Origin of the sequence: Acinetobacter sp. NIPH 817 (genome assembly GCF_000368405.1) — a bacterium.
GTDB lineage: Bacteria > Pseudomonadota > Gammaproteobacteria > Pseudomonadales > Moraxellaceae > Acinetobacter.
Map to the genome: position 1 here is coordinate 3,028,831 of NZ_KB849420.1, position 57,671 is coordinate 3,086,501.

Genomic DNA, 57,671 nt, shown 5'->3' on the forward strand with positions numbered 1-57,671 from the left:
TCACCAGCAAGCTAGGTCGGCTATATTACTCTTAATCTCTTAAAAGTCAACAGGTAATTTCGATATTTTTAAAACTTATTCTCAAAACCAACTTCTCATCAAATTCATCACTTAAAGCAACCAATCTAATTCCAAGTAACTGTTTTTCAACAAGTTCTTATCTGCATCACCGCCGATGGATGTGCATTATAGACCATTAAGATCCCTTTGCAAGCGAAAATTAAAAACTTATGACTTGAGCGTTCACTTTTAAATCACATACCGCACTAACTTTTTGTTTTATATGAATAATTATTTTAATAATTCATTTTTGACCTAAATATGCCAGTATCATGCTCGATAGTTCTTGTTTAAGTTGTTGTTCTGATATAAGAAAATTATTCTGATTCACATACCGCATCATTGTAAAAAGTGTACTATTAATAATTACAAAGGATTTATGCTTCACCTGTTCGAAGTCCCATTGATGAGGATTTCTACTAAATGTATATAGTCCTACTTCAAAAAAATGCTTTTCTAAAATCTGAGCAGCTTGCGAATGGCTATAGTCATGCCACTGTTTAAGTATCTCAATGAAAAAACCATGATCGGCTTTTAATGCATTAAATCCCAATTCTATTGCTAAAGGGATGAGTAGATCTAAAGGAATATTCCCTTGCTGCATAACTAGCTCTTTTAGTTGTTGCCCCAATAGTTCGCTTTTACGGCGTAATAGTTCTTCTATGATTTGATCTTTATTCTCAAAGTATTGATAAATAGAGCCTACACTTACTCCAGATTTCTCTGCAATTTTAGGAGTCGTGGTATGTAGCAATCCATACTGGGCAATACAGTGCTGTGTCGCCTCTACAATATGGTCAACAATAATTTTTGAACGCTGCTGCTGTGGGACTTTTCTCATCAGTTTTTTATTCTTTAAATGCGAATTGAATGCGAATAATTATTCATATTAGCCTATTTATTATTCAGTTCAATAAGTAAGTAACGATATGCAAACGATTAGTCCAACTCGACTTGCTTCTTTTAATGACATGCAAGACAGTAACTTCTTTACGCAGTTTTTAAATGTCTGTTGCGAAAAAACAGCTCAACCAAACTATACAGAATATGTGTCTTTACAACGCGCTCTTTGTGAAGGAGACATTGAAATGGATAAGGTGATTGATTGGGTTATGCAAAACCCCAAAGATCACCGCATGATTTTTGAGAAGATATTATTTCAAGGCCGCGATGACCTATCTGAGCCGGTACCTACTGAGTTAGAAAATTTCTTTAATTACATTGAACAAAAGCCTGAATGGTTAGATCAGCGCCAAATTGATGAGGCTGTTAAATTTACTCATCGTTTAGGAGTAAATAATGGTTTTATCCTTAGAGATTTATCTTTAATGGCAGGATATTTATATCCTGGATTTAATCAGCCTCTAATTTTAACGGGCGCGTTGAAAAAACAGGCGGGTAATCGTTTAGCAGAAACCACAAAATGGTGGGTTGATATTACTGAACCTCAGGGACTTTCTCGTTTAAGCTCAGGTTTCACGTCAACGATTTATGTTCGCTTTATTCATGCACTTGTTCGTCGGCAATTAAAGAAGTCTGATCGCTGGGATAGTGAAGTTTGGGGGATTCCTCTTAATCAATTTGATTTGGCAATGACTAATTTGGCTTTTAGCAGTGTAGTTTTACTTGGTATTAGGGCTTTAGGTGTATGGCCAACGAAACAAGAAGCTAAGAGTTTTTTACATTTTTGGCGTTACGTTGGCTGGTTAATGGGTATTGATGAAAAATGGCTTATTCAATCTGAATCCGAAGGTTGGCGATTACTTTACTGGATGCAGTTTGCTCACCCTCGCTCTGATCACAGCAGTGTTGAACTAGGTTCAAGCTTATCTAAAGAGCCTTTTGAGAGAAAATATCTGCATTTACGCTCGTTACAGCAGAAGCTTGCATATCGGCAACATTTAGAACTTACCCAATTTTTTATTGGTAAGAAAAGAATGAAACTACTTGGATTGCCTCAGCAGTCTGCTTCATGGTTTGCTTATTATTTGATTGTGCGCAATTCACTACTTTATAGTGGTGCGAAGCTTTCACCAAAAGTTGAAAAGTTTTTATCTAAGTCAGGTCGCAATATACAAAAGCTTGGCTTAACGCTTTATCAGAATCAAGGTAAGGCAAAAACCTTAGCAAGTATGCATCAATAATTTTTAAAACCTAAAAATAACAAAAGGAAGCCTGTTAACCAGACTTCCTTTTTTCAAATATTAAGACACTTATTGAGCTGATGAACTATGCATGTGCATTTCAGCGTGATTCATTTGCTCAGGTGTTTCCACCATTTGCTTATTTTTTTGACTTGGCATGTAGTCAGGCTCATTGTTGATCGCCAAATAAAAAATGATCATAAACAATAAGCTCAAGATACAAGCCACAATAAGTGACTTCCATCCCCACCACGATTGTTCAGGCGATAATTTATTTGTCATTTCATTTCTCTCATTCAATTAATATTTTCAGTTCATTTCATTCGCTATAGCTTATTAAAACTTCATGCTCATACGAACCCAGTAATTTCTTCCGATATTGTTGAATTGCTCTTCACTCGCAAATCCAAACCCTGCACTACCCGCTTTGTTTAAGTGTTCGGTATAGGTTTTATCTAATACGTTATCGATACCAACAGAGACATCAATATCTTTACGAAGGTTGTAACTTCCGTTTAAAGAAAGAGTTGAAAAACCTTTACTTGGTTTGAGGTCATACCCCACGATGTTACCTTGATGTAGACTCACGCGGTTTTGCTCAGCAACAGCACGCCACAACAGACCTAAGTTATATTTGTCAGCCACATAGCGAATATTTAAACGACCTTCTAAAGGGGAAATTTGAGGTAGTGGTTTATCATCTGTGGTGTTTTTACCCCATGCATACATCGCACTCAAATCTGCCTGAATATGGTCGGTAAATTGATATCCAATACCAGCTTCCGCGCCTGCGATGGTTGCATCGACATTTTTGGCACCCGCAGTAATATCATGGCTCATGTCATGCCCATCCATTCCCATACTTGGATGATGGTGGTAACTCATTAAAATGTAGTCATCTACTAAGCCTGCATAAGCAGAAGCCCATGTATTTAAAGCACCATGTTGCTGCTGGAAGCCCATATCCAACTGTAATGTTTTCTCAGGATTCACACCGTTAAAAGTATTGGTTGAGCCAGCATTACCGTGTTTAGGCGAGAAAAGCTCCCAATAATCAGGCATACGCTCTACATAACCTAAACCGATATAGCTTTTTAGGTCATGCTCAGGATGTTGGTTTTCCCAGCGTACAAATGCACTTGGTAAAGTCTTTTCAAGTTTGGTGTTAAAACCTTGTGCTTGAGAGTCGGCACGTTCATCTTCAACTGTGACTCGATCTAAACGCACACCTGTGACCAGTTTATTGAGATCGTTCCATTGATAACCAAGTTCACCAAAAGCACCGTATGATTGAAAACGCATATCTTGACGATATGGAACATTCATAGAAGGCATATTTGGCGATGACATGCTACCGCCATGTTTATTGAATTGAGAATCTACACCTGTAATCAAACTCCACTTATTCCATTCAGAAGTCATGGCTAAACGTGAGTTTAATGTACGGCGCGTTACCTCCATTGCCATCGCGTTCGGCATCAACATGGTCATACCACCATGATTCATTTCAACTAATGGCGGAGTACGTAAGCTAAAGTTATCCATAATATGGTCGTTATAGCTGTAGTTCACTTGCCCTTCAATTTTCTTAATGACATCAGTGATATTTTTCTTTTCGAAACGTAGACCTAAGCTTTCACGCGCAAATTGAGATCCGTCCATTGAACGTCCAGCATAAAGCGATTCACCATCAGATTTTCCACCAGTGAGTTCCACCCACGTGTTTTCATCTGGAGTAAAGCCAAGTGCTACATCAGCATTCCACTTTTTCCATGCTGACGGCACGGTATTACCGTCACCATCTTGATAACTATTCGATTCTGAATGATTGGCATTTAAACGGATATATTTTTTCTCATCACCCAATGCTGCTTCAACATTATGGTCAATACGCCCATATGAACCTAGCAAGACACTCGCTTGCCCACGATAAGGTTTTTCAGAGGTGAGTTTCTCAGGTTGACGTTCAAAAAGTACCGTAGCGGCCGAACCTGTATTGGCATATTGAACCGTTTGTGGACCTTTAATGACAGAAATACGATCATAACTTTCTGGAGAGATATAAGAAGTCGGAGCATCCATACGGTTTGGACATGCGCCTAGGTTTTCTGTTCCATCTGTCAAAATTTTGATGCGTGAACCAAACATACCACGGAAGGTCACATCACCATTAGTTCCACCGCTTTGTATTGAGTTAAAACCCATAATACTTTGTAGATAGTCTGCACCATCTGTAGCAGGCACAGGCTGAATTGGCTGTTTCGGGTCGGCATGTACAATCAGACCATTTGCATCGTTGCCTTGTTGTGCTGTAACAACAATAGGTGCTAATGAGTGAAGTGTTTTGGTATCGGCATCATTTTTTTCTGAATTAGCAAAAACTAGCCCCGAATGAGAGACAGCAAACATCGCAACCCATAAAGGTTGTAGTAAAAATTTAGAATGTGGCATTTTTATACGCTCTAAAACATAAATAAAGTGATATCGAAGTCAGTTAAGACCCCAACAAAAAATTGCTTTTATTTATGCAAATAGAGGTGGTGCACGCCCTTGCGGGAGTAGAAAAAGTCGCTGTAGTGCAAAGTAGACATGTCTAAATGCTTGTTGATAAGCGACTAAGCGGACTTGTATGCGGACTAAAACTTCTTTTACGCCAAATTCAGGTGGCAAAACCAGATTGGCATAGACGGTACAATATTGACACTGGTGATTTGCATCATGATGATCATGTTGCCCAGAGGCTTGTGCCTGTTCAATATGATGTTCATGATGTGAATGCATGGCATGTGACATGGTTTCCATCTGTGCTTTAGGTTTAAGCAAAGCGAGGGTAATAGTTTCACAGACCGGAGCAATTTGATACTGCTTCGGTAATAGCGGCTGTAGAAATACCGCGACCTGTAAAAATACTGCTGCACATGCAAGCAGTAAACCACTACGAAAAACCAAAAATCACATCCACACTATATTAATGTTTCAAGAATAGAAATTTTTAACGTTTTACTGCAACTTTTTCACGCTCACGTTGACGAACAACTTTTTCGACTTTTTCTCGAGCACGCTGACGTTTAAGTGGCGACAAATAATCCACAAATAATTTGCCATTTAAGTGATCCATTTCATGTTGGATACAAACAGCGAGAAGTCCATCAGCTTCTATCTCAAATGCTTGACCTTCAAGGTTAATTGCCTCAATTTTCACACGTGACGGGCGCTCAACTTTGTCGTATATTTGTGGCACCGATAGGCAGCCTTCTTCGTACTGCTGCTTATCTTCTGTCAGTGGAGTGATTTTGGGGTTAATAAAAACCAAAGGTTCATCTTTAGCTTCAGATAAATCGATAACGATTAACTGAATATGACGATCTACCTGTGAAGCTGCTAAACCAATACCGGGTGCGGCATACATGGTTTCAAGCATATCTGCTGCAAGTTGACGAATTTCATCAGTAACTTCTTCAACAGGCTTAGCAATGGTACGAAGACGGGGATCAGGAAAACTTAAAATAGGTAATAAGGCCATACTGACGTCCTCACTTATGCCATTGATTGAAAAACCAAATGAAGGAAATACTTCATCGAAAAATTGTGTGTAAGCCGCCTATTATAACGCATCTGCACGCATAATTTTTAGGAATTATCATAATGAAAAAGGTTTTTAACGGCATGGTTGAATTTCATGCTTTGGGGATAAAAAAGCATTTACTTGCTTTCGCACTTTTTACAGGGGTTGCAATGGGTACAGTAGCAGAGGTTCATGCTGCTAGTCCGAACCATAATCCACCCTCTCTAAAAAGCAATGCACCACATGTCTACGTTGTAAAACGCGGAGATACGCTGTGGGATATTTCCGGTCATTTCCTAAGCAAACCTTGGCGCTGGCCAGAAATCTGGGCAAATAATCAACATGTCAAAAATCCACACTGGATTTATCCTGGTGACCGATTGTTGTTATGCAGTTTGGCGGGTCGACCATTGATCGGTAAAGATGAGGGAGATGGTTGCGTTGGCGTTATTCGTCGCTACACAGGCCAAATGACAAACTTGCAACCTCAAGTTCGTGTGGAATCGCTTAACGACAATGTGCCTGTTATTCCACTTGAACATATTAAACAGTGGTTAGAACACAGCACAATTTTGCCAGCCGACGCAATTGAACACACTCCTTATGTAGTGGGAACTGCTGATCAACGCGTGCTTGCGGCAAGAGGCCAAACCATTTATGCGCGTGGACAAGGTTTAGTTAATGGCCAACGTTATGCAGTCTACCGTGAAGGCGAACCTTATTATTTCACAGACAGTAAAGGTAAAAAGCATAGTCTAGGTATTGAACTGCAACAAGTTGCTTCAGGGATTGCGATCTCTTCTGAAAAAGACATAACAACGCTTGAGTTAACTGATAGCTACAATTCCGAAGTACGCCGTGGCGATCGGGTTATGCCAGAAGAAGAAGCAACATTACCTACTTTATTTTATCCAGTAGACGCCACTCAAGTTACAGATGCTGGTAAGATCATTCGTGTAATGGGTTCAATTGGCAGCGCTGCAAAAAATAGTGTGGTAACTTTGGACCGAGGTACAGCACAAGGGATTCAAGTAGGTCAAGTTTTTGATATTACTCAAAAAGGCGAGACCATTCGAGACCCTAAAACCAAAGAACCAATACAGTTGCCTGGACAACAAATTGGTAGTCTGATGGTTTTTAGAACTTTTGATCAGCTTAGCTATGCCTACGTATTAGAAAGTGACCTACCTATTAAAGTTGGTTCAAGTATTCAGCCACCTCGTTTTGATGATTAACGCTGGATATACCCTTTACAATGCTTACTCAACTTTCTTCACACCATTACCACACGCTTAAAGTGTGGTATTTGGTGCAACACTCCTTAGTTAGCTTCAAAAAAATTGTCAATTATTTTGGTAGCTGTGAAAAAGCGGTCCAACCTGCTGGGTTATCTCAATGGTGCAATCTCGGGTTACATGCTAATCATTTAAAACGCGTAGATGAATTTCAAACTGCTCAGGGTCAAGCTCAGTTTGAAAAACTAATTGAGCAGATCCAGCAATATACTGACTTTATTCTAACGTCAGAAGACCTTGGCTATCCTACGCAATTACTACCTTATACAGATCATCCACCCATCATATTTGGGAAAGGCCAAGCGCAAGCTTTGTTACAACCACAAATTGCGATTGTCGGTAGTCGAAAACCAAGCCCGCATGGTCGTCAGGTTGCTTATGATTTTGCCTATTACTTAAGTGAAAAAGGATTTTATGTAAGTAGTGGTTTAGCATATGGGATTGACGAAGCTGCTCACCAAGGAGCTTCAGCACATCAACGTACGATTGCCGTGACAGGAACAGGTTTAGATAGTACCTACCCTGCTCAAAATAAAAAACTTGCAGAACAGATCTTGGCTCAAAACGGCGCCATCATTACTGAGTTTTTGCCCGGTACGCCACCATTACAGCAACATTTTCCTCGTAGGAACCGAATTGTCAGTGGCCTAAGTTTAGGTGTGTTAGTGGTAGAAGCTACTTTAAAAAGTGGTTCCCTCATTACTGCGAACAAAGCTGCCGAGCAAGGTAAAACCGTATTTGCCATTCCTGGTCATATTTACAGTGAGTTTCATCAGGGCTGCCATCAACTTATTCGTGAGGGAGCCATTTTAGTCGATCATCCTGAACAAATTATTGAAGATCTTGCTTTACCTACTCAATGGCAAAGTCAGCAACAGAACTCAACTGAAGAGGTCGTGGTTTCTTGTGCTCCAGAAATTCCTGAACATTTAATTAACCTTTATCAGTCTTTAGACTGGGTCGGACAAAATATTGACCAACTTGTCATACACCACTCTCAACCTGTGGCAGAACTCACCTCTTCACTCATGGAACTAGAACTACTTGGTTTATGTATGCAACAATCAGGGCTGTATTTACGTTGTCGCTCTTAGTGCTGGAGCGCAATAGCAATTCTGTTTGATTGAAAGGAAGAGTATTACCATGATTACCACCTCAGTTACCGAAGCAGCCGAATGTTTACAACAAGATCAAGTTTTGGCATATCCAACTGAGGCAGTTTGGGGGTTAGGTTGCGACCCTTTTAACGAACAAGCTTTTCAAAAGATTCTTGAGTTAAAGCAAAGGCCTATTGAAAAGGGAGTGATTTTATTAGCAGGTCATATTAGCCAAGTTGAGCACCTGCTCACTTCGCTACCTCAAACAACCCAACAAGAAATCATTGATTGTTGGACGAATCATCAACCTTCAGAAAGAGCCACAACTTGGCTATTACCTGCTGGCGAACATATTCCTTCATGGATTAAAGGTAAACATCCACTTGTTGCTGTTCGAGTCACCACACATCCTTTGTGTGTGGCATTATGCAATGCTTTTCATGGTTTTATTGTCTCGACGAGTGCTAACCCAAGTGGGCAAGAGCCTGCTCATTCACTACAAGATGCCTGCCAATACTTTGGTTCACAATTAAACTATCTCAATGGTGATTTAGGCCAAAGTCAGCAACCAAGTAGAATTATTAATGCTCTCACTGGAGAGATTATTCGCGCCTAATTTCAGACAAAAAAAAGCTCAGTTATATAGGGATAACTGAGCATAAAAAAGGATGGGTATATACCGCATCCAGAGGGTTTGGATATCTCTGCAACGAAAGATAATTTGCAAAAAAGCACGTCTTTCGTAGTGGTCGCTATTATGTAGTAAGAGATTAAATGAGAGAAATATATTATTTCTCTAAAAAAAGCATGAAAAGTGTAGGGAATTTACGAATTTTCACTTATAAATTAAAATTATATTAATATTTTTACTCGGCTTTTTTAATATTTATATTTCAACCTACTTTTATAAACTATTTATAAATCATATAGAAAAACTTTAACTAAGAAAAAAATGGCATATTTTCATCAGTTTTTTCAAAATATGCCATAGTTTTTTTAACGACTTTAGTTCTGCTCTTGCATTAAGTTGCTCTTTTTAGGACTGACTTTTTTCTGAGCCATAATGATACCAATTAAGATAACAATCCCACCTATTGTGTGATAGATGGTCCATTGCTCAGATAACCAAAGGCTTGCAATAACTGCTGTAAAAACAGGAACCAGGTTCATAAAAATACTTGTTCTATTCGGGCCAAGTTGTTGAACAGCCAACATCCAAACTAACGGTGCAATGAGTGAAGCAAATACACCTGCATAAATAGCGCTTGGCGCATTTTGTGCATTTAAAGCATCTAGTCCGAACCAAAAAATTAAAGGAAGATGAAATATTACAGAAAATCCGATCTGAACATATAAGCTTGTCATGATTGGAAGTGGAAGCTGCCATTTTTTAAGGAAAACCCCATAAAATGCATAGAAGAATACGGCAATAATCATCAATGCATCACCAAGATGTCCGCCTCCACTTAATAAGTGGCTAATATTCCCTTGGGACATGACATATAGCAAACCAGCGAAAGATAAAATACTGCCAAAAACTGCAAATCGATTAGGCACATCTTTTAAAATCGCAAGCGAAACAAAGATTGTAAAGATAGGAATAAATGCATTCACAATACCCATATTGGTTGCACTAGTATAATGGGCAGCCGTATAAGCAAGTCCTTGATAAAGCACCATTCCAAATGCACTTAACACAGCCAGCTTAGGTAAATATGGTATTAATAATCGTCTTTGTCTCCAAACAGGCAAAAACATAAATGGAGTCAAAATAATAAAAGCAATTAACCACCGATAAAAACTAATACTTACCGGAGAAATATAATCCGAGACATAGCGGGTGACTACAATATTTAAAGACCAAATCAGTACTGCCAAAATGGGAAAAATAAATGCCCATTTGTGATATTTCATGACCTGACTCATAGTAATACACCATCTACAAAAGAGATTTTATTTTGAAGAATGTCTTAATAAATTGAAATATCGTATTTCCGACATTGATATTGAACTTAGGACATCATCTTTTTCTAGAATCTAAAATAATGTCCAAGCTTTCACCGCATGGCCTACCACTTTATGTAATTGCTCGCTACTCGCACCATCTCTCGCTTGAATAGTCAGCCCTTGAACGACAGTAGTATAAAAATCAGTCATTTCCTGTAAAGGAGCATGAGAAGATAAATCCCCTTGCTCCACACCTTGCTGAAGGCGTTTTAATAATTTTTCTTTTGTCTTTACGCGCTTATCTAATAGATTTTGCTGTACATCTTGAGTTGCATCAGAGCAATTCATAGCAGCAACGACCACCATACAACCTGCTGGCTTATTCGGCTGAACCAATCTTTTAACAATGTCATAAAGATATAACTCAACAGCAATTTTTGCAGTTTTTGCTTCTACAAATATAGTGTCAATCGGACATCCTTCATGAGCTAAATAGTAATCAACACATCTGTAAAACAGCCCTTCTTTGTCGCCGAAGGCACTATATAAGCTCGGTGCTGTAATTTCCAAAGCTTGTGTTAAATCACTAATAGACGTTGCTTCATAACCATGCTCCCAAAACAGCAACATTGCTTTTTGCAAAACCTGTTGTTCATCAAAGCATTTAGGGCGTCCACGCTTTTTTTTCAGCGCGTCTTCTGTAACAGCTAAATTCGTTTCATGCCTATTTGTCATAAAGATCACATCTATTTTTATAACAATCGTTATTAAATTAATTGACGTTCGATTTTTTATCAACTATTTTATTTTCATAATGATCGTTAGTTAATTAATAAATTGCCTTTCTTCACTCTAAATTTAGCCAAGTAAGGATTTCCTATGGACCAATCTTCTATTTCTAAAGCGCGACCCACGACCTCCCCTCAAGGGAGCTGGTTTGCCATTTTGGCCGTTGCGATTGCAGCGTTTGCATTAGTAACAAGTGAATTTTTACCTGTTGGTGTTTTAAATAGTGTTGCAACAGATTTAAATATTTCTGTAGGCACAGCTGGTCTTATCATTACTGTACCCGGCATTATGGCAGCAATTGCCGCCCCTCTATTACCTGTATCCGTGAAACAACTTGATCGGCGTTATGTGCTTATCTTGCTGACAGCCATTATGGTTATTGCAAATACCATTACTGCCTTTGCAGAAAACTTCCATGTTTTATTGCTCAGTCGCTTAATTTTAGGTATTTCAATTGGTGGATTCTGGGCGACAGCAATTGCTTTAAGTGGGAAATTAGCTCCCTCACATCTTCCTATTGCTAAAGCAACAGCTGTAGTGATGGCAGGTGTAACTTTTGCTACAGTTTTAGGTGTTCCGATTGGAACATGGTTAAGTGAATTTTATGGTTGGCGCAGCGCTTTTGGAATTACCGCAGGAATTGGTTTAATTGTTTTAATCTTACAATTAATCTTTTTACCTAAACTTGTTCCAGACTCCGCAATTCACATAAGAGATTTGCCAGCATTATTACGCACCCCTAAAGCACGTAGTGGTATGTTGATCGTTTTACTGATTGGACTTGCTCATTTTTGTGCCTATAGCTATTTAGCACCTTTCTTCAAAAATATTGCAGGATTCAACGGCACAACAATTAGTTCATTACTATTACTCTATGGAATTGCAGGTATTTTCGGAAATGCGTTTGCCGGATATAGCGGTAATTTAAATGTCCGATATACACTTGCCTTTGTTAGCGCTTGCTTTGCAATTGTGTTTTTTGGATTCCCACTTTTTGCCATTCATGAATTTGGTGCTATTGTCTTAACAGCTTTATGGGGCTTTGCATTTGGTGCTTTCCCTACCTCAGCAAATATCTGGATGTTTGTACATGCACCAAATGCAGTTGAAAAAGGTATGCCTCTTTTTGTAGGTATGTTTCAGGTGATGATTGCAACAGGTTCATTATTAGGTGGATATGTAGTTGATCATTTCAATGAAAATACTTTAATTTATGGCGTATTAAGCTTTGTTGCCTTAGCATTACTAAGTACATTCACCTTAGCAAAAGGTTTAAACAATCCTAAAGCGACTTGTGAAAATTAAAATATAAGTCAGAGTAAATAAATGAAAAATGAGGACCAGCAATTTTCTTTATTGAACAGTATAGAAGTTCATGAGTTTCTATACCAAAAAGAAGATATTGTTCGTCCTCATGCTTCTCTCTGGGGGGATTTTAATTTCAGCTTAAATGGTATTTTAGAAATACAAATCGAGGAACAACTATATCTTTCTCCCCCTAGCTATGGTCTTTGGATTCCACCTCAAACTGTTCATCAATCCACTCATATCGACCATGAAATTCACTATATATGTATTCGCCTGCATCCACGCCTATGTTCTATTTTAGGTGACGTCTGTAAATGCTTTAGTATTCAGCCTTTCTTTCGAACCTTAGTTTTACAAATTCTCAAACAGCAAAAACAAATCGAAAAACCTGAATATTTGGAACATCTTTTACAAGTTTTATTCGATCAACTCACACAGGCTCCTGCCTATTCACATTATTTACCGCAAACGCGACATCCTGTTTTATTGCCTATACTAGAAAAACTCTCAGACCCATTACTTTTTGATCACTCTTTACAGCAGTTGCTACAAAATTTCTCAGTGAGTGATCGTCACTTATTACGTTTGAGTCAACAAGAGCTTCAGCTTTCGTTGTCGGAATGGCGTAACCGAGCCAAAATTGTTTATGCCATTCATCAGATCCGCCAAGGGACATCCATTAAGCGTTTAGCATACGATTTAGGTTATCAACATAGCTCAAGTTTTATCGAGTTTTTTAAACGTTATACTGGGCAAACACCTATACAAATTAGAAATAACTAGAATTTAGTTTATCTTTAAAAACTTTTTCTTTTTTGAACACGAATATTATTGCACTGCCCATCAATAGCAGTTAAAACAAATGCGTTACTTGATATCAATTACAATCTTTAGGAAAGACTCATGACACAATCTGTATATCACATTCCAGTAAAAGCTATTTCAGGCGAAACGGTTGATCTTGAACAATATAAAGGTAAAGTTTTACTTATTGTAAATACTGCTTCTAAATGTGGTTTAACTCCACAATACGAAGGCTTAGAAAAACTTTATCAAGCCAAGAAAGATCAAGGTCTTGAAATTTTAGGTTTCCCTGCAAACAACTTTAAAGAACAAGAACCAGGCTCTGATGAAGAAATTCAGCAATTCTGTTCATTAAATTACGATGTTCACTTCCCTTTATTTTCTAAAGTCTCTGTTGCAGGTGAAGATAAGCATCCACTTTATGCAACTTTAACATCAGCTCAACCAGAACGTACTGGTGAAGGACCTTTCCGTGAACGCTTAGAAGGTTTAGGTATTCCAACTAATCCAGCTCCAGAAGTTTTATGGAACTTCGAAAAATTCTTAATTAATAAAAATGGCGAGGTAGTAGCTCGTTTTGCTCCAAACCTAACTGCTGATGATGAACAAATTGTTAAAGCCGTTGAAGCAGAGTTAGCAAAATAACGTTTTTAAAAACGTGAAAAAGAGCGTTTTCTACGCTCTTTTTTATTATCTGCTCAAAGTGTTGTTTGTTTGCAAAAATACAATCTTTCTCCATATTTTATGCCTATAGTACCTATTTGCTTTATTTGATGTTGTTTGTAGTTATGAAAAAAGTTTTACAGGGTGCATTTCTTCCTTTTGTAATTTTTGCCTCAGGCATGCTTTTACTCGGGTGTGATCAAGCACGAGATCATGCTACTGAACAAGAAAATACTGAAATAAGTGAACAGGCATCTGATCAAGCTATTGAACGACAAGAATCAGATATTGCTCCTAGCAAAACTGAACTCAAAAGCGGCAATATTTTTTATATGGTCCGAGATGCTGCTAATTTACAGCTTAAAGCTGGAGATTATGTTGAACAGCTTAAAGACACTCAACTTGATGTTGAACAAGCGATTCAAGATAAGAATCAAAGTGAATTAAAAACAACTGTTTCAACTTTAAAACAGCAACTACAAGGTTTAAATCAAGCCCTTCTCACCTTAGATATTAAAAGCCAGGAAATTGAGAATATTCGCCAAAGTTTACTACATGCCAATCAACAAGCTCTTAGTATGCCGTTATTAAATGGGAAATTAGATCAAATCAATTTTGACCAAATTGAAAAACAGCTGAATACTATTCAAATGGATATGGTAAAGCTTGCTGCCATGATTATGGCTGGAGATGAAAAATCAGACTCAAAATCTGAATCTTAAAAATTAATTTATAAAAAAGCCACCTTACGGTGGCTTTTTCAATCTCGAACCGCGTCTTATTGAGCGCGGTTTTTGATTTTACGGATTGTTTCAAGCTGGCCTGAAATCTCTGATAGAGATGCCAAAGCAGCAGCTGAGTCCAAATCACTCTTTTGGTTCGCAAGCAATTGTTCAGCATTTTTACGTGCTTCTAAAATTGCAGCTTCATCCAAATTGTCTGCACGGATTGCAGTATCTGCAAGAACCGTTACAACATGAGGTTGAACTTCTAAAACACCGCCAGATACATAGACGATTTCTTCTGTACCATTTTCCAACTGAACACGAATCGGGCCCGGTTGAAGCAAGGTTACGAGTGGAGCGTGTCCTGGTAAAATACCAAGCTCACCACCAGCACCTTTCGCGATTAACATCGTCACTGCGCCAGAGTAAATAGACTCTTTAACACTTACGACATCACATTGCATAGTCGCCATGAGATGATCTCCTTAAATTAGAGTTTCTCAGCTTTAGCAATCACTTCGTCAATACCACCAACCATATAGAACGCTTGTTCTGGGATGTGATCGTATTCACCAGCTAATAGACCTTTAAAGCCACGAATCGTTTCTTTAAGTGGTACTAATTTACCAGGAGCGCCAGTAAACACTTCAGCTACGTGGAATGGTTGAGAGAAGAAACGTTGGATTTTACGCGCACGGTAAACAACCAATTTATCTTCTTCAGCTAATTCATCCATACCCAAGATTGCGATAATGTCTTTAAGCTCTTTATAACGTTGCAATACGTTCTGTACAGAACGAGCAATTTCATAATGCTCTTGACCAACAACTAATGGGTCTAACTGACGTGAAGTTGAGTCAAGTGGATCGATCGCTGGATAGATACCAGAAGATGCGATGTCACGGCTCAATACTACTGTTGCATCTAAGTGAGCAAATGTAGTTGCAGGCGATGGATCTGTTAAGTCATCGGCAGGTACATATACTGCTTGGATCGATGTGATCGAACCAGATTTAGTAGATGTAATACGCTCTTGAAGAACACCCATTTCTTCTGCAAGTGTAGGTTGGTAACCTACTGCAGATGGCATACGACCTAACAATGCTGATACTTCAGTACCTGCAAGTGTATAACGGTAGATGTTGTCGACGAATAATAATACGTCACGACCTTTACCATTTTCGTCTTTTTGATCACGGAAGTATTCAGCCATAGTCAAACCAGTTAACGCTACGCGTAAACGGTTACCTGGTGGCTCGTTCATCTGACCGTAGACCATTGCTACTTTGTCAAGAACGTTAGAATCTTTCATTTCGTGATAGAAGTCGTTACCTTCACGAGTACGCTCACCAACACCAGCAAACACAGATAAACCTGAGTGAGCTTTCGCGATGTTGTTGATCAACTCCATCATGTTAACGGTTTTACCAACACCCGCACCACCGAATAAACCAACTTTACCACCTTTTGCAAACGGGCAAAGTAAGTCAATTACTTTAATACCAGTTTCTAAAAGATCAGTAGAAGCTGCTTGTTCAGCATAAGAAGGTGCTTCACGGTGAATCGGCAAACGCTCTTCAGTCGCAACAGGACCTGCTTCATCAATCGGGCGACCCAAAACGTCCATGATACGACCAAGCGTAGCTGGACCTACTGGAACAGAAATCGGTGCATTTGTGCTGGTTACGTTAAGGCCACGTTTAAGACCTTCTGTAGAACCCATTGCGATGGTACGAACAACACCATCGCCAAGCTGTTGCTGAACTTCTAATGTAGTTTCAGTACCGTCAACTTGGAGAGCGTCATAGATCTTAGGAACGCTATTGCGCTCAAACTCGACGTCGATAACCGCGCCGATGATCTGAATGATACGACCGCTACTCATTGCTGTCTCCTCAATTCAAACTTAATAATGTTAAACGGCAGCGGCACCGCCAACGATCTCGGAAATTTCCTGAGTAATCGCGGCTTGACGCAGCTTGTTGTAAATGAGTTGTAGGTCTTTAATCAGTTGTCCTGCGTTGTCTGTCGCTGCTTTCATCGCGACCATACGAGCTGACTGCTCACATGCAACGTTTTCAATCACACCTTGATAAACCATAGACTCGATATAGCGAACCAACAAACCATTTAACAATTCTTCTGCTTCTGGTTCGTAGATATAGTCCCAACCATAAGTACGGTTGAGATCATCGCCTTCTTGTGCTGGTGCTAAAGGAACAAGTTGTTCTACTTTAGGCTGCTGAGTCATTGCATTAACGAAGCCATTTGATACGAGGTAGATACGATCTAATTCGCCCTTATCAAATGCATCAAGCATAACTTGTACTGAGCCAGTTAACTGTTCCAAACTCGGCGCATCGCCAAGTTGGGTAGTTGCACCAAGCACTTTACCGCCGTAATTCTTAAAAAACGAAACCGCTTTTTGACCAATTAAAGCAAATTCAACTTCAATTGACTGCTGTTGTTGTGCTTTGACATGCTGCACAACTTTCTTGAACAAGTTAATGTTCAAGCCACCTGCCAAACCACGATCTGAAGACACTACGATATAGCCAACGCGCTTAACTGGGCGATCAACCATATAACGGTGTTTGTATTCAGGGTTTGCTTGGACCAAGTGAGCAATTACACGGCGCATATTATCGGCATACGGACGGCCCTGAGCCATGCGCTCTTGCGCACGACGCATTTTAGAAGCAGCTACCATTTGCATCGCGCGAGTAATCTTTTGCGTGCTCTTGATACTAGCTACTTTGGCGCGAATTTCTTTTAAATTTGCCATACGCTTAACCTAGTATTCGAAAGCTCTTTCGAGCTTCCGAAGGTTGATCCGTGAACCAAACTTAACTAAAACTGAACTTAGTAAGTTTGAGTCGCTTTAAAGCTTTCAATACCTGCTTTGATTGCTGCTTCGATGTCTTTGTTGTAATCACCAGTTTCATCGATTTGTTTCATCAACGGAGCATATTCTGCGCGGAAGTAAGAAATTAACGCAGCATCAAAGTCTACGATTTTCTTAACTTCTACGTCAGCCATATAGCCTTCGTTAGATGCATAAACAGAAACAGCTTGGTCAGCAATTGAGTAAGGAGCATATTGCTTTTGCTTCATTAACTCAGTTACACGTTGACCATGTTCAAGTTGCTTACGAGTTGCTTCATCAAGGTCAGAAGCGAACTGAGCAAACGCAGCCAATTCACGGTATTGTGCTAAAGCAGTACGGATACCACCAGACAATTTTTTGATGATCTTAGTTTGAGCAGAACCACCAACACGAGATACAGAGATACCCGCGTTCACAGCAGGACGAATACCTGCGTTGAATAATGATGTTTCTAAGAAGATCTGACCGTCAGTAATCGAAATTACGTTCGTTGGTACGAATGCAGATACGTCACCTGCTTGAGTTTCAATAATTGGCAATGCAGTTAAAGAACCAGTTTTACCAGTTACTGCGCCATTAGTGAATTTCTCAACGTAGTCAGCAGATACACGAGAAGCACGTTCAAGAAGACGTGAGTGAAGATAGAATACGTCACCCGGATACGCTTCACGACCTGGTGGACGACGTAAAAGCAATGAAATTTGACGGTAAGCAACTGCTTGCTTAGACAAATCATCATAAATAATAAGAGCGTCTTCACCGCGGTCACGGAAGTATTCACCCATTGTACAGCCAGAGTACGGAGCTAAGTACTGCATTGCAGCAGGATCAGCAGCCGCAGCAGCGACAACAGTTGTATACGCCATAGCGCCAGTTTCTTCTAGCTTACGTACAACGTTTGCAATTGTTGATTGTTTTTGACCAATCGCAACGTATACGCACTTAATGCCAGAATTTTTCTGAGCGATAATCGCATCGATCGCCATCGCTGTTTTACCAGTTTGACGGTCACCAATAATCAACTCACGCTGACCACGACCCACAGGAATCATGGTATCAACTGATTTGTAACCAGTTTGAACAGGTTCGTCTACAGATTGACGCCAAATTACGCCTGGTGCTACTTTTTCAACAGCATCAGTTAATTTTGCATCAATTGGGCCTTTACCATCAATTGGGTTACCCAAAGCGTCGACAACACGGCCAAGAAGTTCCGGACCAACTGGAACTTCAAGTACACGACCTGTACAACGAGCTTTTTGACCTTCTTGAAGGCTTAAGTAGTTACCTAAGACAACGGCACCCACTGAATCCTGTTCTAGGTTCAGTGCCATACCAAATAAGCCGCCGTCAAATTCGATCATTTCACCGTACATTGCATCAGCAAGACCGTGAATGCGCACGATACCGTCGGATACCATAACAATGGTACCTTCGTTTTTAGCGGTCGCGCTGGTGTCCAGATCGCTGATACGCTGTTTAATGAGCGCACTGATCTCGGATGGATTCAGTTGTTGCATTGCGCTATTCCTCAATCTTTTATTAGTTCAGTCTTCATCATTTGCATTATGCAAGAAGACGAGTACGCATTTTTTCAAGCTTGTTAAGCGCAGAATCATCTATCACTTGATCGCCTGCACGAATTACAACACCTGCAATAAGCTCAGGTTTAACTTCAACTGAAACAGTTACAGTGCTGTTGAAACGCTTTTCTAAAGCAGATTTCAACAATTGCTCTTGTTCAGCAGTTAATGGGAAAGCCGATTCAATCACGACATCCACATTGTTGTTATTCTGTGATTTAAGCTGTTCATATTCTGCTTCAATTTCAGGTAACAACATTAAACGATCGTTATCTGCAAGAAGTGTCAAAAAGTTAGACACTGCTTGAGACTGACCTTCACCTAAAACTTTAGCAAAAAGCTTCACTTGCTCCACAGGAGTAAGTTCAGGGCGATTTAAATAAGCGGAAAATGCTTCGTCTTGCACCGCAGCACTGAGCACTTGTAACGCATTCGACCAATTGTCTGTTGCACCTTGCTCAGAAGCATAAGCAAATGCTGCTTTGGCATACGGACGTGCCAACGTCAAGAGTTCAGCCATGATTCGCCTCTCTTAAAGTTTAGCAGCCAGCTGAGACAGCATGGCATTATGAGCTTCTGCGTCAACTTGCTGGTTCAGGATTTTTTCTGCGCCAGTTACTGCCAAAGCAGCTACTTGTTGACGTAATTCTTCGCGAGCAGAATTGATATCTTGATCAACAGCTTCTTTAGCCTGTTGACGAATACGCTCACCTTCAGCCGCAGCTTGAGTACGAGCTTCTTCGATCAATTGTGCTGCACGACGGTTCGCTTGTTCGATCAATTGAGCCGCTTGTGCTTTAGCTGCATCGAGCTCTTGCTTTACTTGCGATTGTGCATCGGCAAGATCAGCTTTCGCTTTTTCTGCTGCATTTAAGCCATCAGCAATTTTACGCTGACGCTCACTAATCGCATTGATTAGTGGTGGCCAAACAAACTTCATGCAGAATGCAACAAAGAATGCAAACGCAATCGCTTGACCAATCAATGTGAGGTTGATATTCATTGCAATTCCTCAAATAGTGGATTTAGGAATTAAGATGATTAACCTACAAATGGATTAGCGAAGATGAAGAACAAGCCAATACCAACACCGATCATAGGCACAGCATCAAGAAGACCCGCGATTAAGAACATACGAGTTTGAAGTTGTGGAGCCAATTCTGGTTGACGAGCAACAGCTTCTAAAAAGCGACCACCCAAAAGACCAAAACCAATCGCAGTACCTAAAGCACCGAAAGCGATCAAGATAGCAGATGCAATTGCAACTAGACCTAAAGTGAGTTCCATGAAAAATTCCTCAGAGGTTAGGTTATTACCAAATTAAATTAAAAAAATTCAGCCCAACCATCGTTTGATAGTTAGGCAATACCATTAATGTTTTTCGCTTGCCATGCTCAAGTAAACGATGGTAAGCATCATAAAGATGAATGCCTGCAACGTGATTACAAGAATGTGGAAGATCGCCCAAGGCACAGACAACGCCCATTGAATCCAGAACGGCAATAAAGCAATTAGGATAAAGATCAACTCACCGGCATACATGTTACCGAATAGTCGGAGAGCTAATGAAATCGGACGAGCAAGGAATGTTACCAATTCCAAAATCAAGTTCACTGGAATAAGCAACGCTTTTGCAACTGGATTACTTGGGTTAAATGGGTTAAGTGCCAATTCACCAACGAAACCACTAACACCCTTTTCGCGGATGCTGTAGAACAAGATAAGTACAAATACAGATAAAGACATACCTAAAGTAATGTTTGGATCTGTAGATGGAACGATCTTGAAGTAAACGTGGTGAGGGTCCATACCAAATACGTTTGCACCTACAAACGCTGCAACTTGAGGAATCCAGTCAACTGGGATCAAGTCCATTAAGTTCATGAGGAAAATCCACACGAAAATAGTGAGTGCAAGCGGAGCGATTAAACGTGATTTGCCATGAAAAGTATCACGGACACTTGAGTCAACAAACTCGATGATCATTTCAATTGCAGACTGGAATTTAGTTGGAACACCTGCATTAGCAGCTTTCGCAACGATCCAGAACATCAAACAGAAAATAACACCAAGGCCAATTGACCAACCCATTGAATCCAAGTGAATTGCAGTGAACCCCATCGAATGAGCTTCTTCAGCAGTCTCAGCCAATTTCCATGTACCATCTGGCATTTTGCCATAGGTCATATTGGTCAAGTGATGCTTGATATACTCTGTCGAAGTGAGGGCATGTTCTTCAGCAGCCATAAATCACACCTGGTCAATGTCAATTACTAAAAAGAAGGGAAACGAACATCGGCGCACTGTCGATATCTCGCTACCCTCCAAAAAATCTTCAATTCTTCTTGTTTCTACACCCGTTTTTGTAGACGTGACACCCAAAACGGAGCGACCCACGACATTGTCTGAACGAGAATAAAACCAAACAGCAATGCTAACGGTGATAAAGGTTTAACATTGCTCAAAATCAAAATAAATCCAACGATCATGATTGCAAATTTGCCTAACATGCCCCTATACATGTTAGACAGCACTTGTTTTGATGCTCTCGCACCTGCTGTCCTGAAGGATTGCCACGAGAAATAACTCATAGCAAGCCAGCAAACCAGTGCACCAAGTGCCGCACTTAATGCTGCTGTCATGTCTTTTATGCTCCACGCCACTAGGGCGGAAACAGGGATCATACATGCTTGTAAGAAGACCAAAGCTTTTGCTAATCGTCGGTCAATCAAGCGACTAGTTTGGCTCATTATTTATCCACTCACAGCATAAATGCTTGACAAGTTTAGCTGATGATCGCTTTTAATCGCAGGCATTATAGAGTTACACCCCTGAACATGCAATCTTTTCCCGACTTTAGTCGGGGTTTTTCATGACAGGAGGTGCTGACGCTACAGTCAGCCTTTGTTTATTTTTTATCTTACTTTTGCGTACTTAATACACATTTATCTGTTTTTATAGCCAGTTTCTTCCATGCAGTGACGAAATCATCCTCGTTATTCATGCTCTCGTCTACGGGTTGAAAAGTAATGTTACCTAATTTTTGATACTGACTTTTAGTAGTAAAACTTTCCGCTAACAAACACATCTGATCTTTTGGTCGATTATCATTAAGATACTTAATTTGAGCTGCTGTTGGTGCAACATGAGGATCATCTGTCAAAGCGCCTGCGAACTTTAAATTTAAAGAGCGTTCTAAATATTGATAGGCATCATGATATGACCAATATGGCTTACCATTACTTGTACTGTCGTAAGCTTGTGCTGCCTGAAACATTTTACGAGCAAAGATATTGGCATTATTCCAATATTTAGCCTTATTTTCAGGATGCTGCTGGGAACGTAAAGCCGCAATAAAGAAACCGATTCGAACCGCGTTGTTTGGTTCTAACCACACATGGGTATCTACTGTATTAGGTAAAGCCGCACCGCGGGTACTACGCAGGGGTAAAACAGAAACTATGCCACTATCTAATAAGGCAATGGCTTTCTTATTATTACCTAACAATTTATTTAGAGGTGCTTCATGAGCCTTACCCAACCAAATGACCAATGATGCATCATTAATTGCTTTACGGTGCGCTGGGGTTAATTGTACGTCATGCCCAGTTTGTCCCTTTAATAAGAGTTGTGGTTCTTCAACACCTTGAGTGACTTCTTTTGCAATCAGATAGATCGGGTGTGTAGAAACCACCAACCCCTGACTCCACCCTAACGTACTCAAAAGAGAGAACATACTGAAAACAAAAAAACGGAACATGACAGACCATCAATTTAAATTAGCTCGAAGCATGTTATAATATAACAAAGTTACAAAAATACCTAAGATTAATCGAATGAAGCATCGCTTCATGCTAATATTCCGTTAAAAATTCGAGGTTATTTCTATGAGTTCCTGCTCGCATGAACATCATGATTCTTTGCATGGTGTGCATGATCACCATAATGTCGCAAACCGTTTAGCTGAAGCAGAAAATTTATGTTCTGCGACTGGCGCACGACTTACGCCTTTGCGCAAAGAAGTTTTGGAACTCATTTTAAATGCTTCGGGTCCAATGGGCGCCTATGACTTACTCGCACGTATAAAAAGCCAAACTGATCGTCCTGCTGCTCCTCCAACTGTATATAGAACTTTAGACTTTTTATTAGAAAAAGGCTTGATCCATCGCCTAACTTCTATTAATGCCTATATTCCCTGTTGCCACCCTCGCGAAGGCCACCAAGCAGCATTCCTAATTTGTACCGAATGTCACATGGTTAAAGAAGCCTCTTCTCAAGGTTTAACTCACCAGCTTGACCAACTTGCAGCGTCAGATGAGTTCGTGGCTCAACACAGCATTATTGAAATTTCGGGGAAATGCCAACAGTGCCGCACAACTCCTTAAATCCTGTATTAATTCAGCTTGAGCAGGTTTCTGTCCATCGTGATAATCGGGAAATTTTAAAAAAAGTTGATTTTGCTCTACATCAAAATGAAATTGTGTCTTTAATTGGCCCAAATGGTGCTGGCAAATCAACACTGATTAAAGTTCTACTCGGTATTCTCCAACCGAGTAGCGGACGCATCGTTAATTATAAAAAACTCAAAATGGCGTATGTGCCACAAAAATTTAATCCTTCACACAGTCTACCTTTGCGTGTGCAAGATTTACTTGATTTAGAAAAGTGCAGCCCTGCCCTTCGTCAAGAAATTATTCAAGACACAGGCATCTCAAAGTTACAACAATCAAAAGTACAACAACTTTCCGGTGGTGAGCGCCAACGCGTATTACTAGCGCGTGCCCTACTTCGTCAGCCAGATATTTTAGTTCTTGACGAACCGATGCAAGGTTTAGACATTCAGTCAGAAGCTGAACTTTATGAATATGTCCGTAGTCTGCCAGAACGATATGGTTGTGCAATCTTAATTGTTTCTCATGACTTACAATGGGTGATGGAAGGAACACACCGCGTAGTGTGTTTGAATAAACATATTTGCTGTAGCGGTTTACCCGAGAACATTCAACAACATCCTGAATATCAGGCTATCTTTGGAACTCAACGGGTTTTCTACCAACATCATCATGATCATTGTGCTCACGGTGATGCAGCACACCCCTGCCCTCATAACGACCGTCCTCACATCCACCCAGAACCGGAAGCTTAAGCCATGATGGAATGGTTACAATTATTGTTACCCGCATGGATTATGGGAACCTTATTGGTGTTTTTAACCGCACCTCTTGGTTGTCTAATGCTTTGGAGACGCATGTCTTTTTTTGCTGACACTATGGCACACGGAACACTACTTGGGGTTGCGATCGCAGGTGCTTTAAGCCTTCCTCTTTGGCTTGGTGTTGCAGGCACTGCGGTTTTACTGGTCGCAATTTTATGGGCCCTACATGACAATCGCTTACCCAATGATGCGCTCTTAGCCTTATGTTCAGCGACATTACTTTGTAGTGGTTTATTATTTATTCAACATGTTCCAAGTTTAAGACCAGAACTTTTAAGTTATTTATTTGGTGATTTACTGAGTATTGATTGGCCCGACTTACCTGTTTTCACTTTAATAATTGCGCTATCACTCGCAATTCTTTACCGCTTTTGGCAGCCGCAAATACAGTTTGCAATTGATCCAGATATTGCAATTAGTGAAGGGGTAAATGCGAACTGGCAACGTCTTATTTTTATGCTGCTATTGGCTTTATTTACTGTATTAGCCTTACGTGCGGTAGGTTCTTTGCTTATGGGTGCATTACTCGTAATACCAGCTTTAAGCGCTCGCCTACTAGCAAATTCACCAAAGCAAATGGTCGTTTGGGCATTTGTGTTAGCTCAGCTTGGGGTGAGTGTAGGCCTATGGTCAAGCGCAGCACTCAACATCTCTACAGGCTTAAGTATTGTTTTATGCATGGCCTTAACTTTCGCCGTTATTTTCATAACTCAAAAGCTAAAAAACCAGACACAGGCGGCCTAAATTAGGACGCCTGGTGAACTGTACTTAATAATAAAGCCGCACAACTAAACATTACAGCAAAACCCCGATTCAAATATTTTTGCTGTTTAGGAGAGCGAAGTAATCTTAGAACCTTTGATGCTAGCCCTGTATATCCAGCCATTACAATCAAATCAATCGTAATCATTGTTACAGCCATAATCAGGTACTGTATCCATTGAGGCTTACCCAAATCTAGAAACTGGGGTAAAACAGCTAATAGAAATACAATCGCTTTGGGATTACTAATATTGACCACAAAGCCATTTAACAGCAGAGCAGAAATAGACTTATTCTTTTTTTCATGTTGAATTTCGATGTCTTTTATAGGTGCTGTCCACTGTAAATAAGCAAGATATAACAAATAAATCACACCAAACCACTTAACAAACTGAAAAGCCAAAGGTGTCGTTGCAAATAAAACTCCCACGCCTGCTGCCACCACTAAAATTTGAAGTAGCAAAGCGATTTGCAAACCTATTGCATTCCAATAGCCATGCCTAAAACCATAGTTTAGGCCACTCGACATTGAAGCAATTGCTCCTGCACCAGGTGAGATACTAATGACCCAACAGGCCAACATATAAGCGAACCAAACTTGCAGAGACATAGCAAAAAATAGACTATAAAAGTGGAATTATACTGTTTTATAAAGCTATCTTAGTCAGAATTCAAACAATAAAATCAAGAAATAGACTACTAACGGCTCTTCGCATCAGGCACAATAATTAAAGCTCATACTAAATTATAATTGAGGAGATACCTTCCAATGACTGCTCAATCTGTCATTTTGCCATTGCCATCAGATCATGCTCGCTTCATTGTTCTTCGTTTAAAAGACTTATCAATTGATGAATTAAAAAAACAAATTGGAGCTTTATTTGAAGCACGAGACCGTCTAATTACTCAGCATTCTGATGCTCAAATTAAAACAGCAGTCGCTTTTGGTCCTGAACTATGGAAACAGCTCTATTCGCAAACTCCTGTAGGATTTAAACAGCTTGAGCCAGAACAAGGTGCATTCAATATGCCATCTGTGCCAGCAGATGTACTCATTCATATTGCCAGCATGCGCTCTGATATTTGTTTTGCATTAAGCCAAGCATTTTTTGAAGGTATTAAAGATAAAGTCGAAGTTCTTGATGAGCGTGTTTGCTTCCGCTATTTCGATGGCCGAGATATTACAGGCTTTATAGACGGTACAGAAAATCCTCAATTTCCAGATGATCGTGCAGAAACAGCTCTTCTACCCGAAGAGGCTGGTGTATTTGCTGATGGTAGTTTTATTTTCGCGCAGCGCTATGCACACGACTTAGCAAAATGGAAAAAACTTAAAGTCGATGCGCAAGAAAATGTCATGGGCCGCACCAAGCTTGAATCTATTGAATTAGATGATGACGTTAAACCGGAAAATGCTCATGTCGCCCGTACTGTTGTAGAAGATGATGAAGGCGAAGAAATGGAAATCTTGCGTCATAGTCTGCCTTATGGCGACGGCAGAGGCGATCAAGGTTTATTTTTTATTGCCTACACCAAGGACCTGAACATTATTGATGCCATGTTAAAACGTATGTTCGGCACCAGTGGAGATGGTATTCACGATCGCTTATTGCACTTCGTGACCCCGCTTGATGGTGCTTACTATTTTGCACCTAGCGAAGAATTACTCGAAGAAATTTTAGAAGACTAAAAATAAAAAGAGGAGCTGACGCTCCTCTTTTTTTATTCTCATTCTTAGAAAGGAATACGCTTATATTTGCGATATTCAGGTTTCCAGAATGATTGATCGATTTTTTGTTGTAGCAAATCATCACTAATCGTTACAGCTACACCATCTGCCATAGCAGCTTTCGCAACTTCGAATGCAATAACTCTAGACACTTGTTGAATTTCACCCAACGGTGGCAACAAATCAGCTTGTGGATCTTTCAGTAATGGTGAGCAATTCGCTAAAGCACTACTTGATGCCATTAACATATTTTCAGTAACGCGTTTAGCACCCGATGCTACTACACCTAAACCAATGCCTGGGAAAATGTAGGAGTTATTACACTGCGAAATATTATAAAGTTTACCGTGATGATTCACAGGAGCAAACGGGCTACCTGTTGCAATTAACGCTTTGCCTTCAGTCCACTCCACAATATCAGCAGGTACAGCTTCAACACGTGAAGTTGGGTTTGACAATGGCATGACTATTGGACGTTCACAGTTTGCCGCCAAGGTCTTAATGATTTCTTCGGTGAACAAACCAGGCTGACCAGAAACACCAATTAACACTGTCGGCTTAGCATTTTTAACAACATCAAGCAGTGAAATCACTTCTTCAATATTGCCCCACTGATCAACCACCTCAGCTTTTTGTGCCAACTTACGTTGGAAGTCGAGCAAGTTTGGCTGATTCTCAGTGATCAAACCAAAACGGTCTACCATATAAACACGAGCACGCGCTTCAGCATCGGTTAGGCCTTCAGCAACCATTTGAGCAACAATTTGCTCCGCGATACCACAACCTGCCGAACCAGCACCTAAGAAAGCAATTTTTTGATCTTTTAATTGCTTGCCGGCTGCACGACTCGCAGCAATCAAACTACCAACTGATACCGCTGCTGTTCCTTGAATATCATCGTTAAAACAGCAAATTTTATCGCGATACTTTTCTAGAAGTGGCATCGCATTTTTTTGTGCGAAATCTTCAAACTGAATTAATGCTTTTGGCCAACGACGCTTCACAGCATCAATCACCATATCTACAAATGCGTAATATTCATCGCCGCTAATACGCGGCTGACGCCAGCCCATATAGATCGGATCATTTAACAGTTGTGGATTGTTCGTCCCTACATCAATTGTGATTGGCAACGTATAAGCTGGACTAATCCCACCACAAGCTGTGTAAAGCGAAAGTTTTCCAATAGGAATCCCCATTCCGCCAATACCTTGGTCACCAAGACCTAAGATACGTTCACCATCAGTAATCACGATGACTTTTACATTATTTTTATTTACGTTTTGCAAAATATCATCAATCACATCACGATCTGGATATGAAATGAAAACACCACGATGACGACGATAGATATCAGAGAAACGCTGACATGCCTCACCTACTGTTGGGGTATAAATAATCGGCATCATTTCTTCAAGATGATTTTCGATTAGATGATAGAACAAGGTTTCATTGGTATCTTGGATATTACGCAGATAGATATGTCGGTTAATATCATCAGTGAAAGCGCAATATTGTTGATAAGAGCGCTGGCTCTGCTCTTCAATAGTTTCAATAATATGGGGGAGTAAACCGTGTAAGTTAAAGTTACTTCTTTCTTCTTCAGTGAAAGCAGAACCTTTGTTTAGAAGTGGTAACTCTAAAAGTGTAAAACCTGCATATGGGATATAAAGGGGATGTTTACTTGGGTGTCCTGATATCATTGCCTATCTCATTTTCCAGCTTAGAGTAGAGAAAAACACGTTTTTGTATGGTCTCTAAAACTCTTTGTGCGTATAAGCTTAAGCCTAATTCGTTCAAAATAGATATTTTAAACCGTGATGGTAAAATTAAAGACTATTTAGTTAAAACATGTATAAAAATAAACAATAAATATCAATAGTTTAATAATTTTATATTTTTAAAAAATCTTTTATTCTTTTAATTTTATCGGCCTAAACTATACATTTTAATACTACCATATATTTTCCCAAGAAATAATTGTGGGTTTTTAGTGTAATTTACTGATTAAAAAACCACAGAAGGCTTGTATTTATTTGTTTTTAGAATAATGAGACAGTCCACCCTGCAATATTCATTTAAAAAATAATACTCGTTAAGTTGCACAAAAAGAATTACTCGAATATTAAATCCACTCCCCTAACTCCTAGGAAATTTGCTATATTTGACGTTTTTCTGCGACATCTATTTTCGATTGATATGAATACGGCAATACAAGCAGCTCTCGACCATGCAGTGCAAACTCTTCAACAAGAAGGGGTGCTTCCTTCCGACTGGAAAAACACAAGCAACTTAACACGCACCAAAGACCGAAGCCATGGCGACTTTGCTTCTAATATTGCCATGATCGGCTCGAAACCTGCTGGTATGAAACCACGTGATTTAGCTGAGAAAGTTCTAGCTGCATTACCAGAAGTTGCAGATATCAGTAAAGCTGAAATCGCAGGACCTGGTTTTATTAACTTCTTTTTAAATGCAGACCAGCGCTTTGCTATTCTTGACCAGATTCAAGCACAAAAAGAAATCTTTGGTCGCAGCCAAGCGAATGCAGCGAAAAAGATCCAAGTTGAATTTGTTTCTGCAAACCCAACGTCTAGTCTACATGTAGGACATGGCCGTGGCGCTGCATATGGTATGACTGTTGCTACGTTACTTGAAGCAACAGGTGCTAAAGTTGACCGTGAATACTATGTGAATGATGCTGGCCGTCAAATGGACATTTTGGCGACTTCTACTTATTTACGTTATTTAGAATTACTTGGTCAAAACCTTGTATTTCCAAAAAATGCTTATCAAGGCGATTACGTTAAAGAAATCGCACAGACTATTATTGATAAAAATGGCGATGCCTACCTTCGTGAAGTGGCTAATGTCTACAAAGATGTGCCTGAAGACGTACAATATGCAGAAGAACTAGATAGCGACGGCAATAAAGTCGTTTTATCTGGCGACAAAGAAAAACATATTGATGGCCTTATTGCCAATTCACAACAGTTATTAGGTGAAGGCTACCGTGTATTCCACCAAGCTGCTCTTCATGCCATTTTAGATGACATTAAAGATGACCTTGCTGACTTCGGCGTAACTTTCAATCAATGGTTTAGTGAAGCGTCTCTTAGTGCAAAAATTGATGAAGCGTTAGAAACACTTGATCAACGTGGCTTCCTTTATGAAAAAGATGGCAACATCTGGTTTAAATCAACTGAATTTGGTGATGAAAAAGACCGTGTTGTTAAACGTCGCAATGGCCAAACTACATACTTTGCATCAGACATTGCATATCACTTGAATAAATTACAACGTGGCTATACGGACCTAATCGACATTTGGGGTTCTGACCACCACGGTTATATTTCTCGCGTAAAAGCGGCAATTGATGCGATGGGTTACGACTCTAAAAAATTAACTGTACTTTTAGTTCAGTTCGTAAGTCTATGGCGTGGTGGCGAGATGGTTCAAATGTCATCTCGTTCAGGTCAGTTCGTGACTTTACGTGACTTGCGTAAAGAAGTGGGCAATGACGCGGCTCGTTTCTACTACGTAATGCGTAAGAGTGAACAACACATCGATTTCGACCTTGACCTTGCTGTGTCACAAAGTAAAGACAATGCTGTGTATTACATCCAATATGCGCATGCACGTATTTGCCGCATGTTAGAAAAAGCAGCAAGCACAAACCTACAATTCGATGTAAACACTGCTCGCCCGCATGCGGCACGCTTGTCTCTTGATGCTGAAACTGAAATTCTTTCTAAATTAGCAGCTTATCCAGATGCTGTATTGCGAGCTGCAAATGCGTATGAACCACATCAGTTGGGTAACTACTTAAAAGAGTTAGCTGCCTTGTTCCACGGTTGGTACAATGAACATAAAGTATTAAGCGATGATGCCGAGCTTACACAAGCACGTTTATTACTTTCAATCAATGTACAACAAGTGTTGCGCAATGGTTTAGAATTGCTTGGTGTATCTGCACCAGAATCTATGTAAAAATTATATTGCATGACAGTAAATAAAGGTCATGCAATATATAGTAAGCAGTGGTTTGTAGAGTTAAAATAGCTGATACGAACCACTGTTTCAGCATCGTAATACGAGACTCAAACTCGAATTAAAACAATCAAAATACAGAGGAATAATCCACGTGTTTGGCAAAACGCAACGCGGTGTATCTGAAAGACCTAATAAGCCTAAAAAGCCCCTAATTCCTAAATGGTTAGGGACACTTGTCGCTATTTTGGCGGTCTTATGTATCGCTGTAGTGCTTATGCTTTGGAAACCTTGGCAACCTGTTCCCGCAAAAAATCAGATTACCTCTGAACACTATCAAGAAGAAGATACCAATAAAGACTATCGTTTCTACGATCTATTACCTCAACAGCAAGTAACACCTATTCCAGAACAAGCGATTCCTGAGAGCAAAAATCAAGGTACAGCCATGATTGTTGAGGCACCAAGTGCAGCTCAACCAGCAGCTTCAGAAAGTGCAGGAATTGATGCTAATCCATCAGCCACTGCTCCTCAGCAGCCTACCTATATTTTACAGGTTCGCAGCTATAACGACCCCGATCAGGCCGACGCTCGCCGTGCAGAAATCATTTTGAATGGCTTATCTGCAGATGTAGTCAAAAGTAATGAAAATGGGCAAATATGGTACCGTGTTATTTCAGGTCCTTATGACTCCCAAGATGCTGCATTGGCCGCTCAACAAACCTTACAACACAGTGGCATTGATTCTATTGTGATCAAACGCAAGTAAAAGGCAAATAAAAAAGGAACAAATAATTGTTCCTTTTCTTTTAAATATCAGCACAATTCCTTTCATTAGTACCCATTCCCTTTTGTTTCGCTTTCTGAAATGCGGGTCTTTGCTGAATACGATGTAAAAAAGCCTGAATATTGGGGTATTTCCCTTGCAAACGTGATTGCAAAGCTTCCAGTGGGAAACTCATCTGAATATCAGCAAATGAAAAATCACCTGCGAAATATTCATGCTCTGCCAAATAGTTTTCTAAAAAACTAATATGATCTTTCATACGTGGGCGAACAAAATTTGCCTTCACCCCTTCCGTGATTTTTTTTGCTACGGGTTGAATTAACCATGGCACATGCTTATTTACACTATTCATGACCAGAGTCATGACTAATAAAGGCATAAGTGAACCTTCAGCATAGTGCATCCAGTAAATATACTGCTGTAAATCTTGGGGCTGTGTAGGTTTAAATTGCTGCTTTTGATCATAACGCTGCTGTAAATATTCCAAAATCACAGCAGATTCTGCGATGACTTGCTCATCATCAGTCAAAATTGGAGCTTTACCTAAAGGATGAATACATTTCAATGTTTCTGGAGCGGAATAGTTAGGTAAGCGTTGATAATAATGAATATCATAATCTAAGCCTAATTCTTCTAAAGCCCATAAAATTCGAAACGATCGCGAACATTCCAGGTGGTGTACACTAATCATGTTATTGCCTGCTTTTATTTTTCTTTTTACATAAAAAACAGCATGTGAACATGCTGTTTTATTCCATTTGTGGAATGGATATAAAATCATCCACCTCTACAAAATAGCATTTTTACACTGTAACAAGCACAGTATGAATGTCTAAACTACGTAACAAAGTTTTAGTCACTGGCGTTTTACTACATACCGTTAAGATTTTTTGCTGAAGTTCTTCATCGGGTAAGTCTTTAAAAACAATACGACGTTCAATATGTTCTTCATGCTCTCTATTGGTATGAAAATCAATTTCAACCGAGAATTCACCCAAATCATAACCCTTATGCTTCGCATACATTCTTAAAGTAATAAGCGTACATGCAGCTAAACTTCCGGTAAGCAAATCATAGGGTGCTGGGCCTTGGTCCTGCCCTTCAAGTTTTTCAGGCTCATCACAAAAATATTGATGACGTCCACTGGTGATTTCGCCCTTCCATTGTTCAGCAAGGGGCTTTGCTTTACTGCTTGCGATTACTGCTGTCATTTTGATGCTCTCATTTGATCTGGAAGAACAGGGGCTTCTAAACGTGCACCAACATAATCTGGAATTTCACCAAAACGTGCATCATGGTTAATCCATTGCTCGCGCGCTTCTTTTAAATCATCCATTGTACGTGCAACAAAATTCCACCAGAGTAAAATTGGCGTTTCAAACGGTTCACCACCAATCAAAAGAATACGATTGCCTTTTTTTACTTCAATCTCAATTTCACTCAGTCCAGTATCCAAAACAACCATGTTGTCAGCAGTTAACTCATGACCATTTACATGGGCAACACCTTCTAATGCCATAAAGCCATATTCATAATTAGGATTTAATGGAATACGGGTTTTAGTATCTTCGGTAGCAATTAAGTCGACACCCACTAACGGTGTATGAACCACTACTGGAGAAGTCGTTGCCAAATATTCACCTACAAGAACAGTAAATTCTAGACCGTCTTTTTCAACAACAGGTAGCTCGGGGTAATGTTCAAATTTCGGATCCATATTGCGCTTATGATCTGGCAAAGCAATCCAAAGCTGCGCAGCGTGCATTTGAGTTTCTGTATCAGGTGCAACTTCTGTATGTGAAATACCATGACCTGCTGTCATTAAGTTCACTTGCTTAGGACGAATAAGTTGTTTTGAACCCAAGCTATCGGTATGCATCATGGTCCCTTCAATCATCCAAGTGAAGGTTTGCAAACCAATATGAGGATGAGGTCCAACATCTAAACCATCACCTGCAGGAAAGGTGACTGGGCCTGCATGATCTAAGAAACACCATGCTCCAATCATTCGTTTTTGTCGGCTAGGTAAAGCCCGCTTAATGACTGTCCCCTGTCCAATTTCAGCAGAGCGAATTGGAAATTCCTGAATAAACTGATTGGCAAATTTCTCGCAATCCTTTGAATCAGAAATATCGTAATCATTATTATTGCTCATGATATTACTCTCTTTTACCTATGCTTTTGCAATGAGTTGTTTTAATGATCTTAACAATACACTCATTATTCAATATAGTCTTTTAGTAATACACAGGGTGTTATGAATGAGACAATCTGTTTTTTAATTATAGAAAAATCAAGGCTGCATGAAAAAATGCTTAAGATGAGTGATCTTTAACAAGCTGTTTTAGATTTTTCATGAATTGTCCAAATTGCGGGAAAAATTCTTGAAATAGAGGATGATCTCGATTTTCCAACATAATTTCACTAAAAAGTTTTAACCCAACTCCAAAAGATTTTGTAGTTTCATCATCAAAAAAATCTGCTTTTTTTAACTGTTCGACAATTTCGAAGATATCATCATGATTACCTGCATAAAACTCAAGACGCTCGGTATATGTAGATGCTTCATTTTTTGGATTGTTACTAGCATCTACTAAAACACTTTAGATACATTCTCGACTAGTCTTTGCAAGTAATTGGTTAATTTTATGTTTTGAACTATTCTTTAGCTGCTGAGAAAATATTACTGTCGGATCACCTTTTATATTGTGATAGGTTACAAGAACGATAGCCTTATCTCGATATAGGACATCATAAACTCCAACCTTTTCGCTGCTCTCTAATTCATCATAACTGTAATGCCAAAGAGTATCTTTAGTATCCCCCACTCCTATTCCTAAACCAGAGCTTTTGCTAAGACTTATCGATTTTAAATAAGGATAGTACATTACATCATTAATATCATTTACATGTAAATTGTCTGTGTTAAGCATTAAAATGGCTTTTGTTTGAGCAGAGCTTAAACAGACATATTTAATTTTTGTATAATTTTCAGCATGTGTTAAAGAAAAAAGGCAATAAGTTATACAAAATAAACTTAACTTCAAAATCATTTTAAGCATTAATTATTTCCCAGTGGGGCTATTACGGAATTCAAGGGTCTTCTACTTTAAAGATCTTAAAATATCTACCTTTTATTAATAGATAATTCTACATTTACGGATCAAATATAAAATTATGAAGAATTTTATCTGATCAATGTATTATTATTTCCCTAAATTCTAAAAGTACTAAAGAATCATGCCTACAATAAATATTGATATTAGAAATAAATATTCACCCCAGTTTGAGGAGCAACTTATAAAGCTGTTTATCTTGCATGTAAACAGATATTAAAGTTGCCTGATCATGATAGAGATATTCGCTTAAACATACATGAGCCACATTTATTTCTCTGTCCACCAAATTTGACAAAACCCGAATGCTTTACTTTAATTCAGATTGACTGCTTTGCTGGTCGTTCAATAGGAACTAAAAGAACTTTATATCAGTCAATTGTTAAAAACTTATCTATATTAGGTATACCAGATGACCATATAAAAATTCTTATTCGGGAACTTCCCACAGAAAATTGGGGGATACGTGGAGGACAAGCTGCCTGTGATGTAAATTTAGGCTTTGATATTCATATTTAATAAACTTTACAAGTTTTTCCTCTACACGAACCAAACAGTAGAAAAAGTACTTATGCCCTCTTTCTACTAGCAATATCCAATAAATATATATCTCTAATCTGTTCTATTTTCTATAGCTTTGATAAATATATAACTAATGTAACAAGAATAATTTTAAACTTAGATAATACTCAATTATATTTAACTTTTTAATTTATTAGATATTTCAAGACTGAATAGCCTCACTTTATGCCAATTAGTAAATTCAAATCTCGTAGTAGTATCTATAGGTCCATTAGTTATTAACATAATCATTTGAATCATAAAACGATCAAACAGCTTATATTGGGGATAATCAATTGCTCCTGCTATAATTTTAACAAGACAAGGAGTCCAACCTGATCTTTTCTTAAGTTTTTGAATGTATATATCTGTTAAGGGATCATCTCGACCAACTTTTCTAGCAGTTGCACTCACCGAAAGAAAACCATTAGCTGTTTGCTCTATTGTATATAAATTATCTTCAATGAATTTATAAACGGATTTATGATAATTTCCATATCTAATACTGGCACCAATAAGAATAAATACATAGTCTTCTTTAATTTTAGAACATTCATTAATAGAGACGATGTCAATTTGGTACCCATCATTAGCTAATATATGACTAATTGCATTGCAAATTTTAAATGTTTGCCCATCTACACTTGAGAAGGCTATTAATATTTTTTTCATAAAGTTATTTCTTCAGCTTAAAGCTAATTATTAATAATAAATTAATTTTTCTCTTAAAAAATTGTACCTATAAAAGCATTTTGATAGGCCCATTTACCCTCATATTTCTTGGTTTTCAATTATCTATAAAATTAACAGCATAGTGCCGCTTATACAAAAAAAATTAGAGCCTTTAATAGAAATCTATTACTAAGACTTTAACTTGGTTACAAGATAAAAAAAGCCGACTTTTCCAAGTCGGCTTTTTATTAATCTATTCTAGAAATACCACACTGCCGTAGGCATCTTGCACTTCACTTAAACAATGTTTTAAGTTCGTTCATGGCATAAATTTAGCTAAAAGCTACTGCTTTTAGAAAACCCTCTGCCGCGAGCATAGCTCTTGGCGTAAAATCGGCAAAATGCATTGCATTTTGAAACTCCGATTTTACTCCCACTCAATCGTTGCTGGTGGTTTAGATGACACGTCATATACAACACGCGATACATCTTTAATTTCATTCATAATACGCGTTGAGATTTTATCAACTAGTTCGTATGGTAAATGTGCAAAACGAGCTGTCATAAAGTCAACTGTTTCAACTGCACGAAGTGCGATTACCCATGCATAACGACGGCCATCACCGACTACACCAACTGACTTAACAGGTTGGAATACAGCAAATGCTTGAGCTGTTTTGTCATACCAGCCGCTGTCGCGAAGCTCTTGCATAAAGATGTCATCAGCAAGACGAAGAATATCTGCATATTCTTTTTTCACTTCACCCAAAATACGAACACCTAAACCAGGGCCTGGGAATGGATGACGGTAAATCATGCTGTGTGGTAAACCAAGTGTCGTACCTAATTTACGAACTTCATCTTTAAACAAGTCACGTAAAGGTTCAACTAACTCAAACTCTAAATCGTCTGGTAAGCCACCCACGTTATGGTGAGATTTAATAACATGTGCTTTACCTTGTTTACTTGCAGCAGATTCGATTACGTCTGGGTAAATCGTACCTTGTGCTAAGAATTTCACGCCATCAAGTTTACGTGCTTCTTCAGCAAAAACTTCAATAAACTCACGACCAATGATTTTACGTTTTTTCTCTGGATCAACTTCACCAGCCAATGCAGTTAAGAAACGTTGTTCAGCATCTGCACGAATAACACGAATACCCATGTTTTCAGCAAACATTTGCATTACTTGGTCACCTTCGTTTAAACGAAGTAAACCGTTATCAACGAATACGCATGTTAGCTGGTCGCCAATTGCTTTGTGTAAAAGCGCAGCAACTACAGATGAGTCAACACCACCAGAAAGACCTAAAAGAACTTTTTCATCACCGATCTGTTCACGTAGTTGTTCTACACGTAAATCAATGATGTGTTCAGGTGTCCAAAGACCACCACATCCACAAATTTTATGAACAAAATTTGCAAGTAATTCTTCACCTTTTGCCGTGTGCGTTACTTCTGGGTGGAATTGCACACCATAGAAACGGCGTGTTTCGTCACTTACAGCAGCAACAGGACAACTTGGTGTGCTTGCAGTAATGCTAAAACCTTCTGGAATCTGGCTCACTTTGTCGCCATGGCTCATCCAAACATGAAGTTGGTCTTCACGATCTTGTAAGTTGCCAATCAGTTGGTCACGTTTAACGATATCAACTTCGGCATAACCAAACTCATGTACAGTACCCGGCTCAACTTTACCGCCTAACTGTTCAGACATGGTTTGCAAGCCATAGCAAATACCCAATACTGGAACACCCAACTCAAACACTACTTGTGGTGCACGTGGGCTGCCTTCTTCATGCACACTCTCAGGTCCACCTGACAAAATAATGCCATTTGGCTTAAAAGCGCGAACGTCTTCTTCAGACATATCAAAAGCATACATTTCAGAGTAAACACCGGCTTCACGTACACGACGTGCAATGAGCTGGCTATATTGAGAGCCGAAATCCAGAATCAGGATACGATCTTCAGTAATTTGAGTATTGGTAGTCATGACAAACCACTAAATGGCAAAAGAATTAAGCGCGCCATTTTAACATTTTTCACGCTTCGGCGCACCGCAAATCATCATATATCTTATTTTTTTCATTTCTGAATCATTTCTATCGTTGAATTCTTTGACATAAATTAATATTTACTTATATTTATCAAACATCTGGATTAGTCTTAAAAACTTCATACGTATTGATAAATTCATCACATTCTATGCAACATCACCATGAATTTGATGTTAAGATGAGCCGATAAAACAGGCATTACCACGGAAAGGTAAATACCATAAGCGATATTTGTCTGTGCTTAAACAATTATCCATTTTTATGGCTTGTTGCCCCCTATCAAAATCAATAGAAATCTAAGGAACAACAATGCTTCAAACTATGATTGCAGATTTCCAGCAACATTTTTGGTTGTATATCTCTATTCCTTTTATGAGTGGTTTAATTGGCTACATCACCAAGGTGATCGCCATTCAGATGATGTTTTCGCCACTTGAGTTTAAAGGCATTAAACCATTTCTAGGTTGGCAAGGCATCGTGCCACGCAAAGCCGAGAAAATGGCAACAATTGCTGTTGAACTCATGACAGCCAAACTCATTAAACCTGAAGAAATTTTTGCACGCCTAGATCCTAAACGTATTGCCAAAGAAATAGAAAAACCACTGCTTGCCGCAGCTGAAGATATTACCCGTGATGTTGCGCAAGAATATCAGCCGGGATTATGGGAAGGCATGCCAGAGTTTGCGCGTCAAAGACTCATTCGTCGTGTGCAATCAAAAGCACCCGAGATTGTTGAACACATCATGAGTGAAGTACAACGTGATGTGAACCGATATTTTGATATTAAACATCTTGTTATTAGCAACTTACTTAAAGACAAACGCCTACTCAACAATATTTTTAAACGAGTGGGCAAACAAGAATTTAAATTTTTTAGTAATGTCGGATTTGTATTTGGCTTCGGTATCGGTGTGATTCAGATGCTGTGCTGGATTATCACGCAAGGTAAATACCCTTGGATGCTGCCAATGTTTGGTGGCTTTGTGGGTTTTTTCAGTGACTGGATCGCATTACAAATGATGTTTAGACCACTATACCCTAAGAAAATATTGGGCTATACGTGGCAAGGTTTGTTTATTAAACGTCAAAATGAAGTTGCCGCTGACTACGCAGCGTTAATTTCCAAACAGCTTTTAACTTCTCGCCATATGATGGAAGAATTATTTTCTGGTACACATTCTGCGCGTGTTATTGATCTGGTTAACCGCCATGTTAAACAAGAAATTGATATGCAAGCAGGTGTGATTCGTCCACTTGTTGTTTACGCAATTGGCGGAGAAAAATATCAGGATATGAAATCGCAAGTTGCTGAACGTATTATGCAACGGCTTCCAGAAACGATGAAATACGTAGAGTCTTATGCAGAAGATGCTATGAATATTCGCAGTACTTTAATTGAACGTATGCAAAAACTAACACCATCTGAATTTGAAGGTATGTTACGTCCTGCGTTTAAAGAAGATGAGTGGGCACTCATTGCAGTAGGTGCAGTACTTGGTTTTGTTGTTGGGGAATTACAAATCCAATTCATGCTCTAATTTTACGTCCCTAGAAATAAAAAAAACCGGATGAGTTGATCATCCGGTTTTTATTTTGTCTTGAATATTATTTCTCGATTGCATGATCCAAACTAATACGTCCAGCGCCATGAAGCATCAGGAAGAATAAACCACCTGCCATTGCAAGGTTTTTCATGAAATGGATGCCATTGTTATATTGCGCCGCTGCATCAGCACCACCTTGGTGGAATAAAAATGCAGTAAGAATACTAAAGATTCCAAGTCCAAAAGCCGCAAAGCGTGCTTGGAAACCAAATAACAAGGCTAAACCACCACCAAACTCAACCAAGATCACTAAAGGAAGAATTCCTGCTGGAACCCCCATTGCTTCCATATATCCAGCAGTTGCTGCATAACCGGTAATTTTCCCCCAACCTGCAACAAGGAAGATATAGGCGATAAGAAGACGCGCAATAAGGCTAATGAAACTGTCTGCGCCTGATTGCGTTACGATATTTTTGACCACTACATTTGGATTAAACATATTGCCACCTTTATTTAAATGCTTATTTATTGATGAGCTCATTCTAGGTTTGGGACATTGATAATTAAATACTCAAAATCCATATATATCGTTGCATAAACGAGATGATCAATTTGTATTTTTTTGATGCTTTATACTGACTTTCTATAGGCTCACTGCTAGGATTTGAGCACGGTTTACCACTTGCTCTTATCATGGAACTTATTGATTTTATTCTACACGTTGATCAACATCTCGCCGAATTTATTATAAATTACGGAACGTGGATTTATGGCATTCTATTTTTAATTATTTTTGTTGAAACCGGTTTAGTGGTTATGCCGTTCTTGCCGGGAGATAGTTTACTATTTGCAGCTGGTGCTTTAGCAGCATCTACAGGCGCGATGGATCCATGGGTACTGGGCACTCTACTCTTCATTGCTGCCGTTTTAGGTGACACGGTAAACTATCATATTGGACGTTTTATCGGTCCACGTGTGTTTGAAATGAATTCCCGATTCATTAATAAACAGCACTTAGTTAAAACTCAAGAATTCTTTGCTCGCCATGGCGGCAAGACGATTATTTTTGCTCGCTTCGTTCCATTTGCCCGCACCTTTGCGCCTTTTGTTGCTGGGGCTGGTAGCATGAACTATAAGTTTTTCCTAACTTATAACTTGATTGGAGCATTGTGTTGGGTCGCGTCTTTTGTCACTTTAGGCTATTTATTTGGAAATATGCCAATCGTTAAAGATAACTTTACCCATCTTATTTTCGGCATCATTATTATTAGTGTTTTACCAGGCATCATCGGATTTATACGTGAAAAACTCAAAAACCGAAAAGCCAATGTTCGAGACTAATTAGAAGAAACGGAATACTACCGGAAGCATACATAAAATGAGCAACATGGCCGATCCTTTATATAAATGATCGGCTTTTATTTTCTTGATTGGACCGGCTAACAACGCTCGTCCAAAAAGCATCCAGAAACTTGCTGCCGGAATCAGGATTAATGTAAAAACACCAAATACAATAAGAAAATTTTCAGGCGAATTCCATGCTTCAGCAGGAAAGATACCCGCTGCAAACAACAAAGCTTTAGGATTCTTTAAGGTTGATAAGAATAATTGACGTGGTCGAATATTGCGATGACTTTGACTGAACTGTTGTAAATGGGTGTTCTTCCATAAGTGAAAAGCAAGCCAGAATACATAAAGTACACTCGTAATATGCAAAATGAGCAGTAGTGCTGGCCAAATTGGAGCAGCTAAATGAATAAATACAGCCCAAAAGCTAATACCGTAGGCATAGCCTAACCATTCCATTGGGATAAGCCAGAATGCTTTAGATAAACCTTGAGAATGAGCAGCGGTTGCAAGTAAAGCATTTGTCGGCCCCGGAATGAGCAAAACAGCCAACATTGCCAATACAAAAAACCAACTCTCAATCATAAAATTTCCACAACATCCAAGATGGGGCCACCTTAAACGAAATAGGCAAAATATAGCAAGTTTGTGAGGGCTTTTGATTATAGAAAATACAGAATTTATTAAGCTTTAAAATTTAAAATGCATTGATTTATATTAATTTTATTATGAAACATTTTGCTAAACTTTATTCACCACAATATGCCTTAATTAGCATATTGTGATGCAAAATCGACTATTAATTGGTCTTTTTTCGAACAATAATCGGGCAATTTTTAAACTGAGCAGCCTGAACTATTGCTTCTTGCTGACCTAAAACACGTGAAAGTTCGGTATTTTTCGTTGAAGAAGATTGTCCCATATTTACAGAGATAGATGGACCGAATCCCCAACCGCCTCGTCCCCAGCCACCGCCAAGTCCAAGCCCAACACCCATACCAGTGCTTTTCGGAGTTTGTACGCCATTATCGATATATTGTTGGATACGGTTATATTCACTTTGTAGCTGCTGACAGCCCAAAGATTGATATTGAGTCGGAGACACGTAAGTCGGTTTTACCGTCGTAGCACAAGCGCCGAGTAATAAAGTGGCTGCCACCAAAGGCGCAATATATAAGCCTTTCATCATTTTTCTCTTATCGTTTTGGTTCAATTTCACCAAACAATGTCTCGTAAGCTTGAGTCAATTTATGTTCTGGTGCCAAATGAGCCAAAGGTAAATTTTTCTGATGCGATTCTTTCATTAAAACCGAAGGCGGTAACATGCTATTAAGTACAGGCAACCCTTCATCTTTCAACTGCTGAACCACTTCCCGAGGTAATTTTGCTTGAGCTTGAAATTGGTTGACAACAATTCCTTCAATTTCCAAGCGATCATTATGATCATCTTGCGTTTCGAGAACATTTTCAATCAATGTTTGTAACGCACGCTTTGAAAAGACATCACAATCGAAGGGAATTAAGACTTTATCTGCTGCAATGAGTGCCGATAAAGTAAAAAAGTTGAATGCGGGTGGTGTATCTATATAGATACGATCATATCGTCCAATTAAGTTTTGAATTGAATCACGTAATTTATAAATTTTATGTTTACTTTCAAGTGCATGCTCAAGAGCGCCTAGTGTTGGGCTAGCAGGAAGCACATCTAATTTTGCAAAGGGAGTTGAATGTACAAAACTGTCGAGATCTTTATTTCGTGGGGCTTTTAAAATTGAACCTAGCGCATTACCGATTAGACCTTTTTGTTGATTGTTCCCCAACACATCATCAAAGAAATTTTCGATATTTGGTTCTAAAATTGATTTTTCAGCAGAATAGGTTGCATCATCTCCTAAAAGGTACTGACTAGAGTTGGCTTGAGGATCAAGATCAATGACCAACGTTCTTAAGCCATGTTTGGCACTAATTGCGGCCAAATTTACAGTAATACTTGATTTCCCTACACCGCCTTTTTGGTTAAACACCACACGAGTTAACATGTTTCCCTCTGCATATTTTTTTACTGTACGCAGTTTAACCTAGAGCTTAAGCAAAAAGGCAAAGAATGTAGAACAATTAAGCAAAAACAGGTTTCACAATTACTAAAATAATAATAGCAATAAATGCGATCGCACTAATGATTAAACCCGCCCTACGTTGTGCCAATAAAAGAGTGTCATCTTTTTTAAAGGCTTTCATCAGAGAAGATAATAAGACTAAAAATAGAATAATTTTAGCGTAAAACCACGGCTGTACCTGAAAGTCTTTCATGACCAATAAAATTGCACCCGTAATAAAAACTACGGTAAACGACAAATGTTGTAAGGCAACTAATATTTTGCGTCCCGCAGGATTTGGTTGCTCCCCTTGCACGCCTACAAACAGAGTTGAAGCGCGTAAGACAAAAACCATAAGTGCAGCAGCCACCGCAGTCATATGAATAATTTTAGTGAGTAAATGTGCATCCATGAAATTAGCCCTTAGCTTTTAGGTGCATGTGCACATTCTGGACTAGCAGGTGCTTGACCTTGCCACTCACTTGGTAAGTAGGCATGAATTGCTAAAGCGTGAATTTGACCTGGATTCATTAAGTCTGAAGCTAAGGCATAAACTTTTTGATGACGTTGAACTAAACGTAATCCGTTAAATTCTTCACTCACTACAATCACTTTAAAATGTGACTCTTTACCGGGGAAATAACCACCATGTCCAGCCGACTCATTAGTAACTTCCAAATGGCTAGGTGCAAGGGTTTGTAACCGTTCAATCAATTGTTGTTCAAGGCTCATAGCTTTTCCTTTACGATTATTCGTATATTTAAACCTAGTATACCCTGTCTACACACAAACAAAAGTTGCTCTTGTATGCTTTGACCCCAAACAAAATGTCTATTTATTCGGCAACTTAACGATAAAAATACATCTAATTGCTCATTTCTGTTTTTATTTTATGCAATCAGCATATTTATTTGCATAAAGTTGTTGACCCATGTTTCGCTTAATGTATTATAAGCGGCACGCGGGAATAGCTCAGTTGGTAGAGCATAACCTTGCCAAGGTTGGGGTCGCGAGTTCGAGTCTCGTTTCCCGCTCCAAATTGGTTTTTTTTGAGAAAGTTTTCGTAAAAACTGCTTATATATGCGGGAATAGCTCAGTTGGTAGAGCATAACCTTGCCAAGGTTGGGGTCGCGAGTTCGAGTCTCGTTTCCCGCTCCAAATTGGTTTTTTTTGAGAAAGTTTTCGTAAAAACTGCTTATATATGCGGGAATAGCTCAGTTGGTAGAGCATAACCTTGCCAAGGTTGGGGTCGCGAGTTCGAGTCTCGTTTCCCGCTCCAAATTTAAAAAGCCCTAGTCGAAAGACTGGGGCTTTTTTCTTTTCATTGATTCATAATTTTTGCAGTCTATCTATTCACAGCGTAATTCATTGAGAATAGCTCAGCTCAAAGCCAAATATTTCATTACTAAATTCACATTTTTAAATCGTCAGTTATAAAGGTTCAATCTAGTTATATGTACAAGGCGTTGGAGTTATTCGATGCGTAGATATAAAGGGTAATAATTGAAAACAGTTCAAATTAAATCTTTCTAGGTTATGGCGTTGTTGTAAACAGATAGAAAAGATGAAGTTGGATTCATATATATAGCTTTCAAAATAATACTCTTCTGTCTTTTGAGCATCATTGGTTGAGTCGAGAAACTGTATATGCTCAGGCAACACATGAAAGTTGAGCTTCTTTAAATGACGGCTCATTCCTTCGCCAGTACATTTAATATAGGATTCTTTTAAGGTCCATATTTGAAAAAATCGCTGAAATACACTGGATGAATCAGTGAGTTCTTTCTCTTTAATCCATTCAATTTCACTTAGGTCTAACACACTATCGACACGCATCCACTCGAATTCACGATCCACTTTTTCAATATCAACTCCTATTTCCCCCTCTTCAGTCACAGCAAGAATAATAATGTCCGCTGAGTGAGTAAGATTAAAATACACAGCCTTGCTGCCTTGTACAAAAGGCTTGCCGTTGGGATGTAATAAGAGGTTAACCTCATGCGGAGAAATGCCTAGCTTATCCGCCAAGACAGTCTTCACTAATACGCGAGAGATTAAGAAAAGGCGAGCCGCCTTAGGATGATATTGATCATATCTCAGCTTCTCTGCCGAACTGAGAAAGCCGAGATAATGACTCAATACCAAATGGTCTTGTGGTACCCGTGAAACTGGGCAGACATAAACCTGCACTTGGGCACGATCAGACATTAGGAAGCGGTAGTGCTGTTGTATTTCATCAGAACAGGTGCGAGATAGTCAGAAACCTCATCTACATGTGTAACGTGCGGATTATGGCCTGCGCCAGCGATAATATGTATAGGGATATCTGAGCTTATTATGGTAACAACTGGATCTTTATCTCCCACAATGATTTCAACTTTAGAACTAAGTTCATTTAACAAAGCTGTCTGAGTTGCTCGCTGCTGCGGCAAACTAATACGGTGCATGTACTCACTAATATGCTTGGCTACCGACACTCGACGTAATGAATCCATCGCATAACCAACAGACGGATTTTGTTGTCCATCTGGATGTAGGTCTTTAGCAATCATATCTTTTGGCACAAAACGGAAAATTAGATTAGATATGGTTTTTATCTGAAACATTTTAGCGGCCTGCGCCTGAACAAAATAAGGCGATATGAGGATAAGGCGCGCAACTTTATCTGGATATTTCTTTGCAAGATTCAATGCAAAGAGACACCCTAACGAGTGTGCAATAACCACACTATTTGGCGCTAAAAGCTTTGCAGCAGTGTCGATAAACTGACGGTTGTTATCCTCCACCACCTCATAACTGCCTGAACGCCCAAGTCCCGGCAAGTCCATCATAGCCACCTGATCATATGTAATTTTATTGATTATTGGAGACCAGCATGCACTATCGAATGGAATCCCATGTAAAAATAGTGCAGATGATTTTTCTGATTTAACTGGCTGTTTAGTATAAATTTCTGTCCAATATCGATTCTGATAGCTGAAATGACTAGGTGTTGGTACTTGCATGCGACCAAAACGTGTAAGAACCAAGCGATCAATCCAGCGAGAGAAATAAGGACTGATATTGATCAGGTCAGCGATACCCATCTTCGCCGCCATCGCCTCTGCCCCAGCAACATGATAGTGCTCGGTAGAAATGAAAGAGAGTTGCTCTTTAGAACCGTCAAGTAATACCTCAGGTAATTTCTCGAGCAGACCTTTGGGTACCTGTAAATGTGGTGAGCTGACTCCCAAATGCTCGGCAGCTAGGTGAACGAGACGATGAAATTTGGGTGTCTTAGGATCAAGCAACATATACTCCTGAGCAATGGTCTCAGGATAAGACATCGTTCGGATCAGAAAGCTCACGATATACTGCATATTGCACAGCGGCAGGAATGTGTCACGCCCACCTGGCAATGCCAGCAAGCGGCCCTGATATAGCTTATCAATCATGTCGGCGACACCAATATATTGCATATCGCCATATGTATAGAAACCATCAATGACTGTCGCTGGATTTATTGCAGTCCATGGCACATTTAAACGCTTACAGGCCTCAATGAAGGCTTGATAACCCAAAATTTTCGAAGCCTCATAGCCACCATGTTTGCAATACAACTCATCAGCCGACTCTTGTGGTGGAGCAGCCACACGATATCCGCCAATCCAGATGAATCGTTCAAGCTGCTTCAATGTTGCAGCCCATTCAATCAAAGCGAGTCCTGATTTAATGTTCGTACGCTCTGCTTCAGCTTTGCTAATGCCCCAATTAAATGATGCAGCAAGATGATAGACAACATGAATCTTTGCCTGAGCATCCGCTAGCAGAGAGTCCAGCTTAAAGTCACGGCTTAAATCATATTCAACAAACGAAATAGATGGATCAACTAGCCCTTGCGTTGCAATGAAACCTAACAGCTTATCTTTCTTGGTTGCGGCATTACGCAGCGCAGCAATCACCTGATGACCTTCACGTAAAAGTTCAACGATCAGTCTGCTGCCAATAAAACCTGCTGCACCTGTTACTAATATGGTCTTCTGTGAAAAATTATCTTTTTTTGCGTTATTTAAATTATCCATAAATCACCTTATTAGGGACTGGGCACTCCAGCATTGTTTTGGAGCGAATTATCTTAAAAATTATATCGAATCTGGGCATACACCAGACTGTTATCTCTAAATTGTCCTAACACCGTATCATTTTTACCCCAGAAGCGATCTCCACCTGCATTCAACTGCCAGTGATCATTGAGGCTGTAATTAATACGTATTCTCAACAATTCATTAGGCTCTGGTGCAAAATAGAATCCTGTTACTTCCAGCTTTAGATTATCGTTCAGCAAGTTAAGTGCATAGCGCAGCATAGCTCCATACTGATCCTGCTCATATTGGTCACTGATTGTTTGCTGATAACGGTAAACTTCTCTCAATAATGGATTTGTTAAGCTGTCGGCAGATCTAAAGTCCTCCGTATGTTTGTACACGCCTACTAAACTCAGCGTGGAGTTCTTTAATGACAATTCCGGTCCCATGACCACAGTTAAATTATTTTTCTTATGGGTAAGATCTTCACTACCATTCGAGTCAGTGTGGGTATATGCCGCTTCACCACGCCATACGATATCGTTATGGTTATAACTGAAATCAAATCCATAGACGGACATAGGATTATTTTTCAGCTGCAATGTTGCCTCCCCTGTTGGAGATGCTGAAAGAACTGACAAATCGGGCATGTGATCCAAACCTGAGAAATACGATGCCCCAACATCCAGACCATCTACGGAATAATCCCAACGCATTGCAAACGCAGGACGACTCTTACGGTCTATGTCATACTGAACACCAGCAATCTGACGCAATGGAATCACATCTGAACGACTACGCGGATACCACAATGCGGTCCATTTATTGGTTCCAGATTCAGGAATATACGTCAATTTGAGAGCATCATTTCCAAGACGCTGATCTGTCTCATCTGGCACTAGACGCGTATAGTCACGGGGCGATAGGTTATCCGTTGGGTTAATCCCGTCAGCTCTCCCCCAGACTACAATCTGGCGACCAACGTCGAGATAAAACGTCTGATCCCAGTTATAAGATGCGTACAACTCACGTAAGTTGCGATTCACCTTACTTACCTGATCTGGGTTTACAGTATGGTCCGTTTCGTCTCCAATATTTATGTCGTAATGGATCTTAAACTCAGGGTTAAACTTGAGCGTACCATTGGACCAGAAACTTGCTTGCCCAATGTTTTTTAACGAGCTTAGATCACGATCCGATGACCACACATCTAATCTGGCTGAGTTCTGGCTCACAAAACTAATTTCGCTGTCATCTGCATAAGCATGCTGCAGTAGCATAAAGCTACTGCAGCATGCAAATACCCAATAGGCACCTTGCGTCATTTTTCAAGGCTCTGCGGTGAGAAAATCTTATCAGATAAGGTTTTTTCTGCGACAAAATCACTAACGATAACTTGTGTCATATGCTGAGTTTGCAGATTCTTTGCCATAGATTTCATGGCCTGCCATCTTGGTTTCACTTTGCCGTAAGGACGGATATCCGTGAACTCAATATGTTTTAACGGCTTACCTGCAGTATCCCAAATGTCGATGGTTGCTGTAACAAAGTTGTCTTTGAGTATGCACATGCGACGTTTGCTATAACCAAAGTCACTCTTCACAGTATTATTGATTGGCGTTGCTTCAATCATGTAGCAATCTTTGCCATTAAATTTGCCATCTGCCAGTTTCGTGTATTTCCAGTCACTTAGCTTATAGCCAAGTACATCACCATAACTAAAGTCCGTACCAATAAAAGCATCGCCCTTATTCGCCGATGCCAGACGGCGTACTTTTTTCAATGCAGGCAAATAGACAAACATGCTATCACTGCCTTTTGAGTTCTCAATCAACAGCGTGGTGGTTCCTTGTACATCTGCAGGCGAGATGAATTCAGTCAAACGCATATTGTTCTGAGTATTTCCAGCAAGCTTAGTCATATTTTTAGTCAAACGTACGCGTTGCTCTCCGCTTTTAGACATCAGCACAAATTTAGCACTAGCACTTGAGCTCAGGAACTTAGAAGCATCATCACTACGATTAACAATGTCTTGAACTTCATCTGCATAAGATGTTTTAGGCATTGACATGGTGAGTGCCGTACCTAACAAGAGACTTGTCACAACAGTTTGTGCAACAGTAATGTTCTTCTTATTTGAGGGAAAGATAAAACCAGGTTTCAACATTAGAATCATTGTAGGTACCATAATTAAGGTTGCAAATACACTGAAAAGCATCGCAATCACAATAAACATCGCTAGCCATTGATGGACGTGGAAGCCTTGCGACAAGGACAGCACACCGTAACCACCAGCAACCGCAGTCGCGACAAAAAGCGAAGCCTTACCAGCAGTACTTAAAGTTTTACGAATAGCGTCTTTGATATCGCCCCCTTCTTCGCGCAAGATTTCACGCAAGCGATAGAGGAAGTAAATGGCATAATCTGCACCAATACCGACAGCCATGGCCGAGATGAGGGAGTTCGGAATATTGAGCGGAATGTCGAGCCAGCCCATCACACCAAAGATCGCAAGAATCGAGAATAGAAGTGGTGTCAGGACAATCAATCCCGCAGAGAGCGAACGGAAAACTAGCGCTGAGATAAAGAATACGGCAAATGAAATCTGTAGAATGTTCATAAGCTTGCCGTGAACCATTGTTTCAGTCAAAGCAATGGTCTGAGTCACATCACCACCAAAACTTACAACAGCCTTATCGCCCAATTGACCCGCCATATACGTTTTTAGCGACTCAAGAATTTCTTTGATGCGGTGATTACTACCTGTTTTTAACAGAATCGTGATCTTGGCATAGCGCTGAGTCGTATCAATGTAAGATTCAAAATCAGTCGGCTCACCAGACATTGAGTACAACAGCAGATACTGAGCAACAACATCTTTCGTTGCAGGGACCTGAAATGCCTGTGGCTGATCGGCATTCATTGCCTGATTCATTCTCTTGATATAGTCCACGATAGAGATGGTTTTACCGACCTCTGGAATTGAATTCGCAAACTTTTCTGTATTATCAATCGCTTTTAGAATTTCTGGATTTTCAATACCATCACGAACCTTTGTATCGACCATGATGTAGAGACTGTTTGTACCGCCAAGAGACTGATTCAGAAATCTGTCATCTTGCTGCATTGGTAGGTCGCGCGAGAAGAAGTTACGGCTATCGTTATCCACCACAATACGGCTTGTGCCAATAGCAAGAAAAACACCCAGTACTGCAATCACAGTCATTAGCATCATTCGCGGACGAACTGACAAAATGACATCGCCAATGCGTTTTGGAATCCAGTCCCAGATCGGTAAACCTTTGCGTGCGACCTTGGTAACCGAAGGCGGTGGTAGCATCGAGCGAAGTACAGGAATAAAAGTCATCTCAATAATCAGCGTACTGATGATCCCAATTCCTGTAAAAATACCGAATGAACGGATGGTCGGAATATTAAAGGTCAACAGCGAGAAGAATCCAGCCGCTGCAATTCCGCCAGCCAATATCATAACCGGACCAACACGAACCATAGACTGCACCACGGCTTCGCTATTTGCAGCTTTAGGCTCCATCCCTTGGGCAATCAGACGATCAAAATCTTCATAGTAGCGCTTGAGCAACTGCACGGCGTGCCCTGCCGCAATGGCCAGAATCAGAATTGGCGTAGGCGAGTTAAAGATATCCATTGGCTGTTTGAACAAGCCCATCATGCCCATACCCCATGCTACAGACAGTAAAGCTGTAACGAGTGGCAGAATCAGGCCTTGTTTACTGCGGAATGCTTCGAAGTGCAATAATCCAATAACCAACACGGCAATTGGGAACAAGATGTTGATACGCTTAGAATAATCTTCAGCTTTATCTAAATAGACTGGATTACCACCAACACTGATGGTCATATCCTTAGACTGTTCAGCCGCTACGATTTTGTTGATCGGGCCCATCATCTTTTGGAAGCCTTCTGGACTTTCCTCAAGTTCAAGCAAAATAGCAGCAGTTTTCTGATCTTTAGATACTACCGAATTCATATAGATCGGATTCAGTGCCAGCAGTTTTTTCAGGTGATCGACATCACTCTCGGTCACAGAACTATTCGGCAGTAGTTTCTTGGCATCAAATCCATCCGAATTAGCGGTGATCCCTTTGGCCTGACGTGCAGCCAGACTCATTAGAGTAGATCGAACCACGCCCGGAGCATTATCAACTTCTTCGGTAATACGTTTGACTTTTTCTAATACTTGCGGCTGATAAATATCACCCTGCTTCGGTGTAATACCAATCACGACCATATACTTGGAGCCAAATTTCTTTTCAATCAGCTTGGTGGAGGTGATATAAGGATGACCTTTGGGGGCAAGCGCATCTGGATCAATAATAATTTTTACGCCAGATGCGAGATATGCCAAGGCAAGCGTTAAAAGCATCACCACAGTCAGTACAATACGGCGATGTCTGAGAATCCAACGCGCGTATTGTTCCATCATCTGATGAGTTTTACGAAGTGGTTTACTATTGGTCTCATGCGTTTGCTTACCATCGTTGCCAACCGACTCATAGGCTTCACCCTTCTGAGCCAATGCTTCAAGATTAGCAACATCTTTTTTAAACTGAGCAAGAACCATCTTTTTTAGCAGTGCGGGGGGCAATACACCAAAAAAGCTGCCTGGCTCTGCCTCAAACACCCATTCAATCCAGGTACCTTCTGCATGTGGTTTGAAACGGTAAGTCCCAGTGTAGTGAAAGGGTCCTTCCACTACTTTAAACGCATACAATTCGTTCGGTACTAGATGTGTAATTTCACCTTTAAAGGACATCTCACGCCCAATAAAGCTAAAACCGATTTCATACTTGCTGCCCACACGTGGAGTATTGTCTAGCAGTTCAGAATGCTTACACGACAATTGCCAACCTGCATCATTGGCCGGGTTTGCAAGATAGTTAAAAACCTTGTCAATCTCGGCCGGTATGAGGAAAGCATGTTCTATGGTCACCATAGTGGTTCTACCTTCTTGTATTTCTTATGCGGGAATTGGATACATCTGATCAATTGTCTGGGCAACAGCCACGACATTCTCAGCGTACATAATTGATGAATGGTCACCAGGAAGATCCACCTGTTTAAAGGTGTCTTTAACCAATTGATCCCAACCTAGGCTTTCCCCAAAATCTTCTGGTTCATCTTTGGCCTTCACAAAAAGAATCGGAAACTCTTCAGGCTCTGGGAAATAAGTCTGGAGTGCGATGCCATTCGCCAAATAGGTATCAAAGTAAAGTCGGAAATCTGAGGGGTCTGCATCTAGAGGCAGGACATTGATGGCCTTGGCTTCTTTAAGCACATGATCAAACATGTGATCTGGACTCAATTCACGCAAGTATTGCGCTGGGATCGTCAACTTCTTGCCATAAGGCGCAGCCAAATCACGGGCAAACCAAGACAAAAGCATCGCATCATCAGCATCTTCAGGTACATTCTCTGGAATTGGAGCACGGGTATCGATCATGACAATACCTGTGACCTGCTGTCCCATTTGACGCAGCTGATGACTGATCTCGTATGCGATCGCACCACCAAAGCACCATCCACCGAGGAAATAAGGTCCCTCAGGCTGCATCTTTTGCATTTCAGCAATATAGAGCGTTGCCATATCTTCGATTGCCACTTCTGCAGCATCTGCCTCAATCAGTCCAGGAGACTGAATAGCACGCAAGGTACGTTTCGGATTGAGATGGCGCGAAAGTTCCATATAACAGAAGGTGCTACCACCAATTGGATGGAACAACCACAGTGGTTGCTCGTAAGTTCCACGGCGTAGTTCAATTACAATGGAAGGCTTAATTTCTTTATTTTCACGAATGATCTCACCCAAACTCTCCACAGTGGAATATTGGGCCAGCAAAGCAACTGATAGTTCGGTACCAAATGCTTTTTTGAGGTGATTAACAAGCTTCACAGCAAGTAACGAATGTCCACCCAAGTCAAAGAAGTCATCATGTATACCAACCCGTTTAACCGATAAAATCTGCTCAAAAGTAGTACACAGTTCAATTTCAATCGGATCACGTGGTGCAACATAATCGTTACTTTGTTCAAACACAGGCTCAGGAAACGCTTTACGATCCAACTTATTGTTGGCCGTCATTGGAAATTCATCCAACGTCATAAACGTATTTGGTACCATGTAAGCTGGTAGATGGATTTGCATCGTCTTTTTCAAACTAGCAATGTCAATCTCATGTCCAGTTAAATAAGCCACCAGTTTTTGATCGTTACTGGCTGTACTCTTAACCAGTACAACTGCATCGGTGATACCGTCGATCTGTTTGATAACATTCTCGATTTCGCCTAGTTCAATACGGAATCCACGAATCTTGACTTGGAAATCTAGACGTCCATGATGAGTCAAACTTCCATCCGTACGCAGACAAACTTTATCTCCGGTACGATAGAGTCGACCAGCATTTGGTAGAGATGGCAAAGTTCTAAATTGAGCATCTGTCAGTTCAGGTCGATGCCAGTAATCAACTGCTAGACCATCACCTCCAATCCAAAGCTCACCCATGACGCCCGGTGGGACTAAACGTTGCTGTTCATCAAGAACATAAAGCTGGGTGTTCGCTAGTGGTTCGCCTAAATCAATACACTTTGCATCGGTGATACGAGCTGCACTAGACCACACTGTAGTTTCGGTTGGTCCATACACATTCCAAAGACAGCCGACTTTACCCAGCAGTTTTTCTGCAAGAATAGTATCTAGTGCTTCGCCTCCACAGAGTGCAGTCAACCCTGTATTGCCGCTCCACTCGCTATCTAAGAGCATTTTCCAAGAAGCCGGTGTTGCCTGCAAAACATTGATAGATTTAGTATTTAGATAATCCACCAATTGATTGCCGTCTTGTGATACCTCACGTGGGCAAACATGTACTACACCGCCGTACATCAGCGGAATGAGCAACTCAAGAATCGAGATATCAAATGCATAAGTGGTGATTGCTAACAACTGAGTCTCAGTCGTTACTTGCAACCTATCATTCATAGATAGCAAGAAATTGATGATTGAAGGATGCCCAATACGCACACCTTTAGGCTTACCTGTCGAGCCTGAGGTGTACATCACATAAGCGGTTTCACCAAAGGCCAGCGTCTCGCGCACTTGCTCCAGTGGCACAACGCCAGCTTGATTGATATCTAAACGCGGCACAGAAACGTTAAGAGCATCCATCAACTCGGTTTGAGTTAAGATGACTTTAGGTTCAGCATCTTCGATGATGTTGTGCAAACGTTCACTTGGGAAATTAGGATCTAGCGGTACATAAGCTGCTCCTGCTGCCCAGATCCCGAGGATTGCTGCTGGCAATAAAGCTGTGCGATCTAACATCAGACCTACACGATCACCACGAATAACGCCATGCGCACGCAAATATTCAGCAATACCAGCGATATGTTGACCTAACTCACGATAGCTAACTGCATGATCCTTCGAGGTCAAAGCATGATTTTCACCACGCTCATCAATCTGCTTTAGAATCATTGCCAGTAGATCATGTTGAGGATAATCAGTCGCCTGTCCACGTAGGGCCTCAAACTGGATGCCATCCACATAATCAGGTGCAATATCTAACTCAACGATCTTACGTTCAGGATGAGCCACCATCTCTGATAGTACAGCTTGCAGCAGTTGCACCATATTCTCGGCAGACTGTGCAGAAAATAGCTCGGAGTTATATTTCAATACACCAACCAGTTCGCCTTGGTATTCACCGCCCATTTCCAGCGTAAGATCTAATTGACCTTCTTGCTGGCGAACTGGAAAACTTCCTAAGGTCAGGTCTTGGCCGACCAAAGTCGCTGGGGTCTGGATTGGCAGGAGTAGTTCTTTAAACTCATCCATGCCACCTAGACGTTCCCAGAACATCCCCACCTGAGCTAATGGGTTAATACTGCCATCACGCTTTGGTGAAACAGCTTCAACCACTCTGGAAAAGGCAACTTTTTGATGCTTGAGGCTCTGTCTTAATTGTTCCTGAACCTGCTGTGTAAATTGACGTAAAGTCTGGTCAGCATCAATGTCCATGTGAATAGCAATCGTATTGACAAACTGCCCCAGCGCATTGCGCAACGAGCGCTCAAGTCGACCAGCTACAGGTGTAGCAATAACGAGTTCATTTTCATTTGATAGCTTGTGTAGCAGGATATAGAAGCCAGAGAGTACGAGTCCAAACAGCGTGATCTCATAATCTTTCGCTAAGTTCACAAGACCAGACGACACTGACTCAGGCACACGGAACACCAGTGAGCTACCTTTGTGTTGCTGCACAGCAGGTCGAGGATAATCAAGCGGAATGCTATGCACATGTGGTGCATGTTGTAACGCATTTTTCCAGAAAAGTAGACTCTCATCAGCATCGTCAATCACAGTACTCTGCTGCTTATCAGCATACTGTGCGAACTCGATTCCATTCACTGTATCCGACTCTGTAACTAGTCCAAAACGTTTGCCGACATCGCGCAGCAAGAGACCAATCGACCAGAAATCCATGAGGGCATGATGAATCACGACTGCAATCACATAGTGATTTTCACCACGTTCATAACAATGAATACGCCACAGCGGTGGCTGAGTTAGGTCAAACGGCTGTTTAGTATCCTGCTCGACCAATTGTGTCAAATCAGATGCATCAACATGGCGAGCATCAGAGAAGACGATATTAGGATAGATTCGATCCCAGATAAGTTGCTCAATACCCTGATCATTGGCAGGCATACTTACACGTAGCAGCGGATAATCATGCATTACCGCTTCTAGAATCTCCATCGGCTTATTGCCTAATGGTTGGTTGACCTTCACATCAAAGGCCACCACCATATTGTAGGCACTGCAGGTCGACTCAAGGCGCTGGATATACCAGATGCCAAGCTGTTCTGCAGAAATCGCATGACGTGACAGAACTTCTGGTTCTAGTCGTACAAGGTTATTCACGAAGCAACTCCCTGTTGCAACTCAGAAACAAGATATTCAGCCAACGCATTAATTGTCGGGTAATCCCATAGTAGTGTCGGTTCAAGCTCTAGTTTTGTCAGATCTTCTAAATCCCCAGACACAGACAAAGCAACGATCGAATCAAGACCGTAACTGGTAAATTTTTGATCTGGATTAATCGTCTCAGGCTCTACGCGCATTTCTTTGGCTACTAGCGTACGAATAATTGCGCTCCAGTAAGCTTTATCTTTATTCATGGGGTAATCTCCTCTTTAACCGGCTTGGCATCACGTGGTGCCAGTGCAAAATCGATGACAGATAACATATGGTTGGTTGAAATTCGGTCTAGCAGATCTGCCAATGTGCTTTCACGTAGTGATGTCATTGGAGGGGATGCCTGCCCTTCAGCAGCATTTAGGAAAATGATCAGCCACGCACCATCCTGTAAAGCAGGTCTTAAGCCATGACGGTTAAATATCCAAAAACCCAGCACAGCAATGCGAGAAAATAACTCAGCATAGTCACGGGCCAAGCTGAAACGTAATGTTTCAAACTCTTTGGCCGCTTCTGAATTTGAGAAATAATCCTGAATTTTTTGATCTAGCGTGTGCTGCTCGATAAGAAGTTGATCAGCACGTTCACGTAGCGGGGACAGAATCTCAGCAGTCAGTCCCTCTGTAACGTCCGCATCGTTAAGCATCCCGATGATCGTTCCCAGTGACTCCATCACCAAGTCACCATCGCGGTTGAAAATCTCAAGCTCACGAAAATCAATAGCATCCGTCTTCACCTGTAAGTCATATAACTGGTGATAGCGTGCTTTAGCTTCGGCTTGGTCGAGATGGTTTACTTTTTTGCTACGGCCTTTATTGGCAGATTTGAGCTGAAAACTCAGGCTGTCTAGACAGACGGTGCTACTGCCGTCAAACACACTAACAATCAGATGATCTCTGAACGCTTTCTGGTACATTCCATCAGCATATGCATTTCTTAAGAAAAAACGTGACCCAAGCACTGAGGAAGTGATCTTAGCGAGTGACTCTACATACTCAGGCACCAGTACCTTAATGATCGGTGACCATGTGCTGAACTGATTGATACAAACATGTAACCCACGCGCACCAACGAGTGACAACACCTCAGCCGCCAATAGATAGGCATAGGCTGTAGCCAGTTGCTCACGCACCAGCGGAATGCTTATTACTTTTTTGTTATATAACTCACGCTCAATAGCAAACTCAGTCGCGATGCGCAGCATCGTATCGCCCGCGCCTAAAGAGAAGCTGCTGCAATATGCACGCGTCACCTGTAGCGTCTTGAGTCCAAGCTCTAAGCCCTGACCTTCTTCACCGATCAGAGCATCTTTGTGAATTTCAGCATTATTAAAGCCGATACCACTGATATCTAACCCACGCATACCCACTGTTGGCAGGCGGTTCAGGCTATAAGTTCCCTTAGAAACCATATGACGCTTATCAAGCCAGAATGCACTCAGGCTACGTGGTCCACGATCATCCGACGTTTTAGCAATCAGACTTAAAGAGTCACCTAGAGTAGCGCGATTGATTGACCATTTTTCGCCATTCAAGACGTACTTGCTTTCAGTAGCTTGTGCAGTTACTTCACTAGATAAAAGGTCAGCTCCGTGCGCTTTCTCACTATAAGCCAGCGCTGGTGCAGCACCACTCAAAATTCGACTAGCAATGTTTTGGCATTGGTTCGCATTACCGCCGATCCATACGATCACAGACCAAGCATTCGTGCTATAGGTCGAGTTGATGGTTAGATCACGTCGTGCCAGCACACGATGCAGATATAGCAACTCTTCACCAATTTCCATGCGACCTCCAAGCTCTGAAGGTACATAAAAACGGTTCATGCCCACGGCATTCAGAAAATCA

Annotated in this window: 53 protein-coding genes, 3 tRNA genes and 3 pseudogenes (1 of these 59 running past the window's edge); 20 read left to right on the top strand and 39 right to left on the bottom strand. The window is 40.3% G+C overall.

Going from position 1 to position 57,671, the window contains the following annotated elements:
* Positions 1-330: 330 nt before the first annotated feature.
* A pseudogene (locus F968_RS17860) lies at positions 331-901 on the bottom strand (TetR/AcrR family transcriptional regulator).
* 88 nt (positions 902-989) lie between these two features.
* Here F968_RS17860 and F968_RS17865 point away from each other — a divergent pair.
* Positions 990-2,204 (top strand): oxygenase MpaB family protein, encoded by a 1,215-nt coding sequence (locus F968_RS17865; RefSeq protein ID WP_004795260.1) that lies wholly within the window; start codon positions 990-992, stop codon positions 2,202-2,204.
* 69 nt (positions 2,205-2,273) lie between these two features.
* Here F968_RS17865 and F968_RS17870 read toward each other — a convergent pair whose 3' ends face one another.
* From F968_RS17870 to def, 4 genes are all read right to left on the bottom strand, one after another.
* Positions 2,274-2,486, bottom strand: a complete 213-nt coding sequence (locus F968_RS17870) for a hypothetical protein (protein ID WP_004795263.1) — start codon at positions 2,484-2,486, stop codon at positions 2,274-2,276.
* A gap of 54 nt (positions 2,487-2,540) precedes the next feature.
* Complete coding sequence (locus tag F968_RS17875) at positions 2,541-4,655, bottom strand: TonB-dependent copper receptor (protein WP_004795265.1); 2,115 nt, start codon at positions 4,653-4,655, stop codon at positions 2,541-2,543.
* Positions 4,656-4,727: 72 nt separating this feature from the next.
* On the bottom strand, positions 4,728-5,153 hold the full coding sequence (locus tag F968_RS17880) for a DUF2946 family protein (protein WP_002114087.1): 426 nt from the start codon (positions 5,151-5,153) through the stop codon (positions 4,728-4,730).
* Between the two features lie 43 nt (positions 5,154-5,196).
* Positions 5,197-5,727, bottom strand: a complete 531-nt coding sequence (def, locus tag F968_RS17885; RefSeq protein WP_004795267.1) for a peptide deformylase — start codon at positions 5,725-5,727, stop codon at positions 5,197-5,199.
* Positions 5,728-5,849: 122 nt separating this feature from the next.
* Between def and F968_RS17890 the strand changes: the two genes are divergently transcribed.
* From F968_RS17890 to F968_RS17900, 3 genes are read left to right on the top strand one after another with little or no spacing between them, the layout of a single operon-like run.
* Entirely contained in the window at positions 5,850-7,004 is a 1,155-nt protein-coding gene (locus F968_RS17890; protein WP_004795269.1) for a LysM peptidoglycan-binding domain-containing protein, read from the top strand.
* A gap of 20 nt (positions 7,005-7,024) precedes the next feature.
* Positions 7,025-8,158, top strand: coding sequence for a DNA-processing protein DprA (dprA, locus tag F968_RS17895; protein ID WP_004795271.1), 1,134 nt, complete (start codon positions 7,025-7,027; stop codon positions 8,156-8,158).
* A 49-nt stretch (positions 8,159-8,207) separates the two neighbouring features.
* On the top strand, positions 8,208-8,777 hold the full coding sequence (locus F968_RS17900) for an L-threonylcarbamoyladenylate synthase type 1 TsaC (protein ID WP_004795275.1): 570 nt from the start codon (positions 8,208-8,210) through the stop codon (positions 8,775-8,777).
* A gap of 389 nt (positions 8,778-9,166) precedes the next feature.
* On the opposite strand, the gene F968_RS17905 is transcribed toward F968_RS17900, so the two are convergent.
* Together F968_RS17905 and F968_RS17910 are read right to left on the bottom strand one after the other, a co-directional pair.
* Complete coding sequence (locus F968_RS17905; protein ID WP_081399582.1) at positions 9,167-10,087, bottom strand: DMT family transporter; 921 nt, start codon at positions 10,085-10,087, stop codon at positions 9,167-9,169.
* A 111-nt stretch (positions 10,088-10,198) separates the two neighbouring features.
* Entirely contained in the window at positions 10,199-10,852 is a 654-nt protein-coding gene (locus tag F968_RS17910) for a TetR/AcrR family transcriptional regulator (RefSeq protein ID WP_081399583.1), read from the bottom strand.
* Positions 10,853-10,987: 135 nt separating this feature from the next.
* Between F968_RS17910 and F968_RS17915 the strand changes: the two genes are divergently transcribed.
* The 4 genes from F968_RS17915 to F968_RS17930 all read left to right on the top strand — a co-directional run bounded on the left by F968_RS17915 (position 10,988) and on the right by F968_RS17930 (position 14,394).
* The gene (locus F968_RS17915; protein WP_004795280.1) at positions 10,988-12,202 is read left to right on the top strand and encodes an MFS transporter; all 1,215 of its coding nucleotides are present in this window, start codon (positions 10,988-10,990) and stop codon (positions 12,200-12,202) included.
* Between the two features lie 21 nt (positions 12,203-12,223).
* Positions 12,224-12,988 carry an AraC family transcriptional regulator gene (locus tag F968_RS17920; RefSeq protein WP_004795282.1) on the top strand — a complete coding sequence of 255 codons (765 nt, stop codon included), beginning with the start codon at positions 12,224-12,226 and terminating at the stop codon, positions 12,986-12,988.
* Between the two features lie 120 nt (positions 12,989-13,108).
* On the top strand, positions 13,109-13,654 hold the full coding sequence (locus tag F968_RS17925) for a glutathione peroxidase (protein ID WP_004795283.1): 546 nt from the start codon (positions 13,109-13,111) through the stop codon (positions 13,652-13,654).
* A 143-nt stretch (positions 13,655-13,797) separates the two neighbouring features.
* On the top strand, positions 13,798-14,394 hold the full coding sequence (locus F968_RS17930) for a hypothetical protein (protein ID WP_081399716.1): 597 nt from the start codon (positions 13,798-13,800) through the stop codon (positions 14,392-14,394).
* A gap of 56 nt (positions 14,395-14,450) precedes the next feature.
* Here F968_RS17930 and F968_RS17935 read toward each other — a convergent pair whose 3' ends face one another.
* The 10 genes from F968_RS17935 to F968_RS17980 all read right to left on the bottom strand — a co-directional run bounded on the left by F968_RS17935 (position 14,451) and on the right by F968_RS17980 (position 22,627).
* Positions 14,451-14,870 carry a F0F1 ATP synthase subunit epsilon gene (locus F968_RS17935; protein ID WP_004795288.1) on the bottom strand — a complete coding sequence of 140 codons (420 nt, stop codon included), beginning with the start codon at positions 14,868-14,870 and terminating at the stop codon, positions 14,451-14,453.
* Between the two features lie 17 nt (positions 14,871-14,887).
* A complete protein-coding gene (gene atpD / locus F968_RS17940; protein ID WP_004795290.1) occupies positions 14,888-16,282 on the bottom strand; it encodes a F0F1 ATP synthase subunit beta in 1,395 nt (464 codons plus the stop codon).
* Between the two features lie 30 nt (positions 16,283-16,312).
* Positions 16,313-17,182: a F0F1 ATP synthase subunit gamma gene (gene atpG / locus F968_RS17945; protein WP_004795291.1), complete on the bottom strand. Its 870-nt coding sequence runs from the start codon at positions 17,180-17,182 to the stop codon at positions 16,313-16,315.
* A 77-nt stretch (positions 17,183-17,259) separates the two neighbouring features.
* Complete coding sequence (atpA, locus tag F968_RS17950; RefSeq protein WP_004795293.1) at positions 17,260-18,804, bottom strand: F0F1 ATP synthase subunit alpha; 1,545 nt, start codon at positions 18,802-18,804, stop codon at positions 17,260-17,262.
* Between the two features lie 46 nt (positions 18,805-18,850).
* On the bottom strand, positions 18,851-19,387 hold the full coding sequence (locus F968_RS17955; RefSeq protein ID WP_004795294.1) for a F0F1 ATP synthase subunit delta: 537 nt from the start codon (positions 19,385-19,387) through the stop codon (positions 18,851-18,853).
* Positions 19,388-19,399: 12 nt separating this feature from the next.
* A complete protein-coding gene (locus tag F968_RS17960) occupies positions 19,400-19,870 on the bottom strand; it encodes a F0F1 ATP synthase subunit B (protein ID WP_004795296.1) in 471 nt (156 codons plus the stop codon).
* Between the two features lie 38 nt (positions 19,871-19,908).
* The gene (gene atpE / locus F968_RS17965) at positions 19,909-20,154 is read right to left on the bottom strand and encodes a F0F1 ATP synthase subunit C (RefSeq protein WP_000424060.1); all 246 of its coding nucleotides are present in this window, start codon (positions 20,152-20,154) and stop codon (positions 19,909-19,911) included.
* A gap of 84 nt (positions 20,155-20,238) precedes the next feature.
* The gene (atpB, locus tag F968_RS17970) at positions 20,239-21,114 is read right to left on the bottom strand and encodes a F0F1 ATP synthase subunit A (protein WP_004795298.1); all 876 of its coding nucleotides are present in this window, start codon (positions 21,112-21,114) and stop codon (positions 20,239-20,241) included.
* Positions 21,115-21,218: 104 nt separating this feature from the next.
* Positions 21,219-21,617 carry an ATP synthase subunit I gene (locus F968_RS17975; RefSeq protein ID WP_004795299.1) on the bottom strand — a complete coding sequence of 133 codons (399 nt, stop codon included), beginning with the start codon at positions 21,615-21,617 and terminating at the stop codon, positions 21,219-21,221.
* 170 nt (positions 21,618-21,787) lie between these two features.
* A complete protein-coding gene (locus tag F968_RS17980) occupies positions 21,788-22,627 on the bottom strand; it encodes a metal ABC transporter solute-binding protein, Zn/Mn family (RefSeq protein WP_004795300.1) in 840 nt (279 codons plus the stop codon).
* A 127-nt stretch (positions 22,628-22,754) separates the two neighbouring features.
* Between F968_RS17980 and F968_RS17985 the strand changes: the two genes are divergently transcribed.
* Genes F968_RS17985 through znuB form a run of 3 tightly spaced genes read left to right on the top strand, consistent with a single transcriptional unit; the run spans position 22,755 to position 24,826 of the window.
* Positions 22,755-23,252: a transcriptional repressor gene (locus F968_RS17985; protein WP_003655556.1), complete on the top strand. Its 498-nt coding sequence runs from the start codon at positions 22,755-22,757 to the stop codon at positions 23,250-23,252.
* Complete coding sequence (gene znuC / locus F968_RS17990) at positions 23,225-24,013, top strand: zinc ABC transporter ATP-binding protein ZnuC (protein ID WP_034591560.1); 789 nt, start codon at positions 23,225-23,227, stop codon at positions 24,011-24,013. The genes F968_RS17985 and znuC overlap by 28 nt, the downstream gene beginning before the upstream one ends.
* 3 nt (positions 24,014-24,016) lie before the next feature.
* Positions 24,017-24,826: a zinc ABC transporter permease subunit ZnuB gene (gene znuB / locus F968_RS17995; protein ID WP_004795302.1), complete on the top strand. Its 810-nt coding sequence runs from the start codon at positions 24,017-24,019 to the stop codon at positions 24,824-24,826.
* 1 nt (position 24,827) lies between these two features.
* Here the strand turns inward: znuB and F968_RS18000 are convergent, their stop codons facing one another.
* Positions 24,828-25,454 (bottom strand): LysE family transporter, encoded by a 627-nt coding sequence (locus F968_RS18000; protein WP_004795303.1) that lies wholly within the window; start codon positions 25,452-25,454, stop codon positions 24,828-24,830.
* 159 nt (positions 25,455-25,613) lie between these two features.
* Between F968_RS18000 and F968_RS18005 the strand changes: the two genes are divergently transcribed.
* Entirely contained in the window at positions 25,614-26,534 is a 921-nt protein-coding gene (locus F968_RS18005; RefSeq protein WP_004795305.1) for a Dyp-type peroxidase, read from the top strand.
* Positions 26,535-26,578: 44 nt separating this feature from the next.
* On the opposite strand, the gene F968_RS18010 is transcribed toward F968_RS18005, so the two are convergent.
* A complete protein-coding gene (locus tag F968_RS18010) occupies positions 26,579-28,276 on the bottom strand; it encodes an NAD-dependent malic enzyme (RefSeq protein ID WP_004795306.1) in 1,698 nt (565 codons plus the stop codon).
* A 496-nt stretch (positions 28,277-28,772) separates the two neighbouring features.
* Between F968_RS18010 and argS the strand changes: the two genes are divergently transcribed.
* Both argS and F968_RS18020 read left to right on the top strand, forming a co-directional pair.
* Entirely contained in the window at positions 28,773-30,563 is a 1,791-nt protein-coding gene (gene argS, locus F968_RS18015) for an arginine--tRNA ligase (protein ID WP_004795309.1), read from the top strand.
* Between the two features lie 154 nt (positions 30,564-30,717).
* Positions 30,718-31,332: an SPOR domain-containing protein gene (locus F968_RS18020; RefSeq protein ID WP_004795310.1), complete on the top strand. Its 615-nt coding sequence runs from the start codon at positions 30,718-30,720 to the stop codon at positions 31,330-31,332.
* A gap of 40 nt (positions 31,333-31,372) precedes the next feature.
* On the opposite strand, the gene F968_RS18025 is transcribed toward F968_RS18020, so the two are convergent.
* The 5 genes and pseudogenes from F968_RS18025 to F968_RS18040 form a co-directional block, all read right to left on the bottom strand.
* On the bottom strand, positions 31,373-32,041 hold the full coding sequence (locus F968_RS18025) for a glutathione S-transferase family protein (RefSeq protein ID WP_004795312.1): 669 nt from the start codon (positions 32,039-32,041) through the stop codon (positions 31,373-31,375).
* Positions 32,042-32,153: 112 nt separating this feature from the next.
* Positions 32,154-32,561 (bottom strand): OsmC family protein, encoded by a 408-nt coding sequence (locus F968_RS18030; RefSeq protein ID WP_004795314.1) that lies wholly within the window; start codon positions 32,559-32,561, stop codon positions 32,154-32,156.
* Positions 32,558-33,505, bottom strand: coding sequence for a pirin family protein (locus F968_RS18035; RefSeq protein WP_004795317.1), 948 nt, complete (start codon positions 33,503-33,505; stop codon positions 32,558-32,560). Before F968_RS18035 ends, F968_RS18030 begins: the two co-directional genes overlap by 4 nt.
* 160 nt (positions 33,506-33,665) lie before the next feature.
* Positions 33,666-33,929, bottom strand: a pseudogene (locus F968_RS20045) (DUF3861 domain-containing protein); the annotation flags it as partial.
* Positions 33,930-33,953: 24 nt separating this feature from the next.
* Positions 33,954-34,412, bottom strand: a complete 459-nt coding sequence (locus F968_RS18040; RefSeq protein WP_004795319.1) for a hypothetical protein — start codon at positions 34,410-34,412, stop codon at positions 33,954-33,956.
* A gap of 178 nt (positions 34,413-34,590) precedes the next feature.
* Between F968_RS18040 and F968_RS20050 the strand changes: the two are divergent.
* Positions 34,591-34,985: pseudogene (locus F968_RS20050) on the top strand (tautomerase family protein).
* A gap of 180 nt (positions 34,986-35,165) precedes the next feature.
* Here F968_RS20050 and hemG read toward each other — a convergent pair.
* Positions 35,166-35,699, bottom strand: coding sequence for a menaquinone-dependent protoporphyrinogen IX dehydrogenase (hemG, locus tag F968_RS18045; protein WP_004795321.1), 534 nt, complete (start codon positions 35,697-35,699; stop codon positions 35,166-35,168).
* 427 nt (positions 35,700-36,126) lie between these two features.
* Positions 36,127-37,695, bottom strand: coding sequence for a glutamine-hydrolyzing GMP synthase (guaA, locus tag F968_RS18050; RefSeq protein WP_004795322.1), 1,569 nt, complete (start codon positions 37,693-37,695; stop codon positions 36,127-36,129).
* A gap of 385 nt (positions 37,696-38,080) precedes the next feature.
* Between guaA and F968_RS18055 the strand changes: the two genes are divergently transcribed.
* Positions 38,081-39,298 carry a DUF445 domain-containing protein gene (locus F968_RS18055; RefSeq protein WP_171056882.1) on the top strand — a complete coding sequence of 406 codons (1,218 nt, stop codon included), beginning with the start codon at positions 38,081-38,083 and terminating at the stop codon, positions 39,296-39,298.
* A 67-nt stretch (positions 39,299-39,365) separates the two neighbouring features.
* Here the strand turns inward: F968_RS18055 and F968_RS18060 are convergent, their stop codons facing one another.
* Positions 39,366-39,803, bottom strand: coding sequence for a DoxX family protein (locus F968_RS18060; RefSeq protein ID WP_004795325.1), 438 nt, complete (start codon positions 39,801-39,803; stop codon positions 39,366-39,368).
* A gap of 194 nt (positions 39,804-39,997) precedes the next feature.
* Here F968_RS18060 and F968_RS18065 point away from each other — a divergent pair, with 194 nt between their 5' ends.
* Positions 39,998-40,645, top strand: a complete 648-nt coding sequence (locus tag F968_RS18065; protein ID WP_004795326.1) for a DedA family protein — start codon at positions 39,998-40,000, stop codon at positions 40,643-40,645.
* Here F968_RS18065 and F968_RS18070 read toward each other — a convergent pair whose 3' ends face one another.
* The 5 genes from F968_RS18070 to F968_RS18090 all read right to left on the bottom strand — a co-directional run bounded on the left by F968_RS18070 (position 40,646) and on the right by F968_RS18090 (position 43,479).
* Entirely contained in the window at positions 40,646-41,236 is a 591-nt protein-coding gene (locus tag F968_RS18070) for a LysE family translocator (RefSeq protein WP_004795327.1), read from the bottom strand.
* Positions 41,237-41,450: 214 nt separating this feature from the next.
* Complete coding sequence (locus F968_RS18075) at positions 41,451-41,837, bottom strand: hypothetical protein (RefSeq protein WP_004795328.1); 387 nt, start codon at positions 41,835-41,837, stop codon at positions 41,451-41,453.
* Positions 41,838-41,847: 10 nt separating this feature from the next.
* A complete protein-coding gene (locus F968_RS18080; RefSeq protein WP_004795329.1) occupies positions 41,848-42,690 on the bottom strand; it encodes a ParA family protein in 843 nt (280 codons plus the stop codon).
* Positions 42,691-42,766: 76 nt separating this feature from the next.
* Positions 42,767-43,159, bottom strand: coding sequence for a SirB2 family protein (locus F968_RS18085; protein ID WP_004795332.1), 393 nt, complete (start codon positions 43,157-43,159; stop codon positions 42,767-42,769).
* Positions 43,160-43,170: 11 nt separating this feature from the next.
* Positions 43,171-43,479, bottom strand: coding sequence for a BolA family protein (locus F968_RS18090; protein ID WP_004795334.1), 309 nt, complete (start codon positions 43,477-43,479; stop codon positions 43,171-43,173).
* Between the two features lie 229 nt (positions 43,480-43,708).
* Between F968_RS18090 and F968_RS18095 the strand changes: the two genes are divergently transcribed.
* The 3 genes from F968_RS18095 to F968_RS18105 all read left to right on the top strand — a co-directional run bounded on the left by F968_RS18095 (position 43,709) and on the right by F968_RS18105 (position 44,026).
* A tRNA-Gly gene (locus F968_RS18095) sits at positions 43,709-43,784 on the top strand.
* 45 nt (positions 43,785-43,829) lie between these two features.
* Positions 43,830-43,905: transfer RNA gene (locus F968_RS18100), tRNA-Gly, on the top strand.
* Between the two features lie 45 nt (positions 43,906-43,950).
* Positions 43,951-44,026, top strand: a tRNA-Gly gene (locus F968_RS18105).
* A 167-nt stretch (positions 44,027-44,193) separates the two neighbouring features.
* Here F968_RS18105 and F968_RS18110 read toward each other — a convergent pair.
* The 7 genes in view from F968_RS18110 to F968_RS18140 are tightly spaced (at most 53 nt apart) and all read right to left on the bottom strand, a layout consistent with a single transcriptional unit that may run on beyond the window.
* Complete coding sequence (locus tag F968_RS18110; protein WP_004795336.1) at positions 44,194-44,955, bottom strand: 4'-phosphopantetheinyl transferase family protein; 762 nt, start codon at positions 44,953-44,955, stop codon at positions 44,194-44,196.
* Entirely contained in the window at positions 44,955-46,808 is a 1,854-nt protein-coding gene (locus F968_RS18115) for an alpha/beta fold hydrolase (protein WP_004795338.1), read from the bottom strand. The genes F968_RS18110 and F968_RS18115 overlap by 1 nt, the downstream gene beginning before the upstream one ends.
* A 53-nt stretch (positions 46,809-46,861) precedes the next feature.
* Positions 46,862-48,136, bottom strand: a complete 1,275-nt coding sequence (locus F968_RS18120) for a hypothetical protein (RefSeq protein ID WP_004795340.1) — start codon at positions 48,134-48,136, stop codon at positions 46,862-46,864.
* Positions 48,133-51,786 carry an outer membrane lipoprotein-sorting protein gene (locus tag F968_RS18125; RefSeq protein ID WP_004795341.1) on the bottom strand — a complete coding sequence of 1,218 codons (3,654 nt, stop codon included), beginning with the start codon at positions 51,784-51,786 and terminating at the stop codon, positions 48,133-48,135. The genes F968_RS18120 and F968_RS18125 overlap by 4 nt, the downstream gene beginning before the upstream one ends.
* Positions 51,787-51,810: 24 nt before the next feature.
* Positions 51,811-55,770 (bottom strand): non-ribosomal peptide synthetase, encoded by a 3,960-nt coding sequence (locus F968_RS18130; protein ID WP_004795343.1) that lies wholly within the window; start codon positions 55,768-55,770, stop codon positions 51,811-51,813.
* A complete protein-coding gene (locus F968_RS18135; RefSeq protein ID WP_004795344.1) occupies positions 55,767-56,027 on the bottom strand; it encodes an acyl carrier protein in 261 nt (86 codons plus the stop codon). The genes F968_RS18130 and F968_RS18135 overlap by 4 nt, the downstream gene beginning before the upstream one ends.
* A protein-coding gene (locus tag F968_RS18140; protein ID WP_081399718.1) for an acyl-CoA dehydrogenase family protein crosses the window boundary here: on the bottom strand, positions 56,024-57,671 show its 3' portion. The gene runs 128 nt beyond the window's last position; 1,648 of the gene's 1,776 nt are visible here — the last part of the coding sequence; the start codon falls outside the window, past its right edge; the stop codon is at positions 56,024-56,026. Before F968_RS18140 ends, F968_RS18135 begins: the two co-directional genes overlap by 4 nt.

Excerpts from the sequence above, each read along its gene's own strand:
- F968_RS17905 (WP_081399582.1), bottom strand. The coding sequence starts at position 10,087 with ATGAGTCAGGTCATGAAATATCACAAATGGGCATTTATTTTTCCCATT.
- F968_RS18120 (WP_004795340.1), bottom strand. The coding sequence starts at position 48,136 with ATGACGCAAGGTGCCTATTGGGTATTTGCATGCTGCAGTAGCTTTATG.
- F968_RS17875 (WP_004795265.1), bottom strand. The coding sequence starts at position 4,655 with ATGCCACATTCTAAATTTTTACTACAACCTTTATGGGTTGCGATGTTT.
- F968_RS17890 (WP_004795269.1), top strand. The coding sequence starts at position 5,850 with ATGAAAAAGGTTTTTAACGGCATGGTTGAATTTCATGCTTTGGGGATA.
- F968_RS18135 (WP_004795344.1), bottom strand. The coding sequence starts at position 56,027 with ATGAATAAAGATAAAGCTTACTGGAGCGCAATTATTCGTACGCTAGTA.
- atpD (WP_004795290.1), bottom strand. The coding sequence starts at position 16,282 with ATGAGTAGCGGTCGTATCATTCAGATCATCGGCGCGGTTATCGACGTC.
- F968_RS18065 (WP_004795326.1), top strand. The coding sequence starts at position 39,998 with ATGGAACTTATTGATTTTATTCTACACGTTGATCAACATCTCGCCGAA.
- F968_RS18070 (WP_004795327.1), bottom strand. The coding sequence starts at position 41,236 with ATGATTGAGAGTTGGTTTTTTGTATTGGCAATGTTGGCTGTTTTGCTC.
- F968_RS18080 (WP_004795329.1), bottom strand. The coding sequence starts at position 42,690 with ATGTTAACTCGTGTGGTGTTTAACCAAAAAGGCGGTGTAGGGAAATCA.
- F968_RS18005 (WP_004795305.1), top strand. The coding sequence starts at position 25,614 with ATGACTGCTCAATCTGTCATTTTGCCATTGCCATCAGATCATGCTCGC.
- F968_RS18075 (WP_004795328.1), bottom strand. The coding sequence starts at position 41,837 with ATGAAAGGCTTATATATTGCGCCTTTGGTGGCAGCCACTTTATTACTC.
- znuC (WP_034591560.1), top strand. The coding sequence starts at position 23,225 with ATGCCAACAGTGCCGCACAACTCCTTAAATCCTGTATTAATTCAGCTT.
- F968_RS17915 (WP_004795280.1), top strand. The coding sequence starts at position 10,988 with ATGGACCAATCTTCTATTTCTAAAGCGCGACCCACGACCTCCCCTCAA.
- F968_RS18090 (WP_004795334.1), bottom strand. The coding sequence starts at position 43,479 with ATGAGCCTTGAACAACAATTGATTGAACGGTTACAAACCCTTGCACCT.
- F968_RS17925 (WP_004795283.1), top strand. The coding sequence starts at position 13,109 with ATGACACAATCTGTATATCACATTCCAGTAAAAGCTATTTCAGGCGAA.
- F968_RS18040 (WP_004795319.1), bottom strand. The coding sequence starts at position 34,412 with ATGCTTAAAATGATTTTGAAGTTAAGTTTATTTTGTATAACTTATTGC.
- F968_RS17900 (WP_004795275.1), top strand. The coding sequence starts at position 8,208 with ATGATTACCACCTCAGTTACCGAAGCAGCCGAATGTTTACAACAAGAT.
- F968_RS17955 (WP_004795294.1), bottom strand. The coding sequence starts at position 19,387 with ATGGCTGAACTCTTGACGTTGGCACGTCCGTATGCCAAAGCAGCATTT.
- F968_RS17975 (WP_004795299.1), bottom strand. The coding sequence starts at position 21,617 with ATGAGCCAAACTAGTCGCTTGATTGACCGACGATTAGCAAAAGCTTTG.
- F968_RS17865 (WP_004795260.1), top strand. The coding sequence starts at position 990 with ATGCAAACGATTAGTCCAACTCGACTTGCTTCTTTTAATGACATGCAA.
- F968_RS18025 (WP_004795312.1), bottom strand. The coding sequence starts at position 32,041 with ATGATTAGTGTACACCACCTGGAATGTTCGCGATCGTTTCGAATTTTA.
- F968_RS18115 (WP_004795338.1), bottom strand. The coding sequence starts at position 46,808 with ATGGATAATTTAAATAACGCAAAAAAAGATAATTTTTCACAGAAGACC.
- F968_RS18085 (WP_004795332.1), bottom strand. The coding sequence starts at position 43,159 with ATGGATGCACATTTACTCACTAAAATTATTCATATGACTGCGGTGGCT.
- znuB (WP_004795302.1), top strand. The coding sequence starts at position 24,017 with ATGATGGAATGGTTACAATTATTGTTACCCGCATGGATTATGGGAACC.
- F968_RS18110 (WP_004795336.1), bottom strand. The coding sequence starts at position 44,955 with ATGTCTGATCGTGCCCAAGTGCAGGTTTATGTCTGCCCAGTTTCACGG.
- F968_RS17920 (WP_004795282.1), top strand. The coding sequence starts at position 12,224 with ATGAAAAATGAGGACCAGCAATTTTCTTTATTGAACAGTATAGAAGTT.
- F968_RS18035 (WP_004795317.1), bottom strand. The coding sequence starts at position 33,505 with ATGAGCAATAATAATGATTACGATATTTCTGATTCAAAGGATTGCGAG.
- hemG (WP_004795321.1), bottom strand. The coding sequence starts at position 35,699 with ATGAAAAAAATATTAATAGCCTTCTCAAGTGTAGATGGGCAAACATTT.
- atpG (WP_004795291.1), bottom strand. The coding sequence starts at position 17,182 with ATGGCAAATTTAAAAGAAATTCGCGCCAAAGTAGCTAGTATCAAGAGC.
- F968_RS17980 (WP_004795300.1), bottom strand. The coding sequence starts at position 22,627 with ATGTTCCGTTTTTTTGTTTTCAGTATGTTCTCTCTTTTGAGTACGTTA.
- F968_RS17960 (WP_004795296.1), bottom strand. The coding sequence starts at position 19,870 with ATGAATATCAACCTCACATTGATTGGTCAAGCGATTGCGTTTGCATTC.
- F968_RS18030 (WP_004795314.1), bottom strand. The coding sequence starts at position 32,561 with ATGACAGCAGTAATCGCAAGCAGTAAAGCAAAGCCCCTTGCTGAACAA.
- F968_RS17870 (WP_004795263.1), bottom strand. The coding sequence starts at position 2,486 with ATGACAAATAAATTATCGCCTGAACAATCGTGGTGGGGATGGAAGTCA.
- guaA (WP_004795322.1), bottom strand. The coding sequence starts at position 37,695 with ATGACTACCAATACTCAAATTACTGAAGATCGTATCCTGATTCTGGAT.
- F968_RS17930 (WP_081399716.1), top strand. The coding sequence starts at position 13,798 with ATGAAAAAAGTTTTACAGGGTGCATTTCTTCCTTTTGTAATTTTTGCC.
- argS (WP_004795309.1), top strand. The coding sequence starts at position 28,773 with ATGAATACGGCAATACAAGCAGCTCTCGACCATGCAGTGCAAACTCTT.
- atpB (WP_004795298.1), bottom strand. The coding sequence starts at position 21,114 with ATGGCTGCTGAAGAACATGCCCTCACTTCGACAGAGTATATCAAGCAT.
- F968_RS17935 (WP_004795288.1), bottom strand. The coding sequence starts at position 14,870 with ATGGCGACTATGCAATGTGATGTCGTAAGTGTTAAAGAGTCTATTTAC.
- F968_RS17985 (WP_003655556.1), top strand. The coding sequence starts at position 22,755 with ATGAGTTCCTGCTCGCATGAACATCATGATTCTTTGCATGGTGTGCAT.
- atpE (WP_000424060.1), bottom strand. The coding sequence starts at position 20,154 with ATGGAACTCACTTTAGGTCTAGTTGCAATTGCATCTGCTATCTTGATC.
- F968_RS18060 (WP_004795325.1), bottom strand. The coding sequence starts at position 39,803 with ATGTTTAATCCAAATGTAGTGGTCAAAAATATCGTAACGCAATCAGGC.
- F968_RS18055 (WP_171056882.1), top strand. The coding sequence starts at position 38,081 with ATGATTGCAGATTTCCAGCAACATTTTTGGTTGTATATCTCTATTCCT.
- dprA (WP_004795271.1), top strand. The coding sequence starts at position 7,025 with ATGCTTACTCAACTTTCTTCACACCATTACCACACGCTTAAAGTGTGG.
- atpA (WP_004795293.1), bottom strand. The coding sequence starts at position 18,804 with ATGCAACAACTGAATCCATCCGAGATCAGTGCGCTCATTAAACAGCGT.
- F968_RS18125 (WP_004795341.1), bottom strand. The coding sequence starts at position 51,786 with ATGGTGACCATAGAACATGCTTTCCTCATACCGGCCGAGATTGACAAG.
- F968_RS18000 (WP_004795303.1), bottom strand. The coding sequence starts at position 25,454 with ATGTCTCTGCAAGTTTGGTTCGCTTATATGTTGGCCTGTTGGGTCATT.
- F968_RS18010 (WP_004795306.1), bottom strand. The coding sequence starts at position 28,276 with ATGATATCAGGACACCCAAGTAAACATCCCCTTTATATCCCATATGCA.
- def (WP_004795267.1), bottom strand. The coding sequence starts at position 5,727 with ATGGCCTTATTACCTATTTTAAGTTTTCCTGATCCCCGTCTTCGTACC.